This is a genomic window from Burkholderia sp. lig30 (genome assembly GCF_000687455.2).
Classification (GTDB): Bacteria; Pseudomonadota; Gammaproteobacteria; order Burkholderiales; family Burkholderiaceae; genus Burkholderia.
This window is the reverse complement of sequence record NZ_JGVW01000057.1, coordinates 1-57,671: the sequence shown is the minus strand read 5'-3', so window position 1 is coordinate 57,671 and position 57,671 is coordinate 1. Positions and strand designations below refer to the sequence as shown.

The window sequence follows — 57,671 nt, the reverse complement described above, 5'->3', positions numbered from 1 at the left end:
GGGCGTGCGGGTCACGCCTGGCCGCGCGGCGGAAAGCTGAAATGTACGACAGTTTTCACGCGCGTTCATCGTCGGGCTGACGCGCGGACGTTGGCTTGCGCGAGCGGCGTGATCCGCCCCCACACGAGCGCGCGGGCGTGGCGGGCTTGAACGGCTTTCGATACGTTTGCGGACCGGCGTGCGTCTTCAGTTGCAACCGCTGATCGGCGTCACGCAGCAGACCGGGGCACCCGCGTAACCGGTGATATGGAAACTGTCCGCCGATTTCTTGGCCTCGCGCTTGGCCGTCGCGGCAAGCGAGGCGATGGCATCGCCGTCGACGTCGAGACCGGGGGCGACCGACACGACGCCGACGGCTATCGTGACGAACGAATAGAAGCGCAGATTGCCGTGACGGTCTTCGGCATGAATGCCGCCCGCTTCGATGTCGCCGGGCGTATAAAGCTGCCGCGCGCCGTCGTTGAAGCGCTGCATCGCCGCGCGAATCCGCGGCTCCCAGTCCTCGCTCTGGTAGAAAACGAGGAAGTCGTCGCCGCCGACGTGGCCGAGGAAATCCCTGCGCGGGTCGCACGCGTCCCTGAGCACGGTTGCGGCGAACTTCAGCATTTCATCGCCCTTCCAGTACCCGTACTGGTCGTTGAACGGCTTGAAGTGGTTCAGGTCGCAATAGCATGCGTGAAACGGCGCGGCGCGCTCGACCAGGCGCTTGATGTGCATGTCGATCGGAATGTTGCCGGGCAGCGACGTCAGCGGGTTCGCATAGCGCGCCGCCTCGATGCGGACCTCCGTCACGGTCCGCACCAGCGCCTCCCCGGTCGCCAGGCCGACATACTGGCCGTTTTCGACGACGACCACGCCTTCCGCCAGATAACGCTGGTCGTCGTTGGTCAACAGCTCGGCCAGCTCGTCCATCGTCGCGCTTTTCTCGATGAGCACGGGCGTCATGTTGGCGAACATCATGCAGCGCTTCCTGCCGAAGATCTCCCTGTGAAACGGGCGCGCGTACGCATTCAGGAAGGTGCGGCGATTGAGCAATCCGACCGGCGTTCCGGCATCGACAATCGCAACAGCGTGCAGGTCCGGGCATTGCGTCAGCACCTCGAGCGCATCGTTGCTGGTCGCGGCGGCCGGCAGCGTCGGCGCGTGCACGACGAGCTTGCTGGCCGAAAAGGCACGCGGCGCCCCTTGCGCGGCGTCGGGAAACACCGTGATCGCCTTGTCGTGGATCGCGGCGAGCGCGGTTTCCTCGAGGCGCCCGGCCAGCACGCGATGCGGTTTTCCGAGCAGGAATCCCTGCCCGTAGTCGATCCCCAGATCGCGGCACACCATCAGGTCCTCGATGTTTTCGAGGCCCTCCGCGACCAGTTGCGCGCCGCTGGATTCCGCGAGCTGACCCAAGTAGCGCAGCACCTCGAAACGAAACGGCGACTTTCCCGCGCCATTGATGATCGATCGGTCGATCTTCACGTAGTCCGGCATCAGGCCGATCCACAGGCTCAGGTTCGCGTTTCCCGAGCCGTAGTCGTCGAGCGCCAGCTGCATCCCGGACTCCCGCAGGAAGCTGACCGCCGATACGAGCGTGCTGAGGTCGCCCGCGTCGGCCTGCTCCGTGAGCTCGATGACGATGCGCTCCGGGTCGAGTTGCAGCGCGTGCAGACAGCCCAGCATTTCGTCCCGGCCGGCAGCGATTTCGCGAATCGCGTCGGCGCTCAAGTTCACGAACAGCTTTCCCGGCACGCCGGCCTGGCTGAACGCCGTCAGCGACACGTGCGCGGCAAACCGTTCCAGGCGAACCCTGCTGCCTTCCAGCTCGGCCAGGCCGAACAATGCCGCAGGACTCTCCAGCGGCGATTGGGCGGGACCGCGGATCAGCGCCTCGAATGCGACGACGTCACCTGAAGCGAGCGCTCCAATGGGCTGGAACACCGGTCGCAGGAGCTGTCCTTTGATGCACTCGGAAATCGATACGTTCACGTTTGCAAACCCCGGGCTAAGAGCCAATTGGCCGCCGGCATCGATTGGGCGCGATGGCACGTCCGGCAAGCTCACGACAACGGCACGCCACACGATTCAATTGACCACCGCCATTCCGCTCGGCTTCGACGAACGGTGTCCGGGCAAAAAAATACGCTTGCTTGCCTCCGGCAGCCGGGCGCGCATTCGGGAAATGTCCAATTCTGCGCCACGGGCCGCCACATGGCATTTAACGACATCTTTATGAAGATAAATAGGCAGGCATCGTGTTGAAAATCATGCCGAAAACGTTTTACTTAATTTAAATTATCTATCTAATAAATGATTTTGATTTGATTTATGTATACGTATATGAAATGCAAGCGTTCTGTTGCCGGAATTGTCCTTCGCCGGACAATCGCAGGTGAAGTTCGCGCCAGACGAAGACAGATGTGCTCAATTGCATGCGATGGCGGGTTCGCGTTCGTTTTCGACCGCCCCGGTCGCACGCGTGCATTGTTGCGAGATTCCCTTTTGTCGCTGCTCGCCGTCCGAGCCACGCCGACGATTTAATGCATTTCCAATCTGGCTTTTCGCGAAGCCAATGAAATGGCGCAAAGCCTTTCGACGGTAGTCGATTCGAGACGGCACAGCCTGATGGGGTCGCGCGCTTCGTCGATATCCGCGCGGCATTGCCGACGTCCGGCGACGAACCTCATTTATTGGCCAGTGGTTGACGAGTCAGCGGTGCAGGTCCCAGACCAAGCGGACGGCGCTCGCGATTCCGGCCCACCGGTCAAGCCAGCCCGGATTGACCCGGTCGCGGCAATGCGGCATCAGCGCGGTCGGCGGCCGGGTTACCGGTCAGCTCGACGGCCGGCAGGTCCGGCAAATCTGCCATCCGTCCTCCTTGAGGCACACGCTTCGGTACGTGATGCGTCTCCGTGACGGCGTAGGCAAGCATTCCTATTTCACTGCGGCCAAAGGCAAAAACAACGCCAACGGGTCATTCGTCAGTTGCATGAATCCGAAATGCCGGTAGAACGCAGCGGCCGTTTCGTCCTTTGCGTCGACCGTCAAGGCCACCGCCGGAATCTCCGATTTCGCGGCGCGCTGCAGCGCGTTGACGAGCAATGCTGCGCCCAGCCCCTTGCCCCGGTATTTCAGGTCGACAGCCAGTCGCCCCATCCGCACCGCCGGGATCGAAGGATATCGGGGCAGCTTGCGCGCGACCTCGTGCGGTAGCTCCTCGAGCGCAACGCTGGCCGCCGACAGAGTGTAATAGCCAGCGACGATGTCACCGTCGAGCATGACGAAGCACGCGGCAACCCGTCGCCGGATATCCTGCGTGACCCGTTCCAGCAGATAACGATCAAGTGCGGGCGTTCCACATGCAAACCGGGACCGATCATGAGCCGCGCCAAGTGCGGCGACAATCAACTGCCCCCCGCTCATTCGTTACGCAGCAGTTGGTCGTGACGATCGATCGCGCGCTTCAGCGCATCGACCGGCTCCGGTGGCGACAAAATCGAGTCGGCAAAGCGCTGCGAATCCGCCAGCGACAAGCGGATCACCTCGGCCTCCGCGATCGCGCGTTGCGCCGCTTCGCGGGCAGCCGAGACAACGAAATCCGACATGGTGCGCCCCTGAATCTCGGCGGCTCGCCGGATCACCGCATGCACGTCTGCCTCAATGCGAGCTTCAAATCGAGTGGTAGCCATAACCATTTACCTCCTGACAGACAAGTGTACGGAAAATCGCCGGGTCGATCAAGAAGCGTACGGAAAATTGCCGGATCCATGGGACGACAGGTACTTGATAGGTCTCAGCACTTGAACCGCACGAACGACGGCCAGGTCTTCGGCCAGAGCGGTCGAAGGGGCACCTGAAACGCCTACAAAAAAAAGGCCGCTCACGCGGAGCGGCCTGCGAGACGGACGGGCACGAAGCCCGTCGCTGCCTCAATCGTCCAGCAGCGACAGGTCGCGCACCGCGCCCTTGTCGGCCGACATGACCAGCTTGGCATAGGCCTTGAGCGCGGCCGACACCTTGCGCGGACGCGGCTTGGCGGGCTTCCAGCCCTTCGCGTTCTGCTCGTCGCGGCGGCGCGCCAGTTCCTCGTCGGACAGCAGCACGTCGATCGTGCGGTTCGGAATGTCGATGCGGATCCGGTCGCCATCGCGCACGAGGCCGATCGCGCCGCCGGCTGCCGCCTCCGGCGAGCAGTGGCCGATGGACAGGCCCGAGGTACCGCCCGAGAAACGGCCGTCCGTCAGCAACGCGCAGGCCTTGCCCAGGCCCTTCGACTTGATATAGCTGGTCGGATAGAGCATCTCCTGCATGCCGGGGCCGCCCTTCGGGCCTTCGTAGCGCACGATCACCACGTCGCCGGCCTTGACCTTGTCGTTGAGGATGTTCTCGACCGCCTCGTCCTGCGATTCGGTGACGTGGGCCGTGCCCTCGAACACGAGGATGCTCTCGTCGACGCCGGCCGTCTTCACCACGCAGCCGTCGAGCGCGATATTGCCCGTCAGCACCGCCAGCCCGCCTTCCTTGGAGAACGCATGCTCGTACGAGCGGATGCAGCCCTCGGCGCGGTCCAGGTCCAGGCTCGGCCAGCGCGTGTTCTGGCTGAACGCGACCTGCGTGGGAATGCCCGCCGGGCCGGCCTGGTAGAACGTCCTGACCGCCTCGTCCTGCGTGCGGGTAATGTCCCAATGATCCAGCGCGTCCTTGAGCGTGTGCGCGTGCACCGTGGGCACGTCGGTATGCAGCTTGCCGGCGCGCTCCAGCTCACCGAGGATCGCCATGATGCCGCCCGCGCGATGCACGTCCTCGATGTGGTACTTGTTGGTGTTCGGCGCCACCTTGCACAGCTGCGGCACAATGCGCGACAGGCGGTCGATGTCGGTCATCGTGAAGTCGATGCCCGCCTCGCGCGCGATCGCCAGCAGGTGCAGGATCGTGTTGGTCGAGCCGCCCATCGCGATGTCCAGCGTCATCGCATTCTCGAACGCCTTGAAGCCCACCGCGCGCGGCAGCACGCGCTCGTTTTCCTCCTCGTAGTAGTCGCGGGCCAGCTCGACGATGCGGCGGCCGGCGCGCTTGAAGAGCTGCTCGCGGTCCGCATGGGTGGCCACCACCGTGCCGTTGCCGGGCAGCGACAGGCCCAGCGCCTCGGTGAGGCAGTTCATCGAGTTGGCCGTGAACATCCCCGAGCACGAGCCGCAGGTGGGGCAGGCGGAGCGCTCGACCTCGGCCACGTCGGCATCGGAATAGGCCGGGTCGGCCGCGATCACCATCGCGTCCACCAGGTCGAGCTTCTTGAACTCGAGCGCGTGGGTAACGGGATTGGCGAGGCGCGTCTTGCCCGCTTCCATCGGGCCGCCGGACACGAAGATCACCGGGATGTTGAGCCGCATGGCGGCCATCAGCATGCCGGGCGTGATCTTGTCGCAGTTGGAGATGCACACCATCGCATCGGCACAGTGCGCGTTGACCATGTACTCCACCGAGTCCGCGATGATGTCGCGGCTGGGCAGCGAGTACAGCATGCCGTCGTGGCCCATCGCGATACCGTCGTCGACCGCGATGGTGTTGAATTCCTTGGCCACGCCGCCGGCAGCCTCGATCTCGCGCGCGACGAGCTGGCCCAGGTCCTTCAGATGCACGTGACCGGGCACGAACTGGGTGAACGAATTGACCACCGCGATGATCGGCTTGGAAAAGTCTTCGTCTTTCATGCCGGTGGCGCGCCACAGGGAGCGCGCCCCCGCCATGTTGCGGCCGGCGGTGGAGGTTTTGGAACGGTATGCGGGCATCGTGGTTGCTGAAGAAATATCGGAAAAGGGAAGCGGGCCACGGGAATAAGGGCCCCTGCGCGCCCGTGCGAACAACCTCTTGAGCCGCGCTCTGGGCAGACCGAACGATTATCCCACACCGTCTGGCGGTGCGCTGCACCGGGTGGCCGCGCCGGCGGGTCGAGCGGCACACGCCCCCAACGCCGTGTGCCGCTCGACCATCCCGATCAGAAAGCCACGACCATCTTCGCCCAGACCGCCTCGCCGGCCGGCCGGTTTCGTACGAACAGTTCCTTCACCACGCGCGCTTCGAGGCTGACCTTGCTGAACTGATAGCGAATGCCCGGGCCGATCGCGAACACCTGACCGCGGAAGCCGTCGCCCGCGACCGGCTGCCCGTTCAGCATGTCGTCGGTCGTCTGCTTCACGAAATACCCGGAAACCCCCACGTGCGCCTTCGGCGCGACCGCGTAGCTCGCGGAATAATCGATGTGAAACACGTTCCCGGAGTGGTAATGCGTGTCCCTGTTCGGCGCGTTGAAGCTGTACGTCATCTTCGCCGACACCTCGACCTTGTCGTTCGGCAGCCACGACACCGCGAATACCGGTCGCGCCGTATAGTAGTTGTGGCCCGTATTCAGCGCGGCACGCGGATCGTACTGGCCGGTCGGAAACACGAATTCGACGGCCGCCGCGGTCCGCAGCGCCCCGCTGCCCCACGCGATCAGAAACGGGCTGACGATCAGGTCGCCGAGATTGGCCCGGTCGAACGATGCGCCGCCCGCGCTCAGCGCAAGCCGCTCGGCCGGCAGCACCGCATAGCCGCCGAAGCGCCCGCCCAGCAACGACAGGTTCGTCATGAAGACGGGGCGCGCAATCAACACGTCGGCATCGAGCCTGAAATCCGGGACCGATCCGTTGCCGTGCGAGTCGTTGAACCGGGACGCGTGGTAATGGGTGTAATAGAACAGGCCGTACAGGCCCGGCGGCGGCAGCGCGCCCGCGAAAAACGCCTCGGCGCCTTCGCCGATCGTGTCGCTCCCGCCTTCCGTGGCAAGCGCGCCGGAACTAAACGCCATGCCTGCGCACGCCAACAGCGAGATTGCGCCGAGTGTCGCCTTCCGTTTCATCCTTGTCTCCATTTTTCGTTGTACTGATTTAAATGATTGTATTTTTCCGCATGATCGTCTGGCACGATCGCCATGCGCCGAACCTGACGGCACATGGCGACGGCGCGCTGTCCCGGCGCGCTACTCGCGGAAATGATCGATGAGCAGCCGGTTGAAGCGCTCGGCATGCTCGATCTGCGTCCAGTGCCCGCACTCGCCGAACACGTGCAGCTGGGCCTTCGGAATCAGCTCGAGCAGCCTGAGCGAACTGGCGAGCGGAATCACGCGATCTTCACGGCCATGCACGATGAGCGTCTCGTGCGTCAGCGCACGGATCCTGGCCTCGTCGCTCGCGAGCGCATCGACCCAACGCTGCCGCGGCGCGGGAAACATGTCGGAGAACGCCTGCTGGTAGCCGGGCCTCACGCTGGCCTCGTAGCGCAGCTTCGCGAGGTCGTCGTTCACGAGCGCGCGATCGAACGCGAAGATATCGAGCAGCGCGCGCATGTGCTCGATCGACGGCGTATACCCCCACACCGCGTCGAGCCCCTCGGTCAACGTGAACCGCGTGCCCGCGGCGCCCATCAGCACGAGCCGGCCCACGCGTTCCGGCGCCTTGATCGCCAGCGCGATCGCCAGCGCGCCGCCGAACGAATTGCCGACCACGTGTGCCCGCTCGATGCCGAGCGCATCGAGCAGGCCGAGCGCGTGATCGACCCAGTTGTCCATCGAGTAGCGATACCCGGCCGGACGCTCCGTCTCGCCGAATCCCGCCATGTCGGGCGCGATCACGCGAAACTGCGTCGCCAGCGCCGGCATCGTGAGCCGCCAGTTCGCGTAGGCGGTCACGCCCGGCCCCGAACCGTGGATCAGCAGCACCGGCTGACCGTCGCCCAGATCGTGATAGTTCGTCTCGATACCGTTGGCCGAGATCCGCCGGCCGATTTCCGGATTGGTTTGCATCGCGTTATCCAGTGTGTGAATTGACGTCGCGCATCAACGCCCGCGCTTTTTCGCGCTCTGCCCGCCGATGCCGAAATGCGCCTTCGGCATCTCGGTGAGGATCACCCGCACCGAATCGACCGGCGCATCGATCGCCCGATGAATGGCCTCGGTGACTTCGGCGATCAGCCGCTCCTTCTTTTCGTCGTCGCGGCCTTCGAGAATGTAAAGATGTGCAATGGGCACGATGTCCTCCTTGTCAGATGAAGCGCAGGCCGGTCGAGCCCATACCCTGCGCGCGCAGCGTCACGCTGTCGCCGGCCTCGACGGCCACGGCCTCGGTGATGCCGCCGGACAGGATCAGGCTGCCGGCCGGGATCGATTCGCCGCGCGCGCCCAGGTGGTTCGCGAGCATCGCGATCGCCGCGGCCGGATGTCCGAGCACCGCCGCGCCCGCGCCGAACGCCACCGGCTGGCCGTTCTTCTCGAGCACGATGCCGAGCGTGCGCAGATCGACGCCGTCCACCGCGAGCGGCTGCCCGCCGACGACGAAGCGCGCGGCCGACGTGTTGTCGGCGACGACGCTCTTGAGATCGAACTTGAAGTCGCGGTAGCGGCTGTCGATCACCTCGATGCCCGGGATCACGAAATCGGTCGCGGCCAGCACCGCGCCGATGTGGCAGCCCGGCCCCTTCAGCTCGGCCTTCGTGACAAAGGCGATCTCGGGCTCGACCTTCGGATGGATCAGCCCGGCCACCTTGCATTCGCCGCCGTCCGGCACCGAATAGGTATCGACGAGAAAGCCGAACACGGGCGTATCGACGCCCATCTGGCGCATCTTCGCGTGCGACGTCAGGCCCGCCTTGTAGCCGACGACGCGCGCGCCGCGCGCCAGGTGCCGCGCGCGGATCACGTCCTGGATCGCGTACGCATCGTCCCAATCCATGTCCGGGTGGGCGTCGGTGATCTTCGGCGTGTCGCGCGCCTCGCGCGCGCAGTCGTCGAGATGCAGCGCCAGCGAGTCGATGAGATCGTTCGTCAGTTTCATGCCGCCTCCTGGTTGGCCTTGCCCTGACGCTGCCGGGCGAGCGTCAGCGCGGTGTCCTCGATCATGTCTTCCTGGCCGCCCACCATGCCGCGCCGGCCGAGCTCGACGAGAATGTCGCGCGCCGGCACGCCGTACTTCTCGCCCGCGCGCTTCGCGAACAGCAGGAACGAGCCGTAGACGCCCGCATAGCCCAGCGTGAGCGCATCGCGGTCGATCCGGATCGGGAAATCCATCATCGGCACGACGAGGTCTTCGGCCACGTCCTGGATCTTCCAGACGTCCACGCCGGTCTCGATGCCCATCCGGTCGCAGACCGCGACGAACACCTCGAGCGGCGTGTTGCCCGCGCCGGCGCCGAGGCCGGCCGCCGCGCCGTCGATCCGGTTCGCGCCGGCCTCGATCGCGGCGATCGAATTCGCGACGCCCATCGCCAGGTTGTGGTGCCCGTGGAAGCCGAGTTCGGTCTCGGGCTTCAGCGCCTGCCGCACCGCGCCGAGGCGCGCCTTCACGTCGTCGGGCAGCATGTAGCCGGCCGAATCGGTCACGTAGATGCAGTTCGCGCCGTAGCCTTCCATCAGCTTCGCCTGCTTGACGAGCCCTTCGGGGCTGTTCATGTGGCTCATCATCAGGAAGCCCACGGTATCCATGCCGAGCGTGCGCGCGGCCGTGATGTGCTGCTCCGACACGTCGGCCTCCGTGCAATGCGTCGCAACCCGGATCGTGTGCACCCCGAGCGCGTGCGCCATCTTCAGGTGATCGACGGTGCCGATGCCCGGCAGCAGCAGCGCCGACACTTTCGCCTGCTTGAGCAGCGGGATCACGGCGCCGAGGTACGCCTCGTCGGTATGCGCCGGAAAGCCGTAGTTGACCGACGAGCCGCCGAGACCGTCGCCGTGCGTCACTTCGATCAGCGGCACGCCCGCGTCGTCGAGCCCGCTGGCGATCGTGCGCATCTGGTCGAGCGTCATCTGGTGACGCTTCGGGTGCATGCCGTCACGCAGCGTCATGTCGTGGACGGTGATTCGCTTGCCTTTGAGATTCATTGCCATTCCTTGTTCGTCCGATCGTTGAGATGAGGCATGCCTGCCTCGGCCATCGCGTTCGCCGGCATCAGGCCGCCGGCTCCGCGGCCGGCGACAGCGCGAGGCGGCCGGCCAGCAGCTCCTCGGCGAACATCTCGGCGGTGCGCGCGGCGGCGGCCGTCATGATGTCCAGGTTGCCCGCGTACTTCGGCAGGTAATCGCCGAGCCCCTCGACCTCCAGATAGACCGACACGCGGCGGCCGTCGAACACCGGGCCGTTGACGAGCTTGTAGCCCGGCACGTAGCGCTGCACGTCCGCGATCATCGCGTGCACGGATTCGACGATGCGCGCCTCGTCGGGCTCGCCTTCGGTCAGGCAATGCACCGTGTCGCGCATGATCAGCGGCGGATCGGCCGGATTGATGATGATGATCGCCTTGCCCTCCTTCGCGCCGCCGACCTTCGCGACGGCCGCCGCCGTGGTGCGCGTGAACTCGTCGATGTTCTTGCGCGTGCCGGGGCCGACCGAGCGGGACGACACGGTCGCGACGATCTCGCCGTATGCGACCGGCTGCACGCGGGAAATCGCGCGCACCATCGGGATCGTCGCCTGGCCACCGCACGTCACCATGTTGACGTTCATCTCGCCCTTGCCGATATGCTCCTTCAGGTTGACGGGCGGCACGCAATACGGCCCGATCGCGGCCGGCGTCAGGTCGATCATCATCACGCCGAGCGCGTTGAGCTTGCGGCTGTTTTCCGGATGGACGTAGGCGCTGGTGGCGTCGAACGCGATCTGCACGTTGTCGGCCAGCACATGCGGCAACAGGCCGTCCACGCCGTCGGCGGTGGTCTTCAGGCCCAGCTCCCGCGCGCGCTTCAGGCCGTCGGATTCGGGATCGATGCCCACCATCCACACGGGTTCGAGCACGGGGCTGCGCATGAGCTTGGCGAGCAGGTCGGTGCCGATGTTGCCGGGTCCGATCAGCGCGCAACGGATTTTCTGTGTCATGGAAATGTCCTTTTGCCTGTCAGCGACAGGCGTAACGATGAAACTGCCCGGTGCTGCCGGGCACACTGGCCGAAGCCGGCCGCCGGTCCGGTCGCCGGCGCGCGCTTGCCGCAAGCCGGCGATCCATGCGCGCGTCGCCTACGCAAACCGCACCGAGCACGCGCCGATCCCGCCGATCGACACGCGGAAGCTGTCGCCCGCGCGGATCGGCGCCATCGCGGCCAGTGCGCCGGAGAGCACCACCTCGCCCGCCTTGAGCGGAATGCCGAGCCGGCCGAGCGTATTGGCGAGCCACGCGACCGCGTTCACCGGCGAGCCGAGGGCAGCCGCGCCCGCGCCCGTGCCGATCACGTCGCCGTTCTTCTCGAACACCATCCCGCACGTCGCCAGGTCGACGCTGCGGGTGCTCACCGCCTTGTCGCCGAGCACGAACACGCCGCACGACGCGTTGTCCGCGACGGTGTCGCCGATCCGGATCTTCCAGTCGCGAATCCGCGAATCGACGATCTCGAAGCACGGCATCACGCATTCGGTCGCCGCGAGCACCATCGCGTTGGTGACGCCCGGCCCCATCAGGTCGCGCTTCAGCACGAACGCGATCTCGCCTTCCGCCTTCGGCTGGATCAGCGTGTCGAGCGGAATGCATTCGCCTTCGCCGTACACCATCCCCGACAGCAGGTAGCCGAAGTCCGGCTGGTAGACGCCGAGCATGTCCATCACGGCCTTCGACGTCACGCCGATTTTCTTGCCGATCACGATTTCACCCGCGTCGAGACGGCGCGCGACGAAGCGCTGCTGGATCCGGTACGCGTCCTCGACCGACAGGTCTTCGTGTTGCGACGTCAGCGGCGCGATGGTCTCGCGCGACACCATCGCGTCGTACAGCCTGTCGCCGAGCGTATTGATCAACGTAGAGTCCATAAGTCATCCAAATGAATAGCGGATTGTCAGAGCTTGATGCAGACGTTTTTCTGCTCGGTATAGAACTCGAGCGAATGCACGCCGCCCTCGCGCCCGATGCCCGATTGCTTCGCGCCGCCGAACGCGGTGCGCAGGTCGCGCAGAAACCACGAGTTGACCCACGCGATGCCGACCTCGATCGCGCCGGCGACGCGATGCGCGCGCGCCAGGTTGGTGGTCCAGATCGCGGTCGCGAGGCCGTACTCGTTCGCATTCGCGCGCCGAATCACCTCCGTTTCCGAATCGAACGGCATCACGAGCGCGCACGGCCCGAAAATCTCCTCGCGGGCGATCGGCGAATCGTCGCCGAGCCCGGTCCAGATCGTCGGCTGGACCCACGCGCCGTCGCGCAACCCGCCCGGCATGTCCGGCACGCCGCCGCCCGTGACGACGGTCGCGCCCAGCTCGGCCGCCTTGCGGTAGTACGACAGCACCTTGTGGCGATGCTCCTGGCTGATGAGCGGCCCGATCCCCGTACCGGCGTCCTCCGGCCGGCCCGGCTGCAGGCGTTCGGCGCCTTCCTTCAGCGCGGCGACGAAGCGCTCGAACAGCGGCCGCTCGACGTAGACGCGCTCGGTGCCGAGACAGACCTGCCCCGCATTCGCGAAGCACGAGCGCAACGTACCTTCGATCGCCGCGTCGAAATCGCAATCGGCGAACACGATGGCCGCGTTCTTGCCGCCCATCTCCAGGCTGACGGGGCGTGCGCCGTCGGCCGCCGCCTTCATGATCGCCGCGCCGGTGCGGGTTTCGCCGGTGAAAGTGATCGCGTTCACGCCCGGATGGGTGGTCAGGAATTCGCCCGCGGACGCCGGCCCGAAGCCGTGGACCACGTTGTAGACGCCGCGCGGCACGCCGGCCGCGTTCATCACTTCGCCGAGTAGCGCGGCGGTTTGCGGCGTCTCCTCGGACGGCTTCACGACCACCGTGTTGCCACACGCGAGCGCCGGGCCGACCTTCCACGTCATCAGCAGCAGCGGCAGGTTCCACGGACAGATCACGCCGACGACGCCGATCGGGCGGCGAATCGAATAGTTGATCGCGCCCGCGCCGTCCGGCGTCGCCATTTCGAAGGTTTCGCCGGGCACGTTCTTCACGACGTCCGCGAAGACCTTGAAGTTCGCCGCGCCGCGCGGGATGTCGATGTGTCGCGCGAGACTCACCGGCTTGCCGGTATCGGCGACTTCCGCTTCGAGAAAGTCGTCGAAGCGGCGATCGATCCCGTCGGCCACCGCGTAGAGGATCTCGGTGCGCTGCGCGACCGTCAGGCCGCCCCACGGTCCGGACAGCGCCGCGCGCGCCGCCTGCACGGCCGCGTCGACCTCGGCGCGCCCGGCCTCGGCGACGCGGGCGATCAGCGCGTTGTCGAGCGGCGAGCGCTTGTCGAACCAGCGCTCGCCGGCCCGGTATGCGCCGTCGATGAAATTGAGGATGTGCCGCATGCCCGGCTCGGCGCCGGATGGGCCGCGTGCCGCGGCGTTCGGTTCTGTGTCGTACATGATGGTTTCAACCGGTTGTCGTGTTCCTGAATTGAAGAAGTTGGCCCGCGCCGCTCACGGCCCCGCGAGACCGGTCGCGTCGAGTCCTGCGCGCGCGCACGCTTCGTCCTCGGCTTCGCTGCCGCCCGACACGCCGACGGCGCCGATTACCCGGCCACCCTCGACGATCGGCAGGCCGCCGCCGAACGCGACGAAGCGTGGACGCAGCACCAGGCCCTGCCGCACCGCGTCCGAATGACCGGCCAGCACCTCGTGCCAGCGTCCGGTCGGCAAGCCGAAGCTCGCCGCCGTGTACGCCTTGTCGATCGCGATGTCGATCGAATGCAGCGGTGCGCCGGGCATCCGGACGAACGCCGCCAGCACGCCCGACGCGTCGACCACCGCGACGTTCACGCGCACGCCGAGCCGCTCGGCCTCCCGTGCCGCGGCCTGCGCGAGACGGGAGGCCGCGGGCCAGTCGATCACGCGGGTCTCGACGCTCATCGCGCCGTCGTTCCGTGTCATGACCTCTTGCTCCTTTTCGATCAGGTGTACACCGTGGTGAAGGCCTCGTTGAGCTCACCGGAGTGGAAGAAGATGCCGCGCCCCAGCTCCTCCTCGGTCCATGTCGTGACGGGGCGGTCGGGCTGCGCGAGATAGCCGAGGCCCGCAAACGTCTCGTTGCGGTTGCCGCTCGGATCGAAGAAATAGATCGTCGTGCCGCGCGTGATGCCGTGCCGCGTCGGCGCGACGTCGATCTTCACCTTGTTCTTCGCCATCACGTCGGCCGACTTCAGCACGTCGGCCCAGTCGTCGAGGAAGAACGCGATGTGATGAAGACCGTTGGTCGGGCCGCCGACGAACGCGATGTCGTGCGGCGTCGTGCTGCGGAACATCCAGGTCGCCGCCTGGACCGTGTTGTCCGGTCCGACCATCACCTGCTCGGCCAGATGGAAATCGAGGCATTCGGCCATGAAGCGGGTGTTCTCCTCGACGCGGTTCACGCCCGCCTCCGGATTCAGCTCGCACATCAGCAGGCAATGATCGAGCCAGTGCACCGCCGAGCCCGGGACGTCGTCCGGCCACGGGTCCGGGTTCAGCGAGCCGACCGCCGTGCCGACCAGTTCCTTCTTCGCGTAAAGGCGCATCTCGTGCCCGCTCGGCAACGCGAATCGCAGCTGGCGCCCCACCGCGGGCAATGCGCCTTCCGGCAACATCGTGGTCGCGATGCCGTATGCCTCGATACGCTTTTGCAGCGCGTCGAGATCGGCGTCGCTTTCCACCTTGTACGCGACGTGCTTCAGGCCCGCCTGATCGGACTGGCTCAGGATCAGCGAATACTTGTCCCACTCGTCCCAGCACTTCAGGTAGACGTTGCCCTCCGCGTCGCGCATCGTCTCCTGCATGCCGAGCACGCGCTGGTAATGTCGAAGCGCCGCCTCCATGTCCATCACTTTCAGGCTGGCGTGCCCTATCCGCATCACACCCATGATGTGTCTCCTCCTGGTTACTTTTTGAAAAGCGGTGCCGCCCCGTGGGCCGCCCCGCAAAGAAACGGCTTTTGCAGCTTGCCGGCCACCTCCAGTTCGACGTCGCCCTCCGGCGCGACACGGCACGCGAGCGAGTAGCCCGCGCACTCCTCGTCGGCGCTCACGTGTGCGCGGCTGACGGGGCCGAGCTTGCGGATCTCGCCGCGCAGCACGCGAACCTTGCAGACGCCGCACCCGCCGTTCAGGCAGCCGACCGGAATGCCGCGCCGGCCGAGCTTCGCCATCCCGGCGAGCAGCGATTCGCCGGCCGCGCACGAAAAGCGCTCGTCGGTCTGCACGATCGTCACCGTGACCTTCCCCCCGGCCGATCCCATGTCACACCCGCCGGAACAACGGGCTGCGGACCTGCTGCACGTCCGCTGCCGAGATGAACTTCTCGTGGTAGATGTCGCGCTCGAACAGGCGGCCTTGCATCAGTGCCGTGATGCACGCGTCGATCATTGCCGGCGGCCCGCACAGATACGCCTGATGCCCCGAGAAGTCGTTGTCGAAATGCGCTTTCGCGACGTCGTGGACGAACCCTTGCGCGACCGCGCGATCCGATTCGGCCGCACCTTCCGACAGTGCCGGCACGTACGTGAAATTCGGATGGCGCTCGCTCAGCGCGCGGAATTCGTCGTCGTAGTAAAGCTCCTTCGCGTTGCGCTGCCCGTAGACCAGCGTGATCGGCGTGGTGACGCCGCTTTCCAGCAGGTCGAGGATCATCGAGCGTGGGCTCGACAACCCCGAGCCGCCGGCCATGAAGATCATCGGCAGGCCGGCCGAGCGGCGCACGAAGAAGCGTCCGTACGGCCCCGACACATGCAGGCGGTCGCCGACCGCGAGCTTCTCGTGCAGATAGCCCGTGCCGGCGCCGCCCGGCACCTGGCGGACGTTGAGCTCGATCTCGTTCGCGGCCGCGACGTCGCCCGGCGCGTTCGCGATCGAGAACGCGCGCGTCTGTCCCAGTTCGGGAATCCCGACCTGCACGTACTGGCCCGCCTGGAAATGCAGCGGCTGCGCGAGCCGCAGGCGGATCGACTTGATGGTCGGCGTCAGCTGTTCGATACGCGTGACCTCCGCGTCGAAATCCTTGACCGGGATGATCTCAGCGTCCGGGTCCTCGTCGACGTCGGCCTCGAGCGTGGTGTCCGCGAGCAAGGTTGCGCAGCACGCGAGCGCCTTGCCTTCTTCGCGCTCGAAGTCCATCAGCGCGAACGGATTGGCGTCGCCCAGGTCGACTTCGCCGTCGACAATCGCGACCTTGCAGGTTCCGCACAGGCCGTGGCCGCACGCGTGAGGAATGTAGATGCCCTGGCGCAGCGCCGCGTCGAGAACGGTCTGCCCTTCCTCGACCTCGATCGTCGCGCCGAGCGGCTCGATGGTAAGTTGATGGCTCATGATGGTTCGCTCGTCTTTCCGCAATCCCCGGCTGCACGCAGGCAGCCGGGGGCCGCACGCATGTCGTTCAGCTTCGCGAGCCGGCGATGCCGTCGAGGCCCGGCGTCCGGAAGCTGATCAGGTCCTTGTGCCCCAGGCCGTTTTCCGCGAGGGACTTCGTGGCGTCGGGCGTCCAGGGCTCGCCGCTCTTGAACCACTGCACGCGATCCCAGTCGATCTTCGCGAAGTCCGGGTGATAGCCGTAGATCGGCGGCAGAATCTGCGCGGCCAGCGCGCCGAACGGCGTGTCCGGCGGCAGCGGCAGGCAAAACGGCGCCGGAAACATCAGGTGGCCTTCCCAGAGCACATAGAGCAGCGGCGCGGGGAATTTCTCCACCGTGTCCATCAGCGGAAAGTCGTAGGGTTTGAGCGCGACGACGGTCATGGTTGTCTCCTGTCGACTGGCGTTAGCGCTTTAGCGCTTACGCCAGCCCCATACAAGGTTGTCGGCCTGCGTTAGCGCTTTAGCGCTTACGCGGGCTCCATACAAAGTTGTCGGCCGGCGTTGATGCTTTAGCGCTCACACCGGCCCCATACAAGGTTGCGAATCAGTTTCGGGTGGCCTGGCCGCGCCACGCCGCGAAGTTCTTCTGGTCTTCCGAGCCTTCGAAGTCCATCGCGTCGCGGCCGGGTTCCACCTCGTAGTAATCGAGCACCGCGGCGAGCGGATCGAAGCCTTCGGCCGTCGGATCGACACCAGGTTTGAAGCAGTTGCCCTGGTAGATCTGATGGACCGGCAGCCACGCCTGTACGTACTTCTGCGGCTCGTGGTCGAAAATGCCCTTGCAGTGATCGCTGCAGAAGTGGAACTTGTTGCCGAGATACGTCGATTCGCGCGCGCCGATCTTCGTCGCGTCGCCTGGCTCGGTGAACAGCATCGGGACCTGGCAGGTCTGGCACAGCATCGGCAGCGTCTTCACGTAGAAGCGATTGCCCTTGTCAGCCTGCTCGCGCCAGTATTCGAAGCGCGGACGGTAGAGCGTGTCGAACGACTCCGGATACTTCGCGGACAGCCAGGCCATCTCGTCGTCCTGCGGCATCCAGGTATGGAACGGCGCGGCGGCATTGAAGCTGTAGAAGGTGGCCCATGCCTGATGGCTGATGTGGTCCTTGCCTTCGCACGCGTCCTTCCAGCCCTTCGGCTCGCGAATGCCGTAGCGCGCCAGATCCTTGAAGAGCGCGCCGCCGTTCTGCTCGGCGTACATCTCCCACGCTTCGCGCCAGCTCATCACGCGCTTCGGCTGCATGTAGTCCATCATCATCGCGACGAGCGTCAGCAGGCGGTAGCCGCGCCAGAACCACTTGTCGATCCAGCCCTGCACGATCGGCACGTTGCCCGGGTCCTGCTCGAGCATGAACTTGATGCACTCGATGCCGAGCGTCATGTGGCGCGATTCGTCCGACTGCGCGGAAAAGCCGAACGTGACCGTCGACATGTCGCCGTTGTACGCGGCGCCCGACATGAACGGCACGAACAGCAGGTTCGTCAGCACGTATTCGAACGAGAAGCTCACCGCGGTGAGGAATTCGAACGGACCGGACGAGTACGCATCCTCGAAGAAGGATTTCGGCACCGACAGATACCAGACGCGGTCGAACCAGTGGTTCGAATGATGCAGTCCGTTGAAGAACTTGTTGTACGTCGACAGCGCATGCGTTTCGGTCTGGTAATGCCGCAGCTCGTCGATCGACTGCATCTGGCACGCCACGCGCGCGCCTTCGCCGGTGAAGTGCCGGCCGACGTGCGCGAAGCCGCGGTGCGCCAGGTATTCGAGCGGCGTCACGCCCTGCAGGAACAGCTTGAGCGCGTTGATGTAGCGCGCGTCCGTCACGCCGAGGAACGCGTTGTTCTGCGTGAACGCGTCGATCACCGCGTAGAGTTTTTTCTCCTTCTCGCCCTGGTATTTCCAGTACGCATCCATCGTCAGGCGGAACGGGTCCACCCACTTGTCCCAGTCGTGAATCTTGATGCCTTCGTAGCGGTCGTACGGAAAGACCTTGTCCATCGGCTGGTAGGTCGTCTCCCAGCCCAGGCCGCGCGTCATCGCGGCGTAGCGCTCCTTCAGGCCGAGCTTTTTCTTCAGCGTTGGCGTGTCCATGCGTGTCTCCTGTCTTGTTGGGTGCGCGATGCGCCGCGTTCAGTGCTTCCAGCTCAGCGTGAACTGATCGTCGTCTTCGTCGATGTGGCCCGACAGCGTGATCAGGGTCACATGCAGCTGCTGCAGGTCGAAGCGCGCGCCGGTCAGTTCCTCGATCGTCTGGCGGCGGATCGTCAGCTGCCCCGGCGCGTCGATCTTGACCATGCCGGGCGACTCGACGGCCACCGCGTCCGGGTTGTCGGCGAGAATGGCCTCGACGATTGGTCTGGACTCCTCATTGGCCTGAAAGGCGATGAATACGTTGGACATGCGGTTTCCTTCGGTTAAGGGTGGAGGTCCGGCGTCAGATCGCGATGCCGAGCTTCGCGAGTCGCGCGTGGAACTGTTCGCGCACTTCGTCGAGCACCGCATGTGCGGCGTCCGGGAACGCGAGGTCCGCCACCGGCCGCAGCGCCGCGTCCGCGCGCGCCGCCCAGTCGTGCGTCCAGCGCACGAGCAGCGCGCGGTTGTCGTCGGATTCGGCCGCCATCGTCTTCACGACGGCGTCGACCCAGCGATTCGACTCGTCGTGCCACTCGGGCATGAAGGCGGTGAGCATCGCGACGGCGGAGCCGCCGCCGATCGCGATCCGTTCGTCGACGAAGCGGTCGTAGACGAGCGGATACAGCAGGCCGTCGAGCGCGAGGTTCTGCGCGACGAACAGCTCGACCGGATCGTCGACGACCAGCGCGTCCTCCACATAGTGGCGCAGCGGCTGCCATGCCGGGTCCGACAGCCAAGCGGCCTTGGCGTCGTCGAGCGCGTCGGGGCCGGCCATGGACAGCGCGAGGCGCGTCAGGTATTGCGCGACGCCGAGGTTGTCCATCGCGTGGAACATCGCGGGCCCGGTGAACGCCGTGCCGTAGCCGAGCGAGCAGATCTGCGCGTTGTTCATGTTCGCGCCCCACGCGGCGTGGCGCAGCGGCACCAGCACGTCGAGCGCGTGCTTCGCGACGTTCTCCGGCATCAGGTCGATCATCCGGCGCGATTCGACGAAATCGAAATTCGATTCCATCGTGTCCTGCTGGCGTGCTCGGGCCGTCGTCCACGACGCGTAGTAGAACTGGCGCGGGTCCTTCAACGCGTACCAGCTCGCCATGCGGATCGCCGTGCGCGACGTGTCGAAGATCTGGTGATCCGGGTCCCAGGTCGGACGGTAGTGGAAGTTCGCTTCGGGTTGCCCGCCCATCATGCCTTCCTGATACCGCGAAGCCGTCTTGTCGCCGCCGATGTGCTTCGCGACCTGCGCATAGGTATGCCGCAGGGGCTTGATGTCGACTGTCTTCAGATCGATGGTCACTGCTTGCTCCTGATGGTCGTGGGTTCGGTTTCGCCCTCCAGCCGCACGACGTCCTGCGCGATGCAGAACGCGTCGAACGCGACGGCGGGCAGCGCCAGTTCGACGAACATGTCCGGCACGCCGACCGAAAATTCGAATTCGACGAATCCTCGACTGTTGACGCCGGTCACTCTGACGAACTTGCGGTTCGGATCGAACGGGTGAATGCCTGTTGTCTGTCGGCACATGATCGATGTCTCCTCCATGCCCGCACTTCAATGCACCAACCGTGCCACGCCGGATCGATCTCCGAAAAAATCTCGATAATTCAGGGAAAGCACTGAGACAAAGTTCGCGTCCAGTCCGCACAACGGAGGTTAACCAGAACGGAAATCGCGCCTGATCGAGCGGAACAAATCCTTGATCTGCCTTGGCTTTTCATCATCTGAGCAACGCGTTTTCGCGGATTTGATGAAATGATCAAGGCGGTGGACTCGCCGGTCACGCAGCGAAGAAATATCCGGTAAACACATAAAATCTCGATGGAGGAGACATGACGCAGCCGAGCCTGCCCCCGTTACCGACGGACGCCGACCTGCGGCGGCTGATTCATTTTTCGGCCGCCGACGGCCGCATCTGGCTTGCCGGCCAGCGGATGGTGCTGCTGCACGCGGCGGCGCTCGGCACGCTGCGCCAGGAGCTGATGGAGAGCGTCGGGCCCGCGCAGACGCGCCGCCTGTTTACCCGCGTCGGCTTCGCGTCGGGCGAGCGGGACGCCGCGCTCGCCCGCGAGATCCGCGCGAAGGGGTCGTTCTACGACATGTTCCACATCGGCCCGCAGCTGCACATGCTCGAAGGCGCGGTGCAGGTCACACCGATTCGTTTCGAGGCGGATGCGGCCACCGGGGCGTTCGAGGCCGAATACCGGTGGGAGCATTCGTGGGAGGCCGAGGTGCACCGCCGCGCGTACGGCCCGCAGGCGGAGCCCGTGTGCTGGATGCTGATCGGCTACGCGACCGGCTACACCAGCGCGTTCATGGGGCGCACCATCCTGTTCAAGGAGACGACGTGCGCCGGCAAGAACGACCCGCATTGCACGATCGTCGGCAAACCCGCCGAAGCATGGCCCGACGCGGAAGAGATCTCGTCGTGGTTCAAGGCCGATTCGCTGATCAACACGATTCGCGATCTCCAGACCGAAGTCGAATCGCTGCGCCTCGAAATCGCGCCCGACACGGACCGGACCCAGCTCGTCGGCCGCTCCGACGCGTTCAGCAGCGCCTACGAGATGCTCGAAACCGCCGCCCCGACCAAGGTCACCGTCCTGCTTACCGGCGAGACCGGCGTCGGCAAGGAGCGCTTCGCGCGCGCGCTGCACAGCCTGAGCCCGCGCGCCGCCAAGCCGTTCGTGGCGATCAACTGCGCGGCCATTCCGCATGCGCTCATCGAATCCGAGCTGTTCGGCGCCGAGAAAGGCGCGTATACCGGCTCGCAGGCGGCGCGGGCCGGCCGGTTCGAGCGTGCCGACGGAGGGACGCTGTTTCTCGACGAAATCGGCGAATTGCCGCTCGACGTGCAGGCCAAGCTGCTGCGCGTCATCCAGGAAGGCGAAGTGGAACGGCTCGGCTCGGCCGAGAGCCGGAAGGTCGACGTGCGCCTCGTCGCCGCGACCAATCGCGATCTGGCCCAGGCCGTGCAGGACGGCACCTTTCGTGCCGACCTCTATTACCGGATCAACGTCTACCCTGTCGTGATCCCGCCGCTGCGCGACCGGCAGGACGATATCGAACTGCTCGCCCGCGCGATGCTCGAACGCTTTGCGTCGCTGCACGGCAAGCCCGCGCCGACGCTGACGGACTACGCATACGACTCGCTGCGTCATTACCGCTGGCCGGGCAACGTGCGCGAACTCGAGAACCTGATCGAGCGCGCGGTGATCCTTGCGCGCCCTGATCGTGCGGTCGACGCGAAGGACCTGTTTCCCGGCCTCGGCCTGCCCGGCGGCGCCACGGTGGATCGCGCCGGCCAGATCCGGGAATCGTCCGCGCTGTCGATCGACTGCGGAACCCTCCTCGATCGGCTGCAGGGATGCGGCGGCGGGCTCGAGGGGCTCGAACGGGCGCTGCTGCATGAAGCGGTCGACCGCGCGAAAGGCAACCTGTCGGCCGCCGCGCGGCTGCTCGGCCTGACGCGCGCGCAGCTCAGCTACCGCCTCACCCGCAAACAGGACCAGGAGGACACCTGACGTGAACACGTTCCTGCCGGATGATCCGCCGGCGCACGACGACCTGTCGGGCGCCGCCACACATGCCACGCATGCCACGCATGCCACACATGCCACGCACGATGCGCACGATGCGGCAGCCGACGAACTGGCCGAGCCCCATGCCCGCACGCTCGGCGAGCACGCGTATCACCAGTTGCGGCAACACATCATCGAAGGACACTATCCGCCGGGCGCCAAGCTGCGCGTCGAGCATTTGAAGGACGTCTATGGCGTCGGCGCGGGCACGCTGCGCGAGGCGCTGACGCGGCTGGTGAGCGACGCACTGGTCGTTGCCGAAGGGCAGCGTGGGTTCCGGGTCACGCCGATGTCGATCGCCGATCTGGAGGCGATCACGCGACTGCGCCTCCACATCGAGGTCGATGCGCTGCGCGAATCGGTCCGGCATGGGGATGCGGCATGGGAACAGCGTGTGCGGCAGAGCTTCGAGATGCTCTCCGCGTGGGAACGCCCGATCTCGGTCGAGAACCGGGCCGCGTGGGAGGCATGCAATCGCCGGTTCCATGAAGCGTTGATCTCGGCGGCAGCGTCGCCGTGGACGTATCTGATCCTGCGCATCCTGTCGCAGCAGGGCGAACGCTACCGGCGCCTGTGCATCGGGCTCGAGGACGCGCGGCGCGATGTGCATGCGGAGCATGCGTGTATTTTCGATGCGGCGATGCGGCGCGCGGATGTGCGTGCGGCGCTCGCGCTCGAGGATCACATCAGCACGACACTCGCGCTCGTCAGGAATGCGCCGGCGGGGACGTTGCCGTTTTCGTGAGCATGCAATGCGCACAATACGTAAACTGTTTGAGAGGACGTGGCGCAAATGGATAAACTTCCGCCGCGCTGTGTCGTGATTGGTTACGACGAGGAAGCGCAGTCTCTGCAAATATGCACGATGTCTCGTGAATCTCTGGCTCGAAGAATGGAGGCCGCGATGGTAGTTCCGTGGCCTTTGGCTGATGAGAATTTCAAGCTGGACGATGAATTCGCCCGGAGGATCGGCGGCTTGGTATTCGGGCTGTTGGCGACTCACCAGCCGGAACTGAAGCAATATGTCAGCGTTACGCCACACCCGGATGCGATCAAGCATCCCGATCCTCCCGCAGACTAGCCAGGCTCCCGAGCAGGGTCTCACAAAGCCACCTTGGGGCGGCTTTCTTTCTCGGGAGATTACCGTCAGAGCACTGCGTTTAGCAGCCAGTTTCCGTCCTGATTGATGAACTCGTAGGTCAGTGCTTGGCTCTCTCCACTTTCGGGGCTGTAGTAAACGGTTCGAAGCCGGAAAGAGTTCAAAGACTTCTGCGTCCACGAGTCTGTTCGGAGGACCGTCAGGCAACGGCTCTTAGGGGCGTATTTCATATTGCTCCATGGCGACGGAATCCATCCGTTACCGAGCTGCGCCGAGGTGTACATGCTCAGCACCCGGGAGTCGTTCCAGTCTTGGTAACAGGCTGCCTTGGACATCACAGCAACTAGCACCGGCTGCGCTGAGTTCACCATGTTACGAAACGCTGCGTCCCGCGAGGCGAGCGATGCCGACACGGCATTACGCATCTGCTGTTGCTGCTCGGCGGATAGAGACGGCCCGAAAATGGCTGGCGTTCCGTTGGAGGTTGGCGCCAGTGCTTGATTCATCTGCGCCAAGCCGCTGTTGAAGCTTTGCAGTGCGGCGGTCGTACAAGCCGTCAGCGTCAATGCCGTCGTTACAGTTGCCAGCCGAAGACTAATGCTCATGCTACCTCTCGTAGTTGTTTGAGAAAGCGACCACGGAGTTAACGGCTGAAAGTTGGAAATTTTTTAGGGTTGAGGAACCGTTTATGCGTCGACGTATTTGCGCTGGGCTGCAGGGGTGGGGACTTGCAGTTATTCGAAGCTTGCGAGAAGGGTACTGCACGTAAATAAAATTACGGCAGTCACTGTTGCTTTAATTGCACTTCCTTCTCTGGCCGACTGACCTGAGGCGGAATTTTTCAACCAATCCGGCAGAGAGTCTCTGGTCGATATCATCGGAATTCAGCCTGGCTCGACGGATCGTGGCGGGAGGTTGACAGCGATGTGCTCTAAGGGCCGTATGCGAGAAATCAACGCCAGAAATGTATGACCTGCCCCGGCTTTTCAAGCGCCCCAAAAGCAAAAAGCCCCCGAAGGAGCTTTCTGAGTGAATTTTGGTGGGCCCCCCGGGAGTCGAACCCGGCACCAACGGATTATGCTTACCAGCTATGGCTTTCGCCACCCCTTTCGGGTTTGTGGTCTGGACTGTCTCTTGTCTTTACGACCTGCCCGTACAGTCTCTACACGTTCTCTCAAAGAGAGCTTCGCTCGGGATTGCCACGCTGCCACGGCAGCAGAGGTTTCCCCGAATTTGAGCAGTTCTACCAAGGAGCAGAGCGAACTTGCTCCAAGGCAACCCATTCCGTGCAGTCCATACTCTTGCGAGCTACAGGACGACACTTGCTAAGTCCGCTGCTCTAACCAGGCATGAGCTAGAGGCCCTGAAAACCGATCATTCTACTGCATCCGGCCCTATCCGATGCACGGATACATGACATGCCGTCCGACATGACACGCCGGGCCGGCATTGTAACAACACTGGAGAGAAACGCCACCGGCATCATGAAGACACCGGTGGCGGCCCGACGGAATTCGCCGGAAATCAGTTCCCTTCGAGGAACGACTTCAGCTTGTCGGAACGGCTCGGGTGACGCAGCTTGCGCAGCGCCTTCGCCTCGATCTGACGGATCCGCTCACGCGTGACGTCGAACTGCTTGCCGACTTCCTCGAGCGTGTGATCGGTGCTCATCTCGATACCGAAACGCATCCGCAGCACCTTCGCCTCGCGCGGCGTCAGCGAATCGAGCACGTCCTTCACGACGTCGCGCATGCTCGCGTGCAACGCGGCATCGGCCGGCGCGACCGTGTTGTTGTCCTCGATGAAATCGCCGAGATGGGAATCGTCGTCGTCACCGATCGGCGTTTCCATCGAGATCGGCTCCTTCGCGATCTTCATGATCTTGCGGATCTTGTCTTCCGGCATCTCCATCTTCTCGGCAAGCGTCGCCGGATCCGGCTCGAGACCGGTTTCCTGCAGGATCTGCCGCGAGATGCGGTTCATCTTGTTGATCGTCTCGATCATGTGAACCGGAATCCGGATCGTGCGCGCCTGGTCCGCGATCGAACGCGTGATGGCCTGACGGATCCACCACGTCGCGTACGTCGAGAACTTGTAGCCGCGACGGTATTCGAACTTGTCCACCGCCTTCATCAGGCCGATGTTGCCTTCCTGGATCAGGTCCAGGAACTGCAGGCCGCGGTTCGTGTACTTCTTCGCGATCGAGATCACGAGACGCAGGTTCGCCTCGGTCATTTCACGCTTCGCCTGGCGCGCCTTCAGTTCGCCCGCCGCCATCTGGCGGTTGGTTTCCTTCAGGTCCTTCAGCGGCAGCACGACGCGCGCCTGCAGATCCAGCAGACGCTGCTGCTGTTCGTGGATCGCCGGGATGTTGCGCGACAGCACCGCGCTGTACGAATGGCCTTCGGCCGCGATCTTCGCGGTCCATTCGAGATCCGTCTCGCTGCCCGGGAAGCGCGCGATGAATTCCGAGCGCGGCATGCCGCACTTGTCGACGACGATGTGCAGAATCTGACGCTCGACCTGGCGCACTTCGTCCACCTGCGCGCGCAGCGTGTCGCACAGACGCTCGACGGTGCGGGCCGTGAAGCGGATCGTCATCAGCTCGTTCTGGATCGTTTCCTGCGCCTTCAGGTAGGACTTCGACTTGTAGCCCTCCTTCTCGAACGAGCGGCGCATCTTCTCGAACCACTCGCCGATGAGCGCGAACTTCTCGAGCGACGCACGCTTGAGCGCCTCGAGCTGCGCGGCGTTGGCCGTTGCCTGCGCCGCGCCGTCGTCTTCTTCCTGTTCCTCTTCTTCCTCTTCCTCGGCTTCTTCGTCCTCGTTCTCGATCGCTTCCGCTTCCTTCGCGGAGAAGCCGTCGGTGTCGGTGTCCTGCGCGTTCGGATCGTTCAGGCCGTCGACGAGCTCGTCGACACGGCTCTCCTCGTTCGCGACGCGCTCGGCCATCGCGAGGATGTCGGCGATCGTCGTCGGGCATGCCGAAATCGCCATCACCATGTGGCGCAGGCCGTCTTCGATCCGCTTCGCGATCTCGATTTCGCCTTCACGCGTGAGCAGCTCGACCGTGCCCATCTCGCGCATGTACATCCGCACCGGATCGGTCGTGCGGCCGAATTCCGAGTCGACCGTCGACAGCGCGACTTCGGCCTCTTCCTCGACCTCGTCGTCCGACGAAGCCGCCGGCGCGTTGTCGTTCAGGAGCAGCGTTTCCGCGTCCGGCGCCTGCTCGTAAACCGCCACGCCCATGTCGTTGAACGTGCCGATGATCCCCTCGAGCGCCTCGGTCTCGGTGAAGTTGTCCGGCAGGTGGTCGTTGATTTCGGCATACGTGAGGAAGCCGCGCTCCTTGCCGAGCTTGATCAGCGCACGCAGCTTCACGCGGCGCTCTTCGAGCTCCTCGGCCGTGCCGGGCGTGCTCGTCGCGAACGCTTCCTTCAGCAGCGCCTTTTCCTTGGCGCGGCGATCGCGCACCTTGGATTTACCAGGGGCAGCAGCAGCGGCAGCGGCAGGCTGCTCGCCGCTCTGGTTTGCGTCGTCATCGACGGATACTTCGTTCAGCTTTTTCGTCATGGAGTTCGCCGTACCGGCTATATCGACTCGCGGCTGCTGGACGACAGCCGGTTGAACCGTGGGTGCATGAGTTGTACGTACTGCCGTTTCGTCCGCCGCGGCAGCCGCGTCCCTTGCGCTTTTCGCACTCGCCCGCCTCGCCGCCGGCTTCGCCGGCCCGGGTTCGGGCATGACGGCAGCCCTGGCTGCCTGCGCCGGCGCAGCCTGAGCAGTGCCGGCCGCGGTTTTTTTTCTTGCAGCAACTGTTACGGCGGAAGACTCTGTCCTTGCGGAAGAAGCAGACTTGGCCGCTGTGACCGTGGTGGTCGGCTCCGTCGAGCCGTTGCCCGTTGCATTCTCTCCGCCTGTCGTCTTTGCCATTGCGATTCTCGCCTCTGCCTAGAAAACAAACCGCTGAAAACCTTGTATTATAGCACGCTGGGGTAGCCGTCTCTTTCCTCCTGCCCGCCTGGCGCTTACAGCCCGAGCCGCCGCTTCATCTCGGCTCGCTGCTGATTCAATTCGGTCAGTTCCGCCAGCTCCTCCGGCGTAAAGGTCGATTGGCGCGACAGCCGGTCGAGCCGGTCGCAGCACACGTCGTAGCGCATCTTGAACACCGCCGCCTGAAGCTCCTCCCCCGCGATCCGTTCCTGTTCACGCTGCCGTTCGAGCATCGCCCCACCTTCCGGATCCTGTAACAGCAGATCCCGGACGTTTTCATCATAGTCCAGAATTTCGCGGAAAATTTCCTCGTAGGTCGCCGCGTTCACGGACGTTCGCAGCACGTCGGACAGGAGCCGGAACTCCGCCCCCTCGCCCAGCGCGCGCGCGTGATCGACGACTTCGGCAAACAGCTCCCCGTTGCGCGGCAGCGCCCGCAGCGTCGCCAGCTGCTCGTCGTCGAGCTGCGCGGCGAGCCGCGGATGCATCACCAGGTTGCGCAGCGCGCGCTTCTCGTTATCGGTCACGCGCCGCCGCTCGGTACGCGCAGGCCCCTGGCGCGGCGGCGCGGCGAGCCGCGTGTCCACGTCGGTGAGCGCCGCGACTTCCTCGAACGGGATGTCGAGCCGGTCCGCGAACATGTGCATGATCTGCGCGCGCAGCGCGTTCGCGGGCAGCGCCTGCAACAGCGGCTTCGCGTCGAACAGCGCCTTCGCCCGCCCTTCCGGCTGGTCGAGCGCCTTGCCCGCGACCGCCTCGTTCAGCAGGAACTGCGACAGCGGCATCGCCCGCTGGACCTGCTCCGAAAACGCATCCGCCCCGAATTCGCGCACGAAGCTGTCCGGATCGTGCTCGGACGGCAGGAAAAGAAACCGGATCGTCCGGTTGTCCGCCGCGTGCGGCAGGCACGCATCGAGCGCGCGCCGCGCGGCACGGCGGCCGGCCGAGTCGCCGTCGAAGCTGAAGATCACGGTGTCGGTCTGCCGCAGCAGCTTCTGGACGTGGATCGGCGTGCACGCGGTGCCGAGCGTCGCGACCGCGTTCGGGAAACCGAGCTGCGCGAGCGCGACGACGTCCATGTACCCTTCGACGACGAGCACGTACTTCTGCTCGCGGATCGCAAGCCGCGCCTCGAACAGGCCGTACAGTTCGCTGCCCTTGTTGAACAGCGGGGTTTCGGGGGAGTTCAGATACTTGGGCTCGCCGCTGCCGAGCACCCGGCCGCCAAAGCCGATCACCTGCCCCTTCACGTTGCGGATCGGGAACATGATCCGCTCGCGGAACCGGTCGTAGCGCCGGGCCACGCCCTGCGCGTCGGTCTTCTCGCTGACGATCACGAGCCCGGCCTCGACCAGCGCATCGTCACGATAGTCCGCGAATGCCGATTCGAGATTCTGCCAGCCGTCCGGCGCATAGCCGAGCCCGAACCGGGCGGCGATTTCGCCGGTCAGCCCCCGTTTTTTCAGATACTCGATCGCGACCGGCGCGCCGCGCAGCTGCTTGCGGTAGTAGTCGCACGCGGTCTGCATTACGTCGGACAGCGCGGTGGCGACCGATTTCGAGACCGGGGACGGCGCATGGCCGTCGGCGCCGCCCGCGCCACCGCCGCGCATCGGCGACGGCTCGTGCGGCACCCTCAGCCCGACCGACTGCGCGAGCTCCTGCACCGCCTCGGGAAAGCTCAGCCCGGCATGCTCCATCAGAAAGCCGATCGCCGTGCCGTGCGCGCCGCAACCGAAGCAGTGATAGAACTGCTTCGTCGGACTGACGGTAAACGACGGGCTCTTCTCGTTGTGGAACGGGCACAGGCCCATGAAGTTCGCGCCGCCCTTCTTGAGCTGCACGTACCGGCCCACCACGTCGACGATATCGACGCGGTTCAGCAAATCCTGCAGGAACGAATGCGGAATCACCGTGGGATCGGCTTGAGAACGTTGCGACAGCCCGGCGCGCCGCGCAGGCGCGGCCGGGCATTCGGGGTTACTTCGACAGCGCTGCCTTGACGAGTGCGGAAACGGCGGTCATGTCGGCGCGGCCGGCGAGCGTGCCCTTGAGCACGCCCATCACCTTGCCCATGTCCTGCGGGCCGGCCGCACCCGTCTGCGCGACGGCGGCCTGCACTTCGGCGGCCACCTCGGCCTCCGACAGCTGCGCCGGCATGTAGGCGGCCAGCACGGTCAGCTCGGCCTGCTCCTTCGCCACCAGATCGTCCCGGCCCGCGGCCTGGAACTGGCTGATCGAATCCTTGCGCTGCTTGATCATCTTGTCGATCACCGCCGTGATGCCGGCGTCGTCGAGCGTGATCCGCTCGTCGACTTCACGCTGCTTGATCGCGGCGAGCAGCAGGCGAACCGTTGCGAGACGCTCGGTTTCCTTCGCGCGCATCGCGGCTTTCATGTCTTCGCTGATCTGGTCTTTCAAACTCATCTTTCACCCGAGGATGGATATGTGAATGCGACGCCCGCCAGCGGACGTCAACACAAAAACCCGCTTGGGACAGTGTCTCAAGCGGGTTGCTCGATTCCGGCATCGGCGATTCGCACGGAAACCGCCGGTGCGCCGCCCAGCGAACCGCGCGGCGCGTACATTGTTCAATAAAGCTTTTTCGGCAGCATCTGGCCGCGAATGCGCTTGTAGTGGCGCTTCACTGCAGCAGCCTTCTTACGCTTGCGCTCGGCCGTCGGCTTCTCGAAGAACTCCCGCGCACGCAGTTCGGTCAGCAGACCGTTCTTTTCGATCGTGCGCTTGAAGCGACGCATTGCAACTTCGAACGGCTCGTTCTCTTTAACGCGGATGATCGTCATGACCGTCACGTAGAAAGATTGCAGGGAAAGGGTTTGGAGTATAGCAGACCCTTTACACAAAGGCACTATTCCGTCAAGCACCACGTGCATGCTCGGCCGCCGCCTGCCCGGCCGCCGCCCCCGACGCCCACGCCCACTGGAAGTTGTAGCCGCCGAGCCAGCCGGTCACGTCCACCGCCTCGCCGACGAAGAACAGGCCCGGCACCCGCGCGCTCATCATCGTCGTCGACGACAGCTCGCGCGTATCCACGCCGCCCTTCGTCACCTCGGCCTTGCGATAGCCCTCGGTGCCGCTCGGCGTCAGCGTCCAGCCGCCGAGCGCGTCGCCGACCTGGCGCAGCGCCTTGTCCGGCAGGTCGGCCAGCCGCGCGTCCACGGCGACCCGCTGCGCATCCAGCCACACATGCGCGAGACGGGACGGCACCCAGTCGGCGAGCAGCGAGCCGATCTGCCGCTTCGAGCTGTGCTTGGCCTCCAGCAGCTCGGCGACGACGTCGCGCTGCGGCAGCAGATCGATGCGAATCGGCTCGCCCGGCTGCCAGTAGCTGGAAATCTGCAGGATGCCCGGCCCGGACAGGCCGCGGTGCGTCAGCAGCAGATCCTCGACGAATTCGCCCCCGCGCTTCCTGTCGCCGGTCGACACGCGCACTTCGAGCGACACGCCGGACAATGCGGAAAAAGGCGCCCAGTCCTGCTCGGCGAACGTCAGCGGCACGAGCGCCGGCCGCGTATCGACGAGCTTGTGGCCGAACTGCTTGGCGAGCCGGTAGCCGAAGTCGGTCGCGCCGATCTTCGGGATCGACAGGCCGCCCGTCGCGACGATCAGCGCGCGCGCGCCGATCGTGCCGGCCTGCGTGTCAAGCGTGAAGCCGGCGTCCGGCGCATGGCGCACCGCGTCGACCGCGACCGGCCGGCGCCACGCGATCCCGCCCGCGTCGCATTCGTGCTTCAGCACGTCGATGATCGCTTCGCTGCCGTGATCGCAGAACAGCTGCCCCTTGTGCTTTTCATGCCAGGTCACGCGATGGCGCTTGAGCAGCCCCATGAAATCGCGCGGCGTGTAGCGGGCAAGCGCCGAGCGGCAGTAATGCGGATTGGCCGACAGGTAATTGTCCGGCCCGGCGTACAGGTTCGTGAAGTTGCACCGGCCGCCGCCGGAAATCCTGATCTTCTCGGCGAGACGCGGCGCATGGTCGATCAGCACCACGCGCCGGCCGAGTTGCCCGGCCACCGCGGCGCTCATCATGCCGGCCGCGCCCGCGCCAATGACGGCGATATCGAAAGTTTCCATGGCGCGGATTGTACCCTCCGCCCGGCGCGCCGGCAGCGCACGGCCGCCGGCTGGTATACTTTTCTGTTACGTCTACATTTCCGCGCCGCGTCGTTGCGGCGCGCTCCGCCTCCTACCATGCTCGTTCTCGGCATCGAAAGTTCCTGCGACGAAACCGGCCTTGCGCTCTACGACACGCAACGCGGGCTGCTCGCGCACGCGCTGCACTCGCAGATCGCGATGCATCGTGAATACGGCGGCGTCGTGCCGGAACTGGCATCGCGCGACCACATCCGCCGCGCGCTGCCGCTGCTCGAAGACGTGATGGCGCGCAGCGGTGCGACGGCTGCGGACATCGACGCGATCGCGTTCACGCAGGGCCCCGGCCTCGCCGGCGCGCTGCTCGTCGGCGCGAGCATCGCCAACGCGCTCGCGATGGCATGGGACAAGCCGACGGTCGGCATCCACCATCTCGAAGGGCACCTGCTGTCGCCGCTGCTCGTGGCCGAGCCGCCGCCGTTTCCGTTCGTCGCGCTGCTCGTGTCGGGCGGCCATACGCAGCTGATGCGCGTCACCGATGTCGGCGTGTACGAGACGCTCGGCGAAACGCTCGACGACGCCGCCGGCGAGGCGTTCGACAAGACGGCGAAGCTGATCGGCCTCGGCTACCCGGGCGGCCCGGAAGTCTCGAAGCTCGCGGAGACCGGCACGCCGGGCGCCGTCGTGCTGCCACGCCCGATGCTGCACTCCGGCGACCTCGACTTCAGCTTCAGCGGCCTGAAAACCGCCGTGCTGACGCAAATGAAGAAATTCGAAGCGGCCGGGCTGTCCGGCGAAGCGCTGGAGCGGGCCAAGGCGGATCTGGCGCGCGGATTCGTCGACGCAGCGGTGGACGTGCTCGTCGCCAAGTCGCTGGCGGCGCTCAAGAAGACGAAGCTCAAGCGCCTCGTGGTGGCGGGCGGCGTCGGCGCGAACCGCCAGCTGCGCGCCGCGCTGTCGGCGGCAGCCGCGAAGCGCGGCTTCGCCGTGCACTACCCCGATCTCGCGCTGTGCACCGACAACGGCGCCATGATCGCGCTCGCGGGCGCGTTGCGCCTGGCGCGCTGGCCGGGACAGGCAAGCAGCGATTACGCGTTCACCGTGAAGCCACGCTGGGATCTCGCGTCGCTCGCGCGCTGACCCGCCGCGCGACGCCCGACGCCGCGCGCGACACCGAAAACGAAACGGCCGCTCGAATCGAGCGGCCGTTTTCCTGGGTGCCGGCGGCGATCGCGTTACGCGGCGTGCCGCTTGTCGCGCTCGATCAGCGCATACGCGCTGTGATTGTGGATCGACTCGAAATTCTCGGCTTCGAGCACATACGCGACGATGCGCTCGTCCCGGTCGAGGCGCTGCGCGACGTCACGCACCAGATCCTCGACGAACTTCGGGTTCTCGTACGCGCGCTCGGTGACGAACTTCTCGTCCGGACGCTTCAGCAGCCCCCACAGCTCGCACGACGCCTCTTCCTCGGCCATCCGGATCAATGCCTCGACCGGCAGGTCCTCGGCCAGCTCCGCGTCGATCGTCACGTGCGAGCGCTGGTTATGCGCGCCGTACTGCGAAATTTTCTTCGAGCACGGGCACAGGCTCGTCACCGGCACCAGCACCTTCATGAACAGGCGCGTCGCGCCGCCGCGGCTTTCGCCCGCGAGCGTCACTTCGTAGTCCAGCAGACTCTGCACGCCCGACACCGGCGCGGTCTTGTTCACGAAATACGGAAACGTCACCTCGATGCGGCCGGCCTCGGCCTCGAGCTTCTCCAGCATCGAAGCGAGCATTGCGCGGAATCGCTCGGTCGTGAGCGGCGCGCGATGCTCTTCGAGCAACGCGACGAAGCGCGACATGTGCGTGCCCTTCTGCTCGGCCGGCAGGTGGACGTCCAGGTTCCAGAGGCCGACGGTCGGCTGCACGTCGCCGCTTTCCGTGCGCACCGTCAACGGATGCCGCACCGCCTTCACGCCCACGCGCTGAATCGGGATCTGGCGGGTATCCACCGTGCTCTGCACGTCGGGCATCACGAAGGCGGGGTTCATCTGGTTCATCTTGTTCAATCCTTGTAAGCCGCGCGTTCTTCTTCGCGCGCGCCGCCACAGAGCGGCATGCCGGAAAAACAACATGGGCCCGAAGGCCCATGTTTTCCGCAACAACAGAAAAACCGCGTCGCGCGGCGGCGCAGGTTACGCCACGCGCTTGGCCTGGCCGGCGACGTCGGCCGCCGGGCTCAGGAAGCGCTCGCGAATCGATTTCGCGATGCCCGCGGCGTCGAGGCCGCATTGCGACAGCAGCTTCGCGGGTTCGCCGTGATCGATGAAGCGGTCAGGGAGGCCCAATTGTAGTACGGGACGGATAACCCCACTCTCCATCAGGGCTTCCACGCATGCGGAACCCGCGCCGCCCATCAGGCAGCCTTCCTCGACCGTGACGATCGCATCGTGCGTTTCCGCCAGCTCGCGCACCAGATCCGCATCGATCGGCTTCACGAAACGCATGTTCGCGACGGTCGCATCGAGTTCCTCGGCGGCGACCAGCGACGGCGCGACCATCGTGCCGAACGCGAGGATCGCGACGCGCTTGCCCTGCGGCTGCGACGAGCGGCGGCGCACCTCGCCCTTGCCGATCGGCAGCTCGGTGAATTCCTTGATCGTCGGCGTACCGGTGCCCGCGCCGCGCGCATAGCGCACTGCGGTCGGGTTCGGCTGCTGCAGCGCGGTGTGCAGCATCTGGCGGCATTCGTTTTCGTCGGATGCGGCCATGATCGTCATGTTCGGGATGCAGCGCATGAACGCGAGATCGTACGCGCCCGCGTGCGTCGCGCCGTCCGCGCCGACGAGGCCCGCGCGGTCGATCGCGAACACGACCGGCAGGTTCTGCAGCGCGACGTCGTGGATCAGCTGGTCATACGCGCGTTGCAGGAACGTCGAGTAGATCGCGACGACGGGCTTCATCCCCTCGGCCGCGAGACCGCCCGCGAACGTCACCGCGTGCTGCTCGGCGATGCCGACGTCGTAGTAGCGATCCGGGAAGCGCTTCTCGAACTCGACCATGCCGGAGCCTTCGCGCATTGCGGGCGTGATGCCGACGACGCGCGAATCGCTTTCCGCCGCGTCGCACAGCCATTCGCCGAACACTTGCGTGTAGGTCTTCTTGGACGGCGTCGCCGACGGCTTGATGCCCTCGGCCGGGTTGAACTTGCCCGGGCCGTGGTAGAGAACCGGATCGGCCTCGGCCAGCTTGTAGCCCTGCCCCTTCTTCGTGACGACGTGCAGGAACTGCGGGCCGCGCAGCTCCTTGATGTTCTGCAGCGTCGGGATCAGCGAATCGAGATCGTGACCGTCGATCGGGCCGATGTAGTTGAAGCCGAATTCCTCGAACAGCGTCGCCGGCACGACCATGCCCTTCGCATGCTCTTCCAGCTTGCGCGCCAGCTCGAGCATCGGCGGCGCGACGCTCAGCACGCGCTCGACGCCCGCGCGCGCGGCCGCGTAGAAGCGGCCCGACATCAGGCGGGCGAGGTGGCGGTTCAGCGCGCCGACGGGCGGCGAGATCGACATGTCGTTGTCGTTCAGGATCACGAGCAGCTTCGCGTCCTCGCACACGCCGGCGTTGTTCATCGCCTCGAACGCCATGCCGGCCGTCATCGCGCCGTCGCCGATCACCGCGATCGAGAAGCGGTCGTCACCCTGCAGCTTGCTGCCGATCGCCATGCCGAGCGCGGCCGAGATCGACGTGCTCGAGTGCGCGGTGCCGAACGTGTCGTACTCCGATTCGGCGCGGCGCGGGAACCCCGAGATGCCGTCGTACTGGCGCAGCGAGTGCATCTGGTCGCGGCGGCCCGTCAGGATCTTGTGCGGATAGGTCTGGTGCCCCACGTCCCAGACGATACGGTCGTCCGGCGTGTCGAACACGTAGTGCAGCGCAATCGTCAGTTCGACCGTGCCGAGGTTGGACGACAAATGGCCGCCCGTCTTCGACACGCTGTCGAGCACGAACGCGCGCAACTCGTCGGCGAGCGGTTGCAGTTGGCGGCGATCAAGACGGCGCAGATCGGCCGGATCGTCGATAGTTTTCAGCAAGTCGTACATCGTCGTTCCATTGTAGGAAAACAAACGCGCCCGCACTCTTTGGCACGCACCCGAAGTGTGTGCGCGGCGGCGGGCTTTCGCGTCAGCTGACCCGGTTCACCACCAGGTCGGCAAGTTCGGCAAGACGCTGGGCGCGCGCGCCGAAGGGTTTCAGCGCGGCATGCGCGTCGGCGCGCAGCTGCGCGGCCAGGTCGCGCGACGCGTCGAGGCCGAGAATCGATACATAGGTCGGCTTGTCGTTCGCCGCGTCCTTGCCGGCCGTCTTGCCGAGCGTCGCGGAATCCGTCGTGACATCGAGGATGTCGTCGACGACCTGGAACGCCAGACCGACCGCGGCCGCGTAGGCGTCGAGCGCCGCCATCATGTCCGCGGACGGCGTTTCGCCAGCCAGCGCACCCATCCGGACCGACGCGCGCAGCAGCGCGCCCGTCTTCATCCGGTGCATGGTTTCCAGTTGCTCGCGCGTCAGCTTGTGGCCAACGCTCGCCAGATCGATCGCCTGCCCCCCGGCCATGCCGATCGAGCCGCTCGCGAGCGCCAGCTCGCGCACGAGCGCGGCCTGCTGGGCCGGCGCGAGCGCGTCCGCATCCGTCAGCGCGACGAATGCCTGCGATTGCAGCGCATCGCCGACCAGCAGCGCAGTCGGCTCGTCGTACTGCACGTGCACGGTCGGCTTGCCGCGCCGCAGCGCGTCGTCGTCCATGCACGGCATGTCGTCGTGCACGAGCGAATAGACGTGGATCATCTCCAGCGCCGCCGCCGCCGCGTTGCGCGCCGCCTCGGACGCGCCGGTCAGTTCGCCCGCTGCGTGGCACAGCAGCGGGCGCACGCGCTTGCCGCCCCCGAGGACCGCATAGCGCATCGCTTCGTGGAGCTGCGCGGGCACCACAGTGTCAGCCGGCAGATAGTGGCCGAGCGCGTCCTCGACGCGGTCAAGCACGGACCGCATCCATTGTTCGAATGTCATAGATCGTCGTCGTCGCTGTCCGTGGCGGCCGATCCGGCCGAAAGCGGCTTCAGGGTCGCGCCGTCCAGCACGCGCACCTGTTGTTCCACTTTCTCGAGTTGCTGTTGGCAAAACGCAACAAGTGCCGCACCGCGGCGGTACGCCGCAAGCGAATCTTCGAGACTCAGGCTGCCGCCTTCCATCCGGGCGACCAGCGTCTCGAGCTCCGTCAGCGCCGCTTCGTAGTTCTCCGGCAAGGGTTCGGAGCCGTTGCCGGGCGGCGCGGCGCCTGGAGATGCGGTTTTCGCCATGGACGAGGTGTCAAATTTCAAAACAAGTCGGACATTCTACGGCAAAAGAGAATTTTCCGACCTGCCGACATGCCTTGCGGCCCCACATTCCTCCTTCGACCCGGGTCGAATCGCCTATCCGCCGGCAGCCACTTTCCGAAAATTTGACACAAATCAGTCACTTAAAGCCCCCGAGAAAAGCGATCCGGGTATAATGCCCCGTTTCCCCTAAATCGAATTTTCGATGGTTGGGTTGTTCACTGCTTTCACGCTTTCACCGGGAGTGGGAATGTCCAATCTGAGCGATGCGCTTCAGTTGAAGTCGGCTCACAGCCAGCTTCCAGTCACGGCTTATTTCGATGAAGCGCTCCTTGCGCGCGAAATCGAAACCCTTTTCAAGAAAGGACCTCGCTACGTCGGGCACGATTTGATGGTGCCCGAGGCGGGGGATTATTTCGCGCTGCCCTCGGAGAACGAGGGCCGCGTGCTGGTACGCAACCAGACCGACCAGATCGAGCTGCTGTCCAACGTCTGCCGTCACCGCCAGGCGGTCATGCTGAACGGGCGCGGCCACACGCAGAACATCGTGTGCCCGCTGCACCGCTGGACCTACGATCTCGAAGGCCAGTTGCTCGGCGCGCCGCATTTCCCCGACAAACCCTGCCTGAACCTGAACGCCACGCCGCTGCAGAACTGGCAGGGGCTGCTGTTCGAGGCCGAGGGCCGGGACGTCGCGCACGATCTGGCGAAGCTCGGCACGCAGCATCACTTCGATTTCTCGAGCTACCGGTTCGATCACGTCGAAGTGCACGAGTGCGACTACAACTGGAAGACGTTCATCGAGGTCTATCTCGAGGATTACCACGTCGTTCCGTTCCACCCGGGCCTCGGCAGCTTCGTGTCGTGCGACGACCTGAAGTGGGAGTTCGGCGAGTGGTACAGCGTGCAGACGGTCGGCGTGCACAACGCGCTCGCCAAGCCGGGCAGCCCGACGTACCAGAAGTGGCACGAGCAGGTGCTGAAGTTCCGCAACGGCGTGCCGCCGGAGTTCGGCGCAATCTGGATGGTCTACTACCCGGGCCTGATGATCGAGTGGTATCCGCACGTGCTCGTCGTGTCGTGGCTGATCCCGCGCGGCACGCAGAAGACCACCAACATCGTCGAGTTCTATTATCCCGAGGAAATCGCGCTGTTCGAGCGTGAGTTCGTCGAGGCGGAACGCGCCGCGTACATGGAAACCGCGATCGAGGACGACGAGATCGCGATGCGGATGGATGCCGGGCGCCGGGCGCTGATGGAGCGCGGCGAATCCGAGGTCGGTCCGTACCAGAGCCCGATGGAAGACGGCATGCAGCACTTCCACGAGTTCCTGCGGCGGCAGCTCGGCGCGATCTGACGCGCGGCCGGCAGGCGGCTTCGGCCGGAAGGCATGACGAAAGACGGGCTGCGGCCCGTCTTTTTTTGTTTAGACTTAGAACATCAGGCCGTTTGCTCAATCAGGAGCCGTCATGCCACACACCCATTACACCACGCTCATCTCCGCGGCCAATCTTGCCGAGCTGCTCGCCGCGTCGGCCGACAGCGTCGCCGTGTTCGACTGCCGCTTCGACCTCGCGGACACCGGCGCGGGCGAGGCCGCGTATGCGGCAGGCCATCTCCCGGGCGCCCAGTATCTCCACCTCGACCGCGACCTGTCAGGCCGGAAGACCGGCAAGAACGGCCGCCATCCGCTGCCTTCGCGCGATGCGCTGGTCGCCGCGCTCGTCGATCGCGGGCTGAAGCACGGCCAGCAGGTTGTCGTCTATGACGCGCAGGGCGGGATGTATGCCGCACGTCTGTGGTGGTTGCTGCGCTGGCTCGGCCACAATTCGGTCGCGGTGCTCGACGGCGGCATGCAGGCCTGGGAAGCGGCCTGCGAGCCGATGACGACCGACGTGTCGCGCATCCCCGTCGGCAATTTCCGCGCGCAGCCGCCGCTCGAAGTCACCGTCGACGCGCAGGCCGTGCTCGCGAATCTCACGTCGCGCGCACGCATCGTCATCGACGCGCGCTCGCCCGACCGCTATCGCGGCGAAAACGAAACGCTCGACCGCGTCGGCGGGCATATCCCCGGCGCGCTCAACCGTTTCTTCAAGGACAACCTGACCGCCGATGGCCGCTTCAAGTCCGGCCACGAGCTGCGCGAGACGTTTTCCGCGCTCCTCGACGGCACCGAGCCGAACCGGGTGATCCTGCAATGCGGCTCCGGGGTGACCGCTTGCCACAACGCGCTGGCGATGGAGATTGCGGGCCTGCACGGCGCCGCGCTGTATCCCGGCTCGTGGAGCGAATGGAGCGCGGACCCGGCGCGGCCGGTCGCGACCGGCCCGACGCCGTAACTCCGCATGCCGGCGCGCCGGCGGCACCGCAAGCCGCCGGCGCGCCGCTCACGTCACGCGCCGCCGCTCACATCGCGCCGTCGCGGCGGAACCACGCGATCGCGCGCTGCCAGCCATCCTCGGCATCTGCCTTCACATAGCTCGGGCGATAGTCGGCCCGGAAAGCATGCCCCGCGTCGCCATGAACGGCGATCTGCGATTCCCCCGCATGCGTCGACGCGCTCGCCGCAATGCGTGCGCGCATATGCGCGAGCGATGCCTGCGGGATGTCCACGTCCTTGCCGCCGTACAGGCCCGGCACCCACACCTGCAGCGACGACGCCCGGTCGCATTTAAGAATAGTCCTATACGCGCTGTCTGAAATCTCGGCGCCCGAATGAGAATTGTGGCAGTCGACGGTTAGAGTTTCCGATTCTCAATTCATCAGCAAAGGATCGAAACGCACGTCCCCGGACGCGTTTGCATCGTCCTGGCCACACAGATCATGGAAGCACGGTCAACTGCGCACGGCGCGATCTGTCGCCTGCTTTGCCGCGTACTGCTCGCCACCCTGCTCGTCGCGTCACCGCACGCGGCAGGCGCGGTCACGAGCCCGAATCCGCTCTTCACCGACGAGGAACGGCGCTGGATCAGCGCGCATCCGGTCGTCCACGTCGCGGCCGAGCCCAACTGGCATCCGATCGAATACATGCGCCACGGCGAGCATGCGGGCCTGGTCGCCGGCTACCTGAACGCAATCTCCCGCGTGAGCGGCCTGACCTTCAAGACCGTGCCGGGCACGCAATGGGGGCAGGCGTTTCAGGCGCTCCAGTCACACAAGGTCGACCTGATGCCGGCAGTGTGGCGCGAACTGGCGAGCGAACGCCTCGGCGACGAGGTGCTCATCAGCACGCCCTATCTGGTCGGCCGGCTGACCGCCGTGACGCGCAACAATGCCGCGATGACCTTCAGCCTGCAGCGGCTCGCCGGCAAGCGCGTGGCCATCAAGGGGCACGGCGCGGTCGAATACTTCACGCGCCGAAGCGGCGTGGATCTCGACGTGCTGACCTTCGACACCGAAGCGCTTGCACTCGCCGCCGTCGCCAACGGCGAGGCCGACGCCGCGCTGGGTGTCGACGTCACGATCCTGCCGATCCTGAGCCGGCAGTTCAGGGGGCAGCTGTACATGTCCGGCATGCTCGCCGACCGGCCCGTGTCGCTCGCGATGGCCACCCGCGCGGACATGCCGCTCCTCGCGTCGATCATCAACAAGTCGCTGGCCGCCATTCCGGTGAGCGAAACCGCGGCGATGACCCGCAACTGGGTCGAGCTGGCCGACTACGGAAAGCCGACGATCCGCTCGATCCTGCATTACCGGGCGCCGCAGGTGCTCGCGATCGGCGTCGTGCTGCTCGCGTTCGCGGTGCTCGCTTACCTGTCGTGGAAATCCCGCTCGGCGGCGATCCGCAGCGAGCGCGACAAGGCGATGTTCCTCGCGTTCATCAGCCACGAGATCCGCACGCCGATGCATACCGTGCTGTCATCGCTCGAACTGCTGCAGCGCTCGCGGCTCAGCGGGCAGCAGGCGAGCCGCGCCGGCGCCGCGATCTCCGCCTCGGAAACGCTGCTGACACTGCTCGACGACATCCTCGACTATTCGCGTCTCGAATCGCGCAAGGTGACGCTCGCGCCGCAGCCGGTGGAATTGTCGCCGTGGGCGCGGCAAAGCGTCGACATGGTGCGCTGGCGCGCCGACGAAAAAGGCCTCGCGCTCGTGCTCGACGTCGCGTGCCCGCCGTCGCTGACCGTCGTGATCGATCCGGTGCGCGTACGCCAGATCGTCCTCAATCTGCTCGTCAACGCGATCAAGTTCACGTCGGAAGGGTCGGTCACGCTGCGTATCGACTACCTGGCGGGCCGGCACGGCCGAAGCGGCACGCTGATGCTCCAGGTGCGGGACACCGGCATCGGCATTTCGCCCGAACGGCGCGAACACATCTTCAATGCGTACTGGCAGGCCGAGCATTCTCCCCGCTACGGCGCGAACGGCAGCGGGCTGGGGCTCGCGATCTGCCGCGAGCTCGTCGAGCTGATGCGCGGCACGATCGCGGTCGACAGCACGCCGCACGTCGACACCACGATGACGGTCCGGCTGCCCGCGACAGCGACGATCGCGCACGCGCCCGCCGCGCTCCGGGATACGCATGCCGCCACCGGCCTCGCGCCGGCCAGAGTCGTGCCGGCCGGCATCACGCCGCTCGTGCGCGGCGCTGCCCCTCGCATTCTGGTCGTCGACGATCACGAGACCGTGCAGTTCTCGCTGCGTCAGCAATGCGACGAACTGGGCTGCGAAGCGGTGACCGCGAGCACCGGCAAGGATGCGTTGCAGCAGCTCTCTGCCGGCCGCTTCGACATGGTGCTGCTCGATTGCAACCTGCCCGATCTCGACGGCTATGCGATCGCGAGACTGATCCGCCAGGGTGAGGCGGCGGGCCAGATGGAGCACGTGCCGATCATCGCGGTCTCGGCGTCCGCCGACGACGCGCACAAGGTGCGCTGCTTCGAAAGCGGCATGGACGGCGTACTCGGCAAGCCGTTGCGGCTGGACACATTGCGGCAGATGATCGAGATGTGGTGTCCCGCCCGCACGAACGCGGCGCTCGACGAGCCCGCGGGGGCGCCCCGCGACGACACTGTCGACATGGCCGCCGCGCTCAGGGCAGTCTACCTGCGCACGCTCGGCGAGGATCTCGATGCGCTGGCGACGACGCTGATATCGCGCGACATTCCGGCTGCGCTGCACACGATCCATCGAATCAAGGGCGCATCGCACATCGCCGGATTCAAGGACATCGCCGAGATGGCGGAGCGTCTCGAAGCGCGGCTGCGCGAAATCGGCGACGAACGCGACGGCACCCCGGATGCGGGCGCCGGGCGCGCAGGCGGCATGCACGGTGGCGCCGCGTGCATCGAAGCGCCCGAGTGATCGGCGCACGCCGGCCCCACAGAGCGAGCGACGCGATCCGCGCGCGGCGCGACGTCACGCATGGGGATCGGCCGAACGGCCGGAATCGCCGTCCGGCAACGCGAGGTCGTCACGATACGCGCGCAGCAACTGCGTGAGCAGTTCGTCAGCATGCGCATCGATGCCGTCGCTCGACGCCAGCAATGCGCGTTCGATCGCGGCGGCCAGATCCCGCGTCGCGACATGCCCGGCAATCGCGGCCGCGCCCTTGATCCGGTGCGCCGCATGGCGTGCGCGCGCGGTATCCCGGTTCGACAAGGCCTGCGCCAGCCCGTCCAGATCGTCGCCAACACTGTGTGCGTAGACGGCATCGGAGCCGGCCTGCGCCGGCCCGGCGCTGACGGGAACTGACGTCGACGAAGCCGACTCGTCGTACGCGCACCACAGGCTGATCATCTGGCGGAGTGCTTCGACGCGCAGCGGCTTGCCGAGCACGCCGTCCATGCCGCTGTCGAAACAGCGCGCGCGATGCGCGTCGTCCGTCGCCGCCGAAATCGCGATGATCGGCGTGCGCGTCGCGTGCCGCATGCGTTCGGCGTCGCGCATCCGTCCGGCGATCGTATAGCCGTCGAGATCCGGCAGACCGCAATCGAGCAGCACCATATCGAAGCGCGTCCGTGCGAATTGCGCGATCGCGGCCTCGCCCGTGTCAGCGATCACCGATCGGCACGCCAGCGCATCGAGCTGCTGCTGGATCACGTACTGAACGACCTCGTGATCGTCGACGATCAGGACCCGCGGGCCGCCGTTTCCGTGTGGCGGCGCGTCCGTCGGCGGCGTCGGCTCGCTCATGCGAGGCGGACGGAAGGTACGGCGCTCTATGGCGGTTCTCCTCGTGTTCATCGGGAATGCCGGTCGGCGGTACTTGCGACCAGGAGCCTCTGTCAGGATCGAAGCCGGCCGGCGACCGCACGGCCCGCACACCATATCACAACGCATTCGCGCGACAGGCAGGGAACCGCCCGCGACGGACGGGCCGACAGCGGCATGTCTCTCGTCATCCCCGGCGGCACGGCACGCCGAAACGCATTGCGCGGCACCCGGCGCGACAACCCCGCAAACTGATGTGTGATTCGTCTCGCCACTGAGCCGTCTCTTACAATAGCGGCTCAGCCTGACACTTCGCGCCCGCTTGCGCTGGCCATTACCCCTTCAATACCGGATGTATCGATTCCTGCCGCCGCCGCACGTCACTTTCAGAACCTTATCCAGCCGGGTTAAAAAGTATCCCGAAACCCAGTAAGCTAGCACCGTCAAAGATACCAGCGCGTGAGAACCCGGAGCGCCGCCTCCGCCTGCCTGCCGTATCGCAAGAACCCAGGGGTATGCCATGAGGCCAGACCACAAGCCGATCCGTGTCGTGATTCTGGATGACCACGCCGTCGTCCAGCACGGGATCGCCACCTACCTGACCGAGAAGACCGGGATCCAGGTCGCCGCGAGTTTCACGAGATCGCGGGATCTGATCCGCTGGCTCGAAGGCAACCACGCAGACGTCGTGCTGCTCGACTACACGCTCGGCCCCGACGAAATCGACGGTCTCAATCTCATCAAGCTGGTCAACACGCGCTTCCCGGCATGCCGGATCCTGATGACGTCGAGCAGCGACACGCCCGCCACCGTGAACATGACGATGCGCGCCGGCGCGCTCGGCTTCTTCGGCAAGAGCGAGAACCTTCGGGAGCTGTCGCACGCGATCCATGTCATCGCGAGCGGGCGTCCGTACATCAGTGTCGAGCTGGCCGGCCGGATGGCGGCGGGCACGGTGGCCGAACCGCGCGCCGCCGAGCAGAAGGCGGACGCGGGAGGCGCCGCGGCACCGGCCTCCGGCCTGTCGGCGGACCTGCGACTCAGCCCGCGCGAGCACGAGGTGCTGCGCTGCTATCTGGCGGGCATGACCGTGTCCGACATCGCGCTGAAGTTCTCGCGCAGCCGCAAGACGATCAGCGCGCAAAAGCAGTCCGCGTTCCGCAAGCTGGGCATCCGCAACGACGTCGAGCTGTTCGCGTCGCGCAAGCTGCTCGAGGAGAATTGAGCGCGGCCCGGCGCCAACACGCACGGACCGAAAAACGAACGGGCGGCGCAAGCGCCCGATCGCGCATGCGCCGCCCGTTCCGGCCGCGTCGAGCGGACGTCAGTGCAGCTTGACGCGCGGCAGCGTCGTGCGACGCAACCAGTGGGCGACCGTGTCGAGCATCATCCGTGGATAGCCGTGCAGCGCGGCGACGTGCAGCCGGTACAGCGACATGTACATGAAGCGCGCGAACAGCCCCTCGACCAGCATGTTGCCGCCAATCAGGCCGCCCATCAGGTTGCCCACCGCGCTGAAATGCCCAAGCGACACCAGCGAGCCAAAATCGCGATAGGTGAACTCGGGCAGCGGCCGGCCCTCCAGCCGGCACGACAGCGCCTTCAACAGAAAGCTCGCCTGCTGATGCGCCGCCTGCGCGCGCGGCGGCACGTTCCGCTCGTTGCCTGGCCACGCGCAGGCCGCGCAATCGCCGAGCGCGAACACGTTGTCGTCAGTGACGGTCTGCAGCGTGCGCCGCACGCTCAACTGGCCGATCTTGTTGACTTCCAGCCCGTCGAGCTGTGCCATCACGGGCGGCGCCTTGATGCCCGCGGCCCACACGGTGAGGTCGGCCCGCACCGTCTTGCCGCTCGCGGTGCGTACGAGCCCCGGCGCGACCTCGGTCACCCGTTCGGCCATCATCAGGCGCACGCCGAGCTTCTCGAGCAGCTCGGCCGTCGCGGTGGACACCCGCTCCCGCAACGCGGGCAGGATGCGTGGGCCGGACTCGATCAGCACGATGCCCACGTCGTGCCGCGGGTCGAGCTTGTGCAGGCCATAGGCGGACAGCACCTGCGCAGTGTTGCGCAATTCCGCCGACAGCTCCACGCCGGTCGCGCCGCCGCCGACGATCGCGACCTGGATGCGCGGCTCGACCGGCGCCGACGGATCGGCGGGCGACTCCACCGGCTCGTGGTTCTGATGCTCGGCGCGCATGCACGCCGCGATGAGGCGCTTGCGGAAGCGCTCCGCCTCGGCGACCGTGTCGAGCGCGATCGCGTGCTCCTGCGCGCCCTGCACGCCGAAGAAATGCGTCGTGCTGCCGATCGCGATCACGAGCGTGTCGTACTCGAGCGTGCGTTGCGGCAGCAACGCCGCGCCGTCGCTGTCGTTGACCGCCGACAGCGTGATGCGCTTCGCGCCGCGGTCGAGCGCGACCAGCGCCCCCTGCTGGAACTCGAAGCCGTGCCAGCGCGCCTGCGCCGCGTATTCCAGCTCCTGGGTGAACGGGTCCATGCTGCCCGCCGCGACTTCGTGCAGCAACGGCTTCCAGATATGCGTCGGATAACGGTCGACGAGCGTGACGAGCGCGCGCGCCGGACGGCTGCCGCGCGCGCCATAGCGATCGCCGAGCCGCGTCGCCAGTTCGAGGCCGCCCGCGCCTCCGCCTACGATGATGAAGCGATGCATCCGATTCCCCTTTGCGATTCAAGACCGGCAGCGGCCCGCAATGGCGACCGCATCGAGCCGCGCCACCCCGTGGCGAACGGGTTCGAACATCAACGATTTGCAGTTCGAACTTCGTCGATGCGCGCAGCACGGAACGTGGAGCACGACGCGCCCCGCCATGACGACATGCTTGACGGCATTGTCCGGCCACTTGCGCGTTGACGACAAGCAACCGGCCACGAGATATGACGCGTCTGCAACACTATGCCGGAGGCCGACGGTCAGGGGAATGCCAGTGACGCGCCGCTCAGTGCGCCTCTTCCCAGTTCGCGCCGGCGCCGACTTCGGCGACGAGCGGCACCTTGAGCTTCGCGACGCCGCACATCATTTCCGGCAGCTTCTCGCGCACGCGCGGCAGCTCGTCGTCGGGCACCTCGAGCACCAGTTCATCGTGCACCTGCATGATCATCCGCGACGCCAGGCCTTCGCGCGCGAGCCAGCCGTCCACGGCGATCATCGACAGCTTGATCAGGTCCGCGGCCGTGCCCTGCATCGGCGCGTTGATCGCCGCGCGCTCGGCCGCCTGGCGGCGCGGGCCGTTGCCGCCATTGATCTCCGGCAGCCACAGGCGCCGGCCAAACACCGTCTCGACGTAACCCTTTTCCTTCGCGACCGCGCGGGTGTCTTCCATGTACGCCGCCACGCCGGGATAGCGGGCGAAATAGCGGTCGATGTAGAGCTTCGCCGCATCGCGCGTGATGCCCAGGTTCGACGCGAGCCCGAACGCGCTCATCCCGTAGATCAGCCCGAAGTTGATGACCTTCGCGATCCGGCGCTGATCCGACGTCACTTCGAGCGGCGTCACGCCGAACACTTCGGCCGCCGTCGCGCGGTGGATGTCCTCGCCGTGCGCGAACGCGCGCAGCAGCGACGCGTCGCCCGAGATGTGCGCCATGATGCGCAGCTCGATCTGCGAGTAGTCGGCCGACACGATCTTGCAGCCCGGCGGCGCGATGAATGCCTCGCGAATCCGGCGGCCTTCCGCCGTGCGCACCGGAATGTTCTGAAGATTCGGCTCGTTCGACGCGAGCCGCCCGGTCACGGCGACGGCCTGCGCGTAGTTCGTGTGCACGCGCCCCGTCTCCGGGTTGACCATCCGCGGCAGCTTGTCGGTATAGGTCGACTTGAGCTTCGACAGCCCGCGATGCTCGAGCAGCAGCTTCGGCAGCGGATAGTCCTCCGCGAGCTTCTGCAGCACCTCTTCGTCGGTCGACGGCGCGCCGCTCGGCGTCTTCTTCACGACCGGCAACTGCAGCTTCTCGAAGAAGATCTGCCCGATCTGCTTCGGCGAGCCGAGATTGAACTCGCCGCCCGCCAGCTCGTACGCCTGCGTCTCCAGCTCGACCAGCCGCGTCCCGATCTCGCTGCTCTGCGCCTGCAGGCGCGCGCTGTCGATCAGCACGCCGGTGCGCTCCATCTTGCGCAGCACGATCGACACCGGCATCTCGATCTCGCGGTACACGCGCTCGAGGCCCGGCTCGCGCGCGATCTGCGGATACAGCGCGTGGTGCAGCTGCAGCGTGATGTCGGCGTCCTCCGCCGAGTATTCGGCGGCTTGCGCGAGCGCCACCTGATCGAAGCCGATCTGCTGCGCGCCCTTGCCCGCGACCTCTTCGTACGTGATCGTCTTGATGCCCAGATGACGCAGCGCGAGGCTGTCCATGTCGTGCGAGCGATGCGATTCCAGCACGTACGATTCGAGCAGCGTGTCGTGCTCGATGCCGTTCAGCTCGATGCCGTGGTTCGCGAGCACCTGCGCGTCGTATTTCAGGTGCTGGCCGACCTTCTTGTGCGCGGCCGATTCGAGCCACGGCCTGAGCCGCGCGAGCACCTCGTCGAGCGGCAGCTGCTCGGGCAGGTCGGGGCCGCGATGGGCGACCGGCAGGTACGCGGCGCGCCCCGGCTCCACCGAGAACGACAGGCCGACGAGCCGTGCGACCATCGGATCGAGCGACGTGGTCTCGGTATCGAATGCCGTCAGCGACGCCCCCTCGATGCGCTTCATCCACGCGTCGAAGTGCGGCCAGGTCTGGATCGTCTCGTATTCGCGGTCGACAGCCGGCGCAACGGCCGGCGCCGGGTCGGCGCCCTGCTCCGCGACGGCGATGTCGGCCGGTGCGCTGTCGATCTCGCGCAGCCAGGTCTTGAAACCGTAGCGGGCGAAGATGTCGCGCAGCGCGTCGCGGGCTTCGCCGTCGCTCGCGAGCGACGCGTCGATCGATGCCAGATGGGACGACAGATCACAGGCGGTCTCGACGGTCACGAGCGTGCGGCCGAGCGGCAGGAAGTCGAGCGCGCGGCGCAGGTTGTCGCCGACCACGCCCTTGATCTCGCCCGCATGGGCGACGACGCCGTCGAGATTCTCGTATTGGCCGAGCCACTTGACCGCCGTCTTCGGCCCGCACTTCTCGACGCCCGGCACGTTGTCGACCGTGTCGCCGATCAGCGTCAGGTAATCGACGATCAGCTCCGGCGGCACGCCGAACTTCGCGATCACGCCGTCGCGATCGAGCGTCTCGTTGGTCATCGTGTTGATCAGCGTGACGTGGCCGGTAACGAGCTGCGCGAGATCCTTGTCGCCGGTCGACACGATCACCTTCATGCCGCGCCGCTCGCCCTCGCGCGCGAGCGTGCCGATCACGTCGTCGGCCTCGACGCCTTCGACCATCAGAAGCGGCCAGCCGAGCGCACGCACCGCCGCGTGGATCGGCTCGATCTGCAACGCGAGGTCGGCCGGCATCGACGGGCGCTGCGCCTTATACTCGGGATACAGGTCGTCACGAAAAGTCTTGCCCTTTGCATCGAACACGCACGCGCTATACTCTGCACTGACTTCCTTGCGCATACGGCGCAGCATGTTGATGATTCCGTAGAGCGCTCCGGTCGGCTCCCCGCCAGGGCCGCGCAGATCAGGCATCGCATGGTAAGCCCGATACAGATAGCTTGAACCGTCAACCAATAGCAGGGTCTTACCTTCCAGATTTCGTTCGTCAGGCATTATGAATAAGAGAAAAGTGATTCCGAGTCTGCGTTCGCTCGCAGATCAAGAACGCGCGACCGCCAAAAAGGCGCGCGCATCGTGGCAGATGTTCACGATTATGGCAGAGTTTATCGAGGCGACCGAATACCTGTCGGAGATCCGCCCGGCCGTCAGCATTTATGGTTCGGCCCGTCTCAAACCGGAATCCCAGCCCTACAAACTCGCGGTCCAGATCGCGCGCAAACTGTCCGACGCCGGCTTCGCCGTCATCTCCGGCGGCGGCCCCGGCATCATGGAAGCGGCCAACAAGGGCGCGCATGCGGGCAAGGCGCCGTCGGTCGGCCTCAACATCGAGCTGCCGCACGAACAGGCAGGCAATCACTACCAGGACATCTCGCTGCGCTTCCGCCATTTCTTCACGCGCAAGGTCACGTTCGTGAAGAACTCCGACGCGGTGATCGTGATGCCGGGCGGCTTCGGCACGCTCGACGAGCTGTCCGAGGTGCTCACGCTGATCCAGACGAAGAAGTCGCGCCTCGTGCCGATCATCCTCGTCGGCAGCACGTTCTGGCAGGGGCTGCTGCAATGGTTCCGCGACCAGATGATCCCGATGGGCCTCATCAATCCGGAAGACATGGACCTGATGCAGGTGATCGACGATCCCGACCAGGTGCTCGACGCCGTGATGGCGTTCTATGAAGACCAGGGCGAGGAGGAAGGCGAGGAATCGCAGCCGCCGCGTCCGGAAGAAGACCGGATGTTTTACCTGTAATCCTTCCGCGCGGACGGCAGGCGCGGCACGCGACGTGCCGCGCCTGCGTTGCCATGTTTCCCGCCCCGGCCGCGATTCCGTGCGGCGCATCATCGCGCAATGCCTGCGCGCGCCGCTTTGTAACATGCGACAAGGCCGCCCGGCGCGCTTCGCGCGCGGGCGGCCTTGTCGTATTTGCGGGCGGCGGATTACTGGAACGCCAGTTCCGCCAAGCGGTGCGACCAATCCATCTGCGTCAGCCATGCAACCTGATGCGTTTTCCATTCGACCCTAAACACGAAACATGAGTACAGGTCGACGACCGGCGCGCAAACGATCCAGAAAGCTGCCGCGAAATGAGTTAAACGGAGGTTCACGAGTCGACCGCCATGACGACGGCTTCCGGCATCAATTCGACACGGTCACTTCGACGCGACGATTTCTCGACCTTCCCGACGCGGTACCGTTGTCCGCCAGCGAATCGGCATCTCCGTTTCCCTCCACGCCGATGCGCGGCGCCGATACGCCGGCCGCAACGAGAATTTGGGCAACGTGCCGGGCGCGCGCTTCGGAAAGCGCCTGGTTGGACGCCTGACGCGCCATATTGGCCGGCATGCTGTCCGCGTATCCCGCGACGCGAACCGTCGCGTCGTCGGTCAGCGCCGCGATTTCCCGTCCAACCGACGCCACCACGGGCGCCCCCCACGGCGCCACCGTCGCCTCTCCGGACGCGAACATGCCGCCGAACCGGAGCATCAACGCGTTGCGCCCGGCGTCGCGGATCAGTTCGACATTCCCCGCGGCAACCTCGTCTCGAAGCCGCTGCTCCAGGTTTCGGGCCAGCACATCGAGCGGCGGCGCCCGGCGCATCTCTTTCACGCGAACCCAACGGTCTACGGCGGCGTAGCCCCCTGCTCCCAGCAGCAATGCAATGGCAAGACCGCCGACGAACCACGTCCGCGACCGGCGCACCACCGCGGGACGTACCCACGGATCGACCGCCTGGCCCGGCCGTTTCGCAGGCCCGCTTACGCGATTCACGCGCTGCCCGCCTGCCACGACCGCGTCGTGTACGCGTTCGCGAACGACCTGCAAGCGCTTCTGGCCTTCGCGCTCGAATCGGTAACGCCCGCGAAAACCAAGATCGAGGAGGTTCTGGTACAGCTCGATCAAATCGAGACTCTCGCGCGGATTGCGCATCGCTTCGTCGATCAACTGGAAAACGCGGTCGCCGCCCTGACGATCGTGCCCCAACGCGCCCGCCAGGCCGTCAAGCTGCCATTCGACACCGGTTGCGTTGCCTTTCCCCCAACTCGTCTGCATGGCGGCCTCGTCGAGCGCCGAGCAAAGACAATAGCTTGCTGTCCGGACATGCTCGGGCCGGAGACGGAGTTCACTGCAGACCCGGGTAAAGAGCCGGATTTCTTGCTCCAGCAACCGGCGCCGCCGCGCAACCGAATCGGCGTCGAGTATGTCGGGCGTATCGGCCAATGCGCGCAACAGGACGCGCGAAGCTTCGAGCAGCGGGTTGATCGCCTGCTCCGCGGCCTTGAGCCGTGCCGCGACGGACGGCGACGCCCCGGCTCCGGCATGGTTCTGCGGATCGGTTGTCGAGAGAGTCATCTTGAACGATCCCGCCCGGTTCAGCGGGAAACGCTTCCCGCGTTTGCCGGCAACATGCCTTGCGGCAATCCCGGCGGCGGACCGCTATCCGGCAGGTTGAACACCGGCATCGTGCTGGGACACCGGAACGTCTTCAGCACGTCGCTCGTCAGCGGATTCGCGACACTCCCGGCGCTTGCGATATCGAGCGCCGCCTCACGACCATCAAAATCGAACACGACGCGTGTGCGACCGGGGATGGCCGTCCCGACCACGCGACCTTTCTGAAGCAATCGCATCAACGCCCACGGGCCATCCGCTGCAAGCGTCGACGTGTCCGGCCGGATGCGCGGGCTTGCCGTGATTTCCGCGTGGACCCCGCCGCGCGGTCCCGGCCAGGTGGCCATGAAAGGCGAGACCGGACCATGCTGGTAGAGCGTCGTCTGTCCGTCGATGTCGAGCGACAGGCTCGTGATCGTCGGATCGAGTTCGGGAATCCGGATGTCGGCCTTCCACGTCAGCTGCTTGTGGCCGGGATCGTTGAAGAAGACGTCGCGGATCGCCTTCGCATGCTCGAACGGCTCGAGGTCCGGCCCGTGCACGGGCTCCGTCGCACCGGGCAGCGTGCGGTAGCGCCACGGCTTCGCGGACGTATCGACGAACGGTGCCAGCGTTTTCGTAAAGAAGTCGTCAATCACGCCGCCCTGTGCGAACACGCGCGTAAAGTCGTCGATGCCGACGTCGCGCTTGCTGTCAGGCGAGAACGGATAGTTGCCCTCGACCGTCAGCCGGCAAGTATCGCCGACCAGCGCCTGCATCTGGCGCGACAGCAACTGGCCGATGCCCTGATTGACCTCGCGCGAACCATCGGCCGCGAGCTGAAGCAATACCGCGCGGAATGGCGCAGGCATCGTGTCGGCGGTCATCTTGAGCTTCGCGGCCGTATCGCTCGCCGGCGGCATGCTGTTGTTCGATAGCGCGTTGTCGGCGACGGTGAGCGCCGTGTAATAGTCGTTCAGCAGGTTGGAGACGCCGTCCAGCCCCGTCTTGTCGGTCTGGGCGCCGACGGGTTGTGCACCGGACTGCGCATCCGCATTCCCGGTGACGACTTCGCGCAGCGCCGCGAAACGATTGTCGACGAGCTCGCGTTCGATGCGCTCCGATGCGCGGATGCCCAACGCCTTGTCCGCCTTCTGATTGAGCTGGTCAGCGGCCTTCTGCAGAAGCGAACCGTCCGCGGACGCAATCGGCTGCGTGAGCGTCGTTTCGTGCATGGCTGCGCGGGCAAGACGCGCGAGCGGCGAATCGGGCGCCGCGAAGCTGCGCAGCACCCGCAGATTGAACGCGAGGCTCGTGCCGCTCACGGTCCGGATGTCGTTGAGAAACGCGTCCCACTGCTGCGCATATTCCATCAGGTATTCGCGGCGCACGGCGTCCGTCAGCGCATCGTCCATGCCGGCCGCGTTGCTCACGATTTCAGCCGTTTTTTTTTGAGCCTCGCCTGGATATGAGCGCCCCATTACCCACGCGTCATCGTTGCGCGCGATCTGCATGAATTCGGGCAATCGCTTGTCGAACAGGTTCCGGTAGCCATCGAGCGTAAAAAGCCCCGCCACGCCGCGCGACAACGGCGCGCCGCTCGCGCGCGTGAACACCGTGCCGGCCTGCGGGCCGACCGCACGCAGCAGCGTAAACTCGTCGGGGCCTTCCTTGAGCATGGCGGCCTTCGCGCGCTGGTAAAGGCGGTCGGTAGCGTTGCTGCCGTCGAGAAACGCGCGCGCCTGCTGCACCAGCGCGTCGTTGCGGATCAGCGGCGACTGCACCACGCGCGCGCCGGAGAAGAGCTGCTGCACGTGGTCGATCATCGACGCGCGTCCGCCGAAGACCGCCGCGCTATCGGTCTTCGCCCAGTCGTCGAGCACCCATGCCTTGACGTCGTCCGCGTTGAACTTCGCGTTGTCATGCAGCATCAGGTACACGCGCAACGCGTCGTAGGCGGCCTTCGGGTCGTTGCCGGCGATCGCCCCGGACATGACGTCCTCCATCCGGCGCACGATCTGCGGCAACAGCAGGTTGTCCTCGAGCGCATCGTAGGCACGGCGGCTGTCGGCTTCAATGCTCGGCGGCGTATAGAGTCCGTAACGCCACGTGCAGCTCGGGGCGGACAGGTCGAGTCCCGGGAAGGTCGGCAGATGGCGCGCTTCGGTCAGCGTGTCCGGCACGGCTTCCGGTTTTGGCGCCTTGTACAGCTGGGTGACGCGGGCCGCCAGCGCTTGCACCTTGCGGCCGATCATGTCGAGATAGTCGCTGTTGTTGCCGAAGCTCGCGCGCAGGCCGATCGCCAGCCACACGAACAGCAGCAGGGCCAGCGTGTGGCCGATCAGGCGCAGCAGCCGGTAGCGATATTCCCAGCGCAGGTTGGGACTCACCAGATGCGCTTCCGGGAACACGACACGGGTCAGGAGGTCGTGCAGGAAGAAACCCCGATTTCCGTCGGCGCGTGCCGGCGAAACGGGGGGATGCTCCTGATTCGACACAAGGCGCCGAACGATCGTAGCGCGCTCCGCAACGATCTCGCTGCCCTGTTGCCGCGCGCTCGTGAAGTACACGCCGCGCAACGTCGAATGGAGCTGGGTATCGTCGAAGCGCGAATCGAGAAACACCCGATCCATCAGGTCGAGCAGCGGTCCGTGCAGCGCGGAAAACTCCTCGGGCAACGCGGCAAGCGATCGGCGCTTGTCCGGATCGTGCTCGTCCTGCAAATGCGAATTAAGCGAACCGGCGAGCCGTCCGGCAAGCCGGTCGAGCTCCGTGTGACAACGCGCGCGCAGCCCTTCCTTCGCGACCGTTTCCTTGCCGTATGGAAGCGTGAAGCCCCATGTCTGCGCCCGCCCTTCGGCCGTGAGTGCCCCGAAATGCTCGGCAAAGCCCGTCAGGCCATCCATCTTCGTGACCAGCACATAGACGGGGAAGCGGATGCCCAGTTCCTGTCTCAGCTCGGCCAGCCGCGCGCGCAATGCGGCGGCCTCGGCGACGCGTGCCTGCTCGTCAACGCCTGCGAGCGTGGCAAGATCGACCGCCAGCAATGCGCCGTTGATCGGCGCGCGGGGCCGATGCCGGCGCAGCATGCCAAGAAATCCGAGCCATTCTGCACGATCGACCTCCTGCCGGCGCTCGCCCGCATCCGGGCCGGGCGGAACGACATGGTCGCTCGATTTCGATGCGGCGGCCGCCTTCGATTTCGACGCCCCATCCTGCTCCACACCGTCTTCGGCGCCTTTCGCATTCGGCTGGGCGTCGTCGGCATTCTTGCCCGGCGTGCCGGCTGCCGGCTTGCCCGATTCAGCAATCGGTACATCGATGTCCGTGTCTGTCGAGGTGCCGTGCCGCGTGTAATAGCCGCTCGTGTCGATCAACACGGCGTCATTGGTCAACCACCAGTCCACTGCGGCGGCATCATCGGCGAGCGCCCCGGCTGCGCGCTGCATCTGTTCGGCAACGGGAAACGCCAGTCCACCGTTCATCAATACGCTGGTCTTGCCGGAGCCTTGCGAGCCGAGCGTGATGTACCAGGGCAGTTCGTACAAGTAGCGCTTGCCCTGGAACAGCTTGCCAAGCCCCCGCGCGCCGGTACGCATCGATTTCAGGCGCCCGATCGCGCTCGTCACGATCTTTTCGACGTTCCGCAAACGCGGCGCGGCAGGAGAATCGTCCTTCCGGCGATCCATGCGCAGCATCTTCCTCAGGAACGCGTCGTCTGCGCGCATTTTCTGCCACAGACGGAACATCTGGAAGACGACGAAGACGGCCACCACCAGCGCGATCGCGGCGAGTCGGACCGATGCCGGCTCGAACGGCGCCGTACGGCCGAACGAAAGCAGCGGCGCCACGTACCAGATCAGCAGGCACAGCAACGCGACGAACACAATGCTCATCGAGCGGCCCACGAGCCAGAGCAGCACCCCGGCGAGCAACAGCGCGATCAGCAGCACGCGCATGCCGGTTCCGGCGAGCGGCTTGAGCCCGCCGAACGCAAAGAACGGCCCGACGAACCAGATCACGAGTGCGACGACAATCAGCGCGAGGAACGCGAGGAACTGGCGCGAGGCCAGAAACGACAGGAATTGGAACTTCTTCATGTGTTATTCCGAAAACGGATCTGGCTTATCGCGCGACGACGATCTCGACGCGCCGGTTCTGCGCGCGCCCCTGCGCGGTACGGTTGTCGCCGACCGGCTCGGCATCGCCGTTGCCGGCGGCTTCGAGACGGCTCGCCGGCACGCCCGCGGCTTGCAGCATCTGCATGACCTGCGCGGCCCGCTCTTCCGACAGCGCCTGATTCGACGCGAATTGACGGCTGCGGATCGGCACGTTGTCCGTATAGCCGAGAACCGTCACCTTGCCCGGAACCCTGGCGATCTCGCCCGCGATCTTCGAGATCAGCGGATTCATCGCTGCCTGAACAGACGCGCCGCCGGGCTGGAACATTGCGTCGCCGCGGAACGTCACCTTACTGTGGCGCGCATCCTCGTCGACGCTGACGGTGCCCGCAGCGATCTCGTCCTTGAGCAACTGCTTGAGGTGCAATTGCGGCGGCGCGGGCGGCGGCGTCATGCGCGCGATTTCGGCGATCTGCTTCTGGATCTCGGCGGCACGGCTCGACAGCTGGTACTTGAACCATCCGAACATCCCCAGCAGGATCACCGACAGGACGGTGACGGTGATCCATACCGGGAAATCGTAGAACGACGGGCGCTTGCCCTTCACGTCCGATTGCCAGTTGGGAGACAGCGCCAACGGCACGGGTTCGCGTTGCAACGTGATTTCGTTGTAAATCCGCTGCCGAATCGCATCGTGCTTGCGCTTGCCGCCTGCGCTGCCCCGGTAACGGCCCTCGAAGCCGAAACTGAGAATCCGGTAGATCACCTCCAGCAAATCCACGTGCTCGCGAGGGTCCTCCAGCAACCGGCCGATCAGCAGATAGACCTTGTCGCCGCCATCGCGGTCTCCGTGGAAGGTGATTGCGAGACCGTCCTTGATCCACTCGATCCCCGATGAGCCCCGCTTGCCCCATGCGGTTTGCGTGACCGCTTCGTCGAGCGCCGTGCACAGGCAATACCGGGCGCCGATCATGTGGTCGCGCCGAATGTTTGCCTGCTCGCATAGCCGTTCGAATGTCCGCATCTCCTCTTCAAGCAGCACGCGCAACATGGCGATGTTGTCTTTCGACACGGGCGCGTCGGGTATGTCGGCCTGTACCCGCAACAGCACGCGTGCGGCCTCGAGCAAAGGATTCTGCGCCTGATTCACCGCGGCAAGCCGACGGTCGAACGGTTCCGGCGGCGGCACCTCCCCCAGCGGCTCCGGGCGTGTCGCCGCGGCCTCGATCGCCGCCTCGACGGCATTGGGAGAAGCGGGCTCGACAACGTCGCCCGATACCTCGTTCAACTCGCCGGACTCGACGCGTCCATTTACCTTTGCCATGCGTCAGTCTCCGATGCTTGCCGTGCCGCTACCGATCAGCGTGCAGCCGCATTCGGTATGGTGACCATGAAGAGCGACCCGTTGGCCACCGATCGTGAAGGTCGGATGGGCTTCGATGATCTTGTTGATGCCGTGCGGGCGCCCGTCCGGGTACGTTTGAGGACAATCGACCAGGTCGAACAATCGCGCGATGCCCTTGCCTCCCACCATGTGTGTCTCGGAGCCGCTGATGACGCGGCCGCCGTGGGATGTACGGTCGCCGACGACGATGATTTGCAGTGCCATGTTGTTCTCTCTCACGCGAATGTGTTGCCAGGGGATCGGGACTGTGCGCTGCGCGCCCGGGAAAGATCACGCCACACATGGGAAGGCACGCCTTCGATCGCGGCACGGAACGTCATGCCGGAGCGCCTGCGTGCATCGAGCGCCTCCGCTATCGCGGGATGACGGTCGAATTCCGTGCCGTACAGATACGTTTGCCGACAGAAACCCAGTTTGTCGCCCGGCTCGGTCAAATCCCAATGCGACGCTCGTGCATAACGCGGCATGAAGTCGGCGAACCGGTCGAGATAGGGACGCGCGCCATCAGCCAGTCCGGCATCGATCATCACGGCCAGCAATTCGTCGGGCTCGGTATGCGCGCTCAGCGCATCGACGTCCGCTTGCTCCAGTTCCACCATGATCGACCGGCAGACCCTGGCGCCATGCAATGTGTCGTTCTCGACGCGCTGCCAGACGGCATGTCGGCCGCGATACATCCACCGCTCGATCGGCCCCATGAAGACGTCGAGAATCTGATCGCCCCATACGCGAAACACTGCTCCGGTACTGCGGGGATCGAAATACCGGACCATCACCAGCACGCCATCCCCGATATCCGCGAACAGGAATGCGCGAAGGTGCGCCGCCAGTTGAGCGATCGGCACGCGCGACCAGACGAGCGACAGGCAAGGCGAGTGACGATCGATGCGATCGAGCTCGGTCACCCAGTCCGCGCTCGGGTCCGGCACCGGCGCGAGAAAAAGCGACGCCAGCCCCGATTCCGCCTCGGGCAGCCCTTCGTATACGTTCCTGAATTCGATGCCGGCGCGCTCGCGCAGCGCCTCCAGTTGCTCGGGGGCCGCCGCGCCATCGATCAGCGCGAACAGGCCGTTGTGTGTCTGGTTGAAATGCGATTCCATGTATCCCGCTCATAGCGTTGCGTTGGGCAGCCGCGGACAACACGGCCGCCAAGCCGCGTCAGGCCACGGCCGTCCGTGGCGCATCGAACATATGGAGCGCGACCGACAGCGGATCGACTCCCAGCCACGACACCCGTTTCTTGCCGACGAACACCACGCGCGGCCAGCCGTACCCGCCGGGCGTGTATTCGTGGAAGTGCGGCACGCGGAACCAGCAGCGGCTGTCGTGC

49 protein-coding genes and 1 pseudogene are annotated in these 57,671 nt (G+C 65.7%); 10 read left to right on the top strand and 40 right to left on the bottom strand.

Annotated elements, in window-relative coordinates:
* Positions 1–186: 186 nt before the first annotated feature.
* Complete coding sequence (locus LIG30_RS06820; RefSeq protein WP_235510221.1) at positions 187–1,926, bottom strand: GGDEF domain-containing protein; 1,740 nt, start codon at positions 1,924–1,926, stop codon at positions 187–189.
* A 22-nt stretch (positions 1,927–1,948) separates the two neighbouring features.
* On the opposite strand from LIG30_RS06820, the gene LIG30_RS26915 reads away from it, so the two are divergent.
* Complete coding sequence (locus LIG30_RS26915) at positions 1,949–2,221, top strand: hypothetical protein (protein ID WP_162491944.1); 273 nt, start codon at positions 1,949–1,951, stop codon at positions 2,219–2,221.
* 698 nt (positions 2,222–2,919) lie between these two features.
* Here the strand turns inward: LIG30_RS26915 and LIG30_RS06815 are convergent.
* The 20 genes from LIG30_RS06815 to LIG30_RS06720 all read right to left on the bottom strand — a co-directional run bounded on the left by LIG30_RS06815 (position 2,920) and on the right by LIG30_RS06720 (position 19,958).
* The gene (locus LIG30_RS06815; protein ID WP_038710738.1) at positions 2,920–3,408 is read right to left on the bottom strand and encodes a GNAT family N-acetyltransferase; all 489 of its coding nucleotides are present in this window, start codon (positions 3,406–3,408) and stop codon (positions 2,920–2,922) included.
* Entirely contained in the window at positions 3,405–3,674 is a 270-nt protein-coding gene (locus LIG30_RS06810; protein WP_038710774.1) for a type II toxin-antitoxin system TacA family antitoxin, read from the bottom strand. Before LIG30_RS06810 ends, LIG30_RS06815 begins: the two co-directional genes overlap by 4 nt.
* 240 nt (positions 3,675–3,914) lie before the next feature.
* On the bottom strand, positions 3,915–5,774 hold the full coding sequence (gene ilvD / locus LIG30_RS06805; RefSeq protein ID WP_038710737.1) for a dihydroxy-acid dehydratase: 1,860 nt from the start codon (positions 5,772–5,774) through the stop codon (positions 3,915–3,917).
* Between the two features lie 206 nt (positions 5,775–5,980).
* Complete coding sequence (locus LIG30_RS06800) at positions 5,981–6,883, bottom strand: SphA family protein (protein WP_038710736.1); 903 nt, start codon at positions 6,881–6,883, stop codon at positions 5,981–5,983.
* Positions 6,884–7,003: 120 nt separating this feature from the next.
* Complete coding sequence (locus LIG30_RS06795) at positions 7,004–7,825, bottom strand: alpha/beta fold hydrolase (RefSeq protein ID WP_038710735.1); 822 nt, start codon at positions 7,823–7,825, stop codon at positions 7,004–7,006.
* 33 nt (positions 7,826–7,858) lie between these two features.
* On the bottom strand, positions 7,859–8,053 hold the full coding sequence (locus tag LIG30_RS06790; RefSeq protein WP_160326683.1) for a 2-hydroxymuconate tautomerase: 195 nt from the start codon (positions 8,051–8,053) through the stop codon (positions 7,859–7,861).
* 10 nt (positions 8,054–8,063) lie between these two features.
* On the bottom strand, positions 8,064–8,852 hold the full coding sequence (dmpH, locus tag LIG30_RS06785; protein ID WP_038710731.1) for a 2-oxo-3-hexenedioate decarboxylase: 789 nt from the start codon (positions 8,850–8,852) through the stop codon (positions 8,064–8,066).
* Complete coding sequence (dmpG, locus tag LIG30_RS06780) at positions 8,849–9,895, bottom strand: 4-hydroxy-2-oxovalerate aldolase (protein WP_038710728.1); 1,047 nt, start codon at positions 9,893–9,895, stop codon at positions 8,849–8,851. The genes dmpH and dmpG overlap by 4 nt, the downstream gene beginning before the upstream one ends.
* Positions 9,896–9,962: 67 nt before the next feature.
* The gene (locus LIG30_RS06775; RefSeq protein WP_038710727.1) at positions 9,963–10,886 is read right to left on the bottom strand and encodes an acetaldehyde dehydrogenase (acetylating); all 924 of its coding nucleotides are present in this window, start codon (positions 10,884–10,886) and stop codon (positions 9,963–9,965) included.
* A gap of 138 nt (positions 10,887–11,024) precedes the next feature.
* Positions 11,025–11,807: a 2-oxopent-4-enoate hydratase gene (gene dmpE / locus LIG30_RS06770; protein ID WP_038710725.1), complete on the bottom strand. Its 783-nt coding sequence runs from the start codon at positions 11,805–11,807 to the stop codon at positions 11,025–11,027.
* A 26-nt stretch (positions 11,808–11,833) separates the two neighbouring features.
* Positions 11,834–13,345, bottom strand: coding sequence for a 2-hydroxymuconic semialdehyde dehydrogenase (locus LIG30_RS06765; protein WP_200929646.1), 1,512 nt, complete (start codon positions 13,343–13,345; stop codon positions 11,834–11,836).
* Between the two features lie 54 nt (positions 13,346–13,399).
* A complete protein-coding gene (locus tag LIG30_RS06760; protein WP_083493937.1) occupies positions 13,400–13,849 on the bottom strand; it encodes a GlcG/HbpS family heme-binding protein in 450 nt (149 codons plus the stop codon).
* A gap of 20 nt (positions 13,850–13,869) precedes the next feature.
* Positions 13,870–14,814 (bottom strand): catechol 2,3-dioxygenase, encoded by a 945-nt coding sequence (locus LIG30_RS06755; RefSeq protein ID WP_038710724.1) that lies wholly within the window; start codon positions 14,812–14,814, stop codon positions 13,870–13,872.
* 17 nt (positions 14,815–14,831) lie between these two features.
* Positions 14,832–15,188 carry a 2Fe-2S iron-sulfur cluster-binding protein gene (locus tag LIG30_RS06750; RefSeq protein WP_038710723.1) on the bottom strand — a complete coding sequence of 119 codons (357 nt, stop codon included), beginning with the start codon at positions 15,186–15,188 and terminating at the stop codon, positions 14,832–14,834.
* A gap of 1 nt (position 15,189) precedes the next feature.
* Complete coding sequence (locus LIG30_RS06745) at positions 15,190–16,254, bottom strand: NADH:ubiquinone reductase (Na(+)-transporting) subunit F (RefSeq protein ID WP_038710721.1); 1,065 nt, start codon at positions 16,252–16,254, stop codon at positions 15,190–15,192.
* A 67-nt stretch (positions 16,255–16,321) separates the two neighbouring features.
* Positions 16,322–16,678 (bottom strand): phenol hydroxylase subunit P4, encoded by a 357-nt coding sequence (locus tag LIG30_RS06740; protein ID WP_038710719.1) that lies wholly within the window; start codon positions 16,676–16,678, stop codon positions 16,322–16,324.
* Positions 16,679–16,841: 163 nt separating this feature from the next.
* Positions 16,842–18,392, bottom strand: a complete 1,551-nt coding sequence (locus tag LIG30_RS06735; protein WP_038710718.1) for an aromatic/alkene/methane monooxygenase hydroxylase/oxygenase subunit alpha — start codon at positions 18,390–18,392, stop codon at positions 16,842–16,844.
* A gap of 39 nt (positions 18,393–18,431) precedes the next feature.
* Positions 18,432–18,701, bottom strand: coding sequence for an MmoB/DmpM family protein (locus LIG30_RS06730; RefSeq protein ID WP_038710716.1), 270 nt, complete (start codon positions 18,699–18,701; stop codon positions 18,432–18,434).
* A gap of 34 nt (positions 18,702–18,735) precedes the next feature.
* Positions 18,736–19,731, bottom strand: a complete 996-nt coding sequence (locus LIG30_RS06725) for an aromatic/alkene monooxygenase hydroxylase subunit beta (RefSeq protein ID WP_038710714.1) — start codon at positions 19,729–19,731, stop codon at positions 18,736–18,738.
* Complete coding sequence (locus tag LIG30_RS06720) at positions 19,728–19,958, bottom strand: phenol hydroxylase subunit (protein ID WP_038710768.1); 231 nt, start codon at positions 19,956–19,958, stop codon at positions 19,728–19,730. The genes LIG30_RS06725 and LIG30_RS06720 overlap by 4 nt, the downstream gene beginning before the upstream one ends.
* 305 nt (positions 19,959–20,263) lie before the next feature.
* On the opposite strand from LIG30_RS06720, the gene LIG30_RS06715 reads away from it, so the two are divergent.
* The 3 genes from LIG30_RS06715 to LIG30_RS06705 all read left to right on the top strand — a co-directional run bounded on the left by LIG30_RS06715 (position 20,264) and on the right by LIG30_RS06705 (position 23,093).
* Complete coding sequence (locus LIG30_RS06715) at positions 20,264–21,955, top strand: sigma-54-dependent Fis family transcriptional regulator (protein ID WP_038710713.1); 1,692 nt, start codon at positions 20,264–20,266, stop codon at positions 21,953–21,955.
* A 127-nt stretch (positions 21,956–22,082) separates the two neighbouring features.
* The gene (locus tag LIG30_RS06710; protein WP_235510225.1) at positions 22,083–22,757 is read left to right on the top strand and encodes a GntR family transcriptional regulator; all 675 of its coding nucleotides are present in this window, start codon (positions 22,083–22,085) and stop codon (positions 22,755–22,757) included.
* A 48-nt stretch (positions 22,758–22,805) separates the two neighbouring features.
* Positions 22,806–23,093, top strand: coding sequence for a hypothetical protein (locus LIG30_RS06705; RefSeq protein WP_038710710.1), 288 nt, complete (start codon positions 22,806–22,808; stop codon positions 23,091–23,093).
* Positions 23,094–23,158: 65 nt separating this feature from the next.
* On the opposite strand, the gene LIG30_RS26055 is transcribed toward LIG30_RS06705, so the two are convergent.
* From LIG30_RS26055 to LIG30_RS06675, 6 genes are all read right to left on the bottom strand, one after another.
* Entirely contained in the window at positions 23,159–23,716 is a 558-nt protein-coding gene (locus LIG30_RS26055; protein ID WP_038710708.1) for a hypothetical protein, read from the bottom strand.
* Between the two features lie 919 nt (positions 23,717–24,635).
* On the bottom strand, positions 24,636–27,047 hold the full coding sequence (rpoD, locus tag LIG30_RS06695) for an RNA polymerase sigma factor RpoD (protein ID WP_083493936.1): 2,412 nt from the start codon (positions 27,045–27,047) through the stop codon (positions 24,636–24,638).
* Positions 27,048–27,142: 95 nt separating this feature from the next.
* Positions 27,143–29,020, bottom strand: a complete 1,878-nt coding sequence (gene dnaG, locus LIG30_RS06690; protein ID WP_038710706.1) for a DNA primase — start codon at positions 29,018–29,020, stop codon at positions 27,143–27,145.
* 67 nt (positions 29,021–29,087) lie between these two features.
* Entirely contained in the window at positions 29,088–29,534 is a 447-nt protein-coding gene (locus LIG30_RS06685; RefSeq protein WP_038710704.1) for a GatB/YqeY domain-containing protein, read from the bottom strand.
* Positions 29,535–29,698: 164 nt separating this feature from the next.
* A complete protein-coding gene (rpsU, locus tag LIG30_RS06680; RefSeq protein ID WP_038710703.1) occupies positions 29,699–29,911 on the bottom strand; it encodes a 30S ribosomal protein S21 in 213 nt (70 codons plus the stop codon).
* Positions 29,912–29,984: 73 nt separating this feature from the next.
* Positions 29,985–31,211 carry an NAD(P)/FAD-dependent oxidoreductase gene (locus LIG30_RS06675; protein ID WP_268760692.1) on the bottom strand — a complete coding sequence of 409 codons (1,227 nt, stop codon included), beginning with the start codon at positions 31,209–31,211 and terminating at the stop codon, positions 29,985–29,987.
* Between the two features lie 108 nt (positions 31,212–31,319).
* On the opposite strand from LIG30_RS06675, the gene tsaD reads away from it, so the two are divergent.
* Positions 31,320–32,360 carry a tRNA (adenosine(37)-N6)-threonylcarbamoyltransferase complex transferase subunit TsaD gene (gene tsaD, locus LIG30_RS06670; RefSeq protein WP_038710700.1) on the top strand — a complete coding sequence of 347 codons (1,041 nt, stop codon included), beginning with the start codon at positions 31,320–31,322 and terminating at the stop codon, positions 32,358–32,360.
* Between the two features lie 95 nt (positions 32,361–32,455).
* Here tsaD and folE2 read toward each other — a convergent pair whose 3' ends face one another.
* The 4 genes from folE2 to LIG30_RS06650 all read right to left on the bottom strand — a co-directional run bounded on the left by folE2 (position 32,456) and on the right by LIG30_RS06650 (position 36,562).
* A complete protein-coding gene (gene folE2, locus LIG30_RS06665) occupies positions 32,456–33,265 on the bottom strand; it encodes a GTP cyclohydrolase FolE2 (protein ID WP_038710699.1) in 810 nt (269 codons plus the stop codon).
* 135 nt (positions 33,266–33,400) lie between these two features.
* Complete coding sequence (gene dxs, locus LIG30_RS06660; RefSeq protein WP_038710698.1) at positions 33,401–35,305, bottom strand: 1-deoxy-D-xylulose-5-phosphate synthase; 1,905 nt, start codon at positions 35,303–35,305, stop codon at positions 33,401–33,403.
* An 82-nt stretch (positions 35,306–35,387) separates the two neighbouring features.
* A complete protein-coding gene (locus LIG30_RS06655) occupies positions 35,388–36,272 on the bottom strand; it encodes a polyprenyl synthetase family protein (RefSeq protein WP_038710697.1) in 885 nt (294 codons plus the stop codon).
* Positions 36,269–36,562, bottom strand: a complete 294-nt coding sequence (locus LIG30_RS06650; RefSeq protein WP_038710695.1) for an exodeoxyribonuclease VII small subunit — start codon at positions 36,560–36,562, stop codon at positions 36,269–36,271. The genes LIG30_RS06655 and LIG30_RS06650 overlap by 4 nt, the downstream gene beginning before the upstream one ends.
* Positions 36,563–36,830: 268 nt before the next feature.
* Between LIG30_RS06650 and LIG30_RS06645 the strand changes: the two genes are divergently transcribed.
* Positions 36,831–37,937, top strand: coding sequence for an aromatic ring-hydroxylating oxygenase subunit alpha (locus tag LIG30_RS06645; RefSeq protein WP_038710693.1), 1,107 nt, complete (start codon positions 36,831–36,833; stop codon positions 37,935–37,937).
* Positions 37,938–38,049: 112 nt separating this feature from the next.
* Positions 38,050–38,919 (top strand): sulfurtransferase, encoded by an 870-nt coding sequence (locus LIG30_RS06640; protein ID WP_038710692.1) that lies wholly within the window; start codon positions 38,050–38,052, stop codon positions 38,917–38,919.
* 67 nt (positions 38,920–38,986) lie between these two features.
* On the opposite strand, the pseudogene LIG30_RS06635 reads toward LIG30_RS06640, so the two are convergent.
* Positions 38,987–39,247, bottom strand: a pseudogene (locus LIG30_RS06635) (dienelactone hydrolase family protein); the annotation flags it as partial.
* Positions 39,248–39,403: 156 nt separating this feature from the next.
* Between LIG30_RS06635 and LIG30_RS06630 the strand changes: the two are divergent.
* On the top strand, positions 39,404–41,884 hold the full coding sequence (locus LIG30_RS06630; protein ID WP_083493934.1) for an ATP-binding protein: 2,481 nt from the start codon (positions 39,404–39,406) through the stop codon (positions 41,882–41,884).
* A 54-nt stretch (positions 41,885–41,938) separates the two neighbouring features.
* Here the strand turns inward: LIG30_RS06630 and LIG30_RS06625 are convergent, their stop codons facing one another.
* Positions 41,939–42,715, bottom strand: a complete 777-nt coding sequence (locus tag LIG30_RS06625) for a response regulator (protein WP_051994893.1) — start codon at positions 42,713–42,715, stop codon at positions 41,939–41,941.
* Between the two features lie 538 nt (positions 42,716–43,253).
* Between LIG30_RS06625 and LIG30_RS06620 the strand changes: the two genes are divergently transcribed.
* Positions 43,254–43,958, top strand: coding sequence for a response regulator transcription factor (locus tag LIG30_RS06620; protein WP_038710689.1), 705 nt, complete (start codon positions 43,254–43,256; stop codon positions 43,956–43,958).
* Between the two features lie 99 nt (positions 43,959–44,057).
* Here LIG30_RS06620 and LIG30_RS06615 read toward each other — a convergent pair whose 3' ends face one another.
* Together LIG30_RS06615 and polA are read right to left on the bottom strand one after the other, a co-directional pair.
* Complete coding sequence (locus LIG30_RS06615; protein ID WP_038710687.1) at positions 44,058–45,404, bottom strand: NAD(P)/FAD-dependent oxidoreductase; 1,347 nt, start codon at positions 45,402–45,404, stop codon at positions 44,058–44,060.
* Between the two features lie 286 nt (positions 45,405–45,690).
* Complete coding sequence (gene polA, locus LIG30_RS06610) at positions 45,691–48,441, bottom strand: DNA polymerase I (RefSeq protein WP_038710686.1); 2,751 nt, start codon at positions 48,439–48,441, stop codon at positions 45,691–45,693.
* 1 nt (position 48,442) lies between these two features.
* On the opposite strand from polA, the gene LIG30_RS06605 reads away from it, so the two are divergent.
* Positions 48,443–49,195, top strand: a complete 753-nt coding sequence (locus LIG30_RS06605) for a TIGR00730 family Rossman fold protein (protein ID WP_038710685.1) — start codon at positions 48,443–48,445, stop codon at positions 49,193–49,195.
* A gap of 387 nt (positions 49,196–49,582) precedes the next feature.
* Here the strand turns inward: LIG30_RS06605 and icmH are convergent, their stop codons facing one another.
* From icmH to LIG30_RS06580, 5 genes are read right to left on the bottom strand one after another with little or no spacing between them, the layout of a single operon-like run.
* Complete coding sequence (icmH, locus tag LIG30_RS06600; protein ID WP_038710683.1) at positions 49,583–50,797, bottom strand: type IVB secretion system protein IcmH/DotU; 1,215 nt, start codon at positions 50,795–50,797, stop codon at positions 49,583–49,585.
* A 20-nt stretch (positions 50,798–50,817) separates the two neighbouring features.
* Complete coding sequence (tssM, locus tag LIG30_RS06595) at positions 50,818–54,915, bottom strand: type VI secretion system membrane subunit TssM (RefSeq protein WP_038710680.1); 4,098 nt, start codon at positions 54,913–54,915, stop codon at positions 50,818–50,820.
* A gap of 25 nt (positions 54,916–54,940) precedes the next feature.
* Positions 54,941–56,260, bottom strand: a complete 1,320-nt coding sequence (tssL, locus tag LIG30_RS06590; RefSeq protein ID WP_083493932.1) for a type VI secretion system protein TssL, long form — start codon at positions 56,258–56,260, stop codon at positions 54,941–54,943.
* Positions 56,261–56,263: 3 nt separating this feature from the next.
* On the bottom strand, positions 56,264–56,545 hold the full coding sequence (locus LIG30_RS06585) for a PAAR domain-containing protein (protein WP_038710679.1): 282 nt from the start codon (positions 56,543–56,545) through the stop codon (positions 56,264–56,266).
* Between the two features lie 11 nt (positions 56,546–56,556).
* Positions 56,557–57,441, bottom strand: a complete 885-nt coding sequence (locus tag LIG30_RS06580; RefSeq protein ID WP_038710677.1) for a DUF4123 domain-containing protein — start codon at positions 57,439–57,441, stop codon at positions 56,557–56,559.
* Between the last annotated feature and the right edge of the window lie 230 nt (positions 57,442–57,671).

Excerpts from the sequence above, each read along its gene's own strand:
- ilvD (WP_038710737.1), bottom strand. The coding sequence starts at position 5,774 with ATGCCCGCATACCGTTCCAAAACCTCCACCGCCGGCCGCAACATGGCG.
- LIG30_RS06715 (WP_038710713.1), top strand. The coding sequence starts at position 20,264 with ATGACGCAGCCGAGCCTGCCCCCGTTACCGACGGACGCCGACCTGCGG.
- rpsU (WP_038710703.1), bottom strand. The coding sequence starts at position 29,911 with ATGACGATCATCCGCGTTAAAGAGAACGAGCCGTTCGAAGTTGCAATG.
- LIG30_RS06720 (WP_038710768.1), bottom strand. The coding sequence starts at position 19,958 with ATGTGCCGACAGACAACAGGCATTCACCCGTTCGATCCGAACCGCAAG.
- dmpH (WP_038710731.1), bottom strand. The coding sequence starts at position 8,852 with ATGAAACTGACGAACGATCTCATCGACTCGCTGGCGCTGCATCTCGAC.
- folE2 (WP_038710699.1), bottom strand. The coding sequence starts at position 33,265 with ATGAACCAGATGAACCCCGCCTTCGTGATGCCCGACGTGCAGAGCACG.
- tssL (WP_083493932.1), bottom strand. The coding sequence starts at position 56,260 with ATGGCAAAGGTAAATGGACGCGTCGAGTCCGGCGAGTTGAACGAGGTA.
- LIG30_RS06630 (WP_083493934.1), top strand. The coding sequence starts at position 39,404 with ATGGAAGCACGGTCAACTGCGCACGGCGCGATCTGTCGCCTGCTTTGC.
- LIG30_RS06640 (WP_038710692.1), top strand. The coding sequence starts at position 38,050 with ATGCCACACACCCATTACACCACGCTCATCTCCGCGGCCAATCTTGCC.
- dxs (WP_038710698.1), bottom strand. The coding sequence starts at position 35,305 with ATGTACGACTTGCTGAAAACTATCGACGATCCGGCCGATCTGCGCCGT.
- dmpG (WP_038710728.1), bottom strand. The coding sequence starts at position 9,895 with ATGAATCTCAAAGGCAAGCGAATCACCGTCCACGACATGACGCTGCGT.
- LIG30_RS06795 (WP_038710735.1), bottom strand. The coding sequence starts at position 7,825 with ATGCAAACCAATCCGGAAATCGGCCGGCGGATCTCGGCCAACGGTATC.
- LIG30_RS06580 (WP_038710677.1), bottom strand. The coding sequence starts at position 57,441 with ATGGAATCGCATTTCAACCAGACACACAACGGCCTGTTCGCGCTGATC.
- LIG30_RS06585 (WP_038710679.1), bottom strand. The coding sequence starts at position 56,545 with ATGGCACTGCAAATCATCGTCGTCGGCGACCGTACATCCCACGGCGGC.
- LIG30_RS06730 (WP_038710716.1), bottom strand. The coding sequence starts at position 18,701 with ATGTCCAACGTATTCATCGCCTTTCAGGCCAATGAGGAGTCCAGACCA.
- LIG30_RS06615 (WP_038710687.1), bottom strand. The coding sequence starts at position 45,404 with ATGCATCGCTTCATCATCGTAGGCGGAGGCGCGGGCGGCCTCGAACTG.
- LIG30_RS06605 (WP_038710685.1), top strand. The coding sequence starts at position 48,443 with ATGAATAAGAGAAAAGTGATTCCGAGTCTGCGTTCGCTCGCAGATCAA.
- LIG30_RS06765 (WP_200929646.1), bottom strand. The coding sequence starts at position 13,345 with ATGTACGACACAGAACCGAACGCCGCGGCACGCGGCCCATCCGGCGCC.
- icmH (WP_038710683.1), bottom strand. The coding sequence starts at position 50,797 with ATGACTCTCTCGACAACCGATCCGCAGAACCATGCCGGAGCCGGGGCG.
- LIG30_RS06810 (WP_038710774.1), bottom strand. The coding sequence starts at position 3,674 with ATGGCTACCACTCGATTTGAAGCTCGCATTGAGGCAGACGTGCATGCG.
- LIG30_RS06705 (WP_038710710.1), top strand. The coding sequence starts at position 22,806 with ATGGATAAACTTCCGCCGCGCTGTGTCGTGATTGGTTACGACGAGGAA.
- LIG30_RS06755 (WP_038710724.1), bottom strand. The coding sequence starts at position 14,814 with ATGGGTGTGATGCGGATAGGGCACGCCAGCCTGAAAGTGATGGACATG.
- LIG30_RS06625 (WP_051994893.1), bottom strand. The coding sequence starts at position 42,715 with ATGAGCGAGCCGACGCCGCCGACGGACGCGCCGCCACACGGAAACGGC.
- LIG30_RS06760 (WP_083493937.1), bottom strand. The coding sequence starts at position 13,849 with ATGACACGGAACGACGGCGCGATGAGCGTCGAGACCCGCGTGATCGAC.
- LIG30_RS06650 (WP_038710695.1), bottom strand. The coding sequence starts at position 36,562 with ATGGCGAAAACCGCATCTCCAGGCGCCGCGCCGCCCGGCAACGGCTCC.
- LIG30_RS06750 (WP_038710723.1), bottom strand. The coding sequence starts at position 15,188 with ATGGGATCGGCCGGGGGGAAGGTCACGGTGACGATCGTGCAGACCGAC.
- LIG30_RS06655 (WP_038710697.1), bottom strand. The coding sequence starts at position 36,272 with ATGACATTCGAACAATGGATGCGGTCCGTGCTTGACCGCGTCGAGGAC.
- LIG30_RS06685 (WP_038710704.1), bottom strand. The coding sequence starts at position 29,534 with ATGAGTTTGAAAGACCAGATCAGCGAAGACATGAAAGCCGCGATGCGC.
- tsaD (WP_038710700.1), top strand. The coding sequence starts at position 31,320 with ATGCTCGTTCTCGGCATCGAAAGTTCCTGCGACGAAACCGGCCTTGCG.
- LIG30_RS06800 (WP_038710736.1), bottom strand. The coding sequence starts at position 6,883 with ATGAAACGGAAGGCGACACTCGGCGCAATCTCGCTGTTGGCGTGCGCA.
- tssM (WP_038710680.1), bottom strand. The coding sequence starts at position 54,915 with ATGAAGAAGTTCCAATTCCTGTCGTTTCTGGCCTCGCGCCAGTTCCTC.
- LIG30_RS06745 (WP_038710721.1), bottom strand. The coding sequence starts at position 16,254 with ATGAGCCATCAACTTACCATCGAGCCGCTCGGCGCGACGATCGAGGTC.
- dmpE (WP_038710725.1), bottom strand. The coding sequence starts at position 11,807 with ATGGACTCTACGTTGATCAATACGCTCGGCGACAGGCTGTACGACGCG.
- LIG30_RS26055 (WP_038710708.1), bottom strand. The coding sequence starts at position 23,716 with ATGAGCATTAGTCTTCGGCTGGCAACTGTAACGACGGCATTGACGCTG.
- LIG30_RS06735 (WP_038710718.1), bottom strand. The coding sequence starts at position 18,392 with ATGGACACGCCAACGCTGAAGAAAAAGCTCGGCCTGAAGGAGCGCTAC.
- rpoD (WP_083493936.1), bottom strand. The coding sequence starts at position 27,047 with ATGGCAAAGACGACAGGCGGAGAGAATGCAACGGGCAACGGCTCGACG.
- LIG30_RS06775 (WP_038710727.1), bottom strand. The coding sequence starts at position 10,886 with ATGACACAGAAAATCCGTTGCGCGCTGATCGGACCCGGCAACATCGGC.
- LIG30_RS26915 (WP_162491944.1), top strand. The coding sequence starts at position 1,949 with ATGCACTCGGAAATCGATACGTTCACGTTTGCAAACCCCGGGCTAAGA.
- polA (WP_038710686.1), bottom strand. The coding sequence starts at position 48,441 with ATGCCTGACGAACGAAATCTGGAAGGTAAGACCCTGCTATTGGTTGAC.
- LIG30_RS06740 (WP_038710719.1), bottom strand. The coding sequence starts at position 16,678 with ATGACCGTCGTCGCGCTCAAACCCTACGACTTTCCGCTGATGGACACG.
- LIG30_RS06645 (WP_038710693.1), top strand. The coding sequence starts at position 36,831 with ATGTCCAATCTGAGCGATGCGCTTCAGTTGAAGTCGGCTCACAGCCAG.
- LIG30_RS06620 (WP_038710689.1), top strand. The coding sequence starts at position 43,254 with ATGAGGCCAGACCACAAGCCGATCCGTGTCGTGATTCTGGATGACCAC.
- LIG30_RS06815 (WP_038710738.1), bottom strand. The coding sequence starts at position 3,408 with ATGAGCGGGGGGCAGTTGATTGTCGCCGCACTTGGCGCGGCTCATGAT.